Annotated in this window: 46 protein-coding genes (2 of these 46 only partly in view); 18 read left to right on the forward strand and 28 right to left on the reverse strand. The window is 71.4% G+C overall.

Going from position 1 to position 57,403, the window contains the following annotated elements; translation table 11 throughout:
- Positions 1–1,225, forward strand: the 3' portion of a protein-coding gene (locus tag G6O68_RS06945) for a SpoIIE family protein phosphatase (protein WP_165246242.1). Its footprint begins 440 nt before the window's first position; only the last 1,225 of its 1,665 coding nucleotides appear in the window; its start codon lies beyond the left edge, outside the window; the stop codon is at positions 1,223–1,225.
- Positions 1,226–1,247: 22 nt separating this feature from the next.
- Here the strand turns inward: G6O68_RS06945 and G6O68_RS06950 are convergent, their stop codons facing one another.
- Positions 1,248–2,135 carry an NlpC/P60 family protein gene (locus G6O68_RS06950; RefSeq protein ID WP_165246244.1) on the reverse strand — a complete coding sequence of 296 codons (888 nt, stop codon included), beginning with the start codon at positions 2,133–2,135 and terminating at the stop codon, positions 1,248–1,250.
- A gap of 374 nt (positions 2,136–2,509) precedes the next feature.
- On the opposite strand from G6O68_RS06950, the gene G6O68_RS06955 reads away from it, so the two are divergent.
- The 6 genes from G6O68_RS06955 (at position 2,510) to G6O68_RS06980 (ending at position 11,337) form a co-directional block, all read left to right on the forward strand.
- Positions 2,510–2,797: a hypothetical protein gene (locus G6O68_RS06955; protein ID WP_165246246.1), complete on the forward strand. Its 288-nt coding sequence runs from the start codon at positions 2,510–2,512 to the stop codon at positions 2,795–2,797.
- 49 nt (positions 2,798–2,846) lie between these two features.
- Entirely contained in the window at positions 2,847–4,271 is a 1,425-nt protein-coding gene (gene tilS, locus G6O68_RS06960) for a tRNA lysidine(34) synthetase TilS (protein ID WP_165246248.1), read from the forward strand.
- Between the two features lie 288 nt (positions 4,272–4,559).
- Positions 4,560–5,852 (forward strand): ArnT family glycosyltransferase, encoded by a 1,293-nt coding sequence (locus tag G6O68_RS06965; protein ID WP_165246250.1) that lies wholly within the window; start codon positions 4,560–4,562, stop codon positions 5,850–5,852.
- Positions 5,853–5,881: 29 nt separating this feature from the next.
- Complete coding sequence (locus tag G6O68_RS06970; RefSeq protein WP_165246252.1) at positions 5,882–9,106, forward strand: DUF3971 domain-containing protein; 3,225 nt, start codon at positions 5,882–5,884, stop codon at positions 9,104–9,106.
- A gap of 91 nt (positions 9,107–9,197) precedes the next feature.
- Complete coding sequence (locus G6O68_RS06975; RefSeq protein WP_165246254.1) at positions 9,198–10,286, forward strand: HAF repeat-containing protein; 1,089 nt, start codon at positions 9,198–9,200, stop codon at positions 10,284–10,286.
- A gap of 97 nt (positions 10,287–10,383) precedes the next feature.
- Entirely contained in the window at positions 10,384–11,337 is a 954-nt protein-coding gene (locus G6O68_RS06980; RefSeq protein WP_165246256.1) for a class I SAM-dependent methyltransferase, read from the forward strand.
- Between the two features lie 8 nt (positions 11,338–11,345).
- Here the strand turns inward: G6O68_RS06980 and G6O68_RS06985 are convergent, their stop codons facing one another.
- From G6O68_RS06985 to G6O68_RS07000, 4 genes are all read right to left on the reverse strand, one after another.
- Positions 11,346–11,690 carry a hypothetical protein gene (locus G6O68_RS06985; protein WP_165246258.1) on the reverse strand — a complete coding sequence of 115 codons (345 nt, stop codon included), beginning with the start codon at positions 11,688–11,690 and terminating at the stop codon, positions 11,346–11,348.
- A gap of 22 nt (positions 11,691–11,712) precedes the next feature.
- Positions 11,713–12,636, reverse strand: coding sequence for an SMP-30/gluconolactonase/LRE family protein (locus G6O68_RS06990; protein ID WP_165246260.1), 924 nt, complete (start codon positions 12,634–12,636; stop codon positions 11,713–11,715).
- Positions 12,637–12,666: 30 nt separating this feature from the next.
- Positions 12,667–14,124, reverse strand: a complete 1,458-nt coding sequence (locus G6O68_RS06995; RefSeq protein ID WP_165246262.1) for a DUF1501 domain-containing protein — start codon at positions 14,122–14,124, stop codon at positions 12,667–12,669.
- Positions 14,125–14,215: 91 nt separating this feature from the next.
- Positions 14,216–14,794: a hypothetical protein gene (locus G6O68_RS07000; protein ID WP_165246264.1), complete on the reverse strand. Its 579-nt coding sequence runs from the start codon at positions 14,792–14,794 to the stop codon at positions 14,216–14,218.
- A 249-nt stretch (positions 14,795–15,043) separates the two neighbouring features.
- On the opposite strand from G6O68_RS07000, the gene G6O68_RS07005 reads away from it, so the two are divergent.
- Complete coding sequence (locus G6O68_RS07005; protein ID WP_165246266.1) at positions 15,044–17,227, forward strand: arylsulfatase; 2,184 nt, start codon at positions 15,044–15,046, stop codon at positions 17,225–17,227.
- A gap of 54 nt (positions 17,228–17,281) precedes the next feature.
- Here the strand turns inward: G6O68_RS07005 and G6O68_RS07010 are convergent, their stop codons facing one another.
- Both G6O68_RS07010 and G6O68_RS07015 read right to left on the reverse strand, forming a co-directional pair.
- Positions 17,282–19,156, reverse strand: coding sequence for a serine hydrolase domain-containing protein (locus G6O68_RS07010; RefSeq protein ID WP_240911087.1), 1,875 nt, complete (start codon positions 19,154–19,156; stop codon positions 17,282–17,284).
- 66 nt (positions 19,157–19,222) lie between these two features.
- The gene (locus G6O68_RS07015; RefSeq protein WP_165246268.1) at positions 19,223–19,990 is read right to left on the reverse strand and encodes a VOC family protein; all 768 of its coding nucleotides are present in this window, start codon (positions 19,988–19,990) and stop codon (positions 19,223–19,225) included.
- Positions 19,991–20,104: 114 nt separating this feature from the next.
- Between G6O68_RS07015 and G6O68_RS07020 the strand changes: the two genes are divergently transcribed.
- From G6O68_RS07020 to G6O68_RS07030, 3 genes are all read left to right on the forward strand, one after another.
- On the forward strand, positions 20,105–21,091 hold the full coding sequence (locus G6O68_RS07020) for a hypothetical protein (protein ID WP_165246270.1): 987 nt from the start codon (positions 20,105–20,107) through the stop codon (positions 21,089–21,091).
- 201 nt (positions 21,092–21,292) lie between these two features.
- A complete protein-coding gene (locus G6O68_RS07025) occupies positions 21,293–21,823 on the forward strand; it encodes a PEP-CTERM sorting domain-containing protein (RefSeq protein ID WP_165246272.1) in 531 nt (176 codons plus the stop codon).
- Between the two features lie 66 nt (positions 21,824–21,889).
- Positions 21,890–22,330, forward strand: coding sequence for a hypothetical protein (locus tag G6O68_RS07030; RefSeq protein ID WP_165246274.1), 441 nt, complete (start codon positions 21,890–21,892; stop codon positions 22,328–22,330).
- 19 nt (positions 22,331–22,349) lie between these two features.
- On the opposite strand, the gene G6O68_RS07035 is transcribed toward G6O68_RS07030, so the two are convergent.
- Genes G6O68_RS07035 through G6O68_RS33195 form a run of 3 tightly spaced genes read right to left on the reverse strand, consistent with a single transcriptional unit; the run spans position 22,350 to position 23,800 of the window.
- Positions 22,350–22,595, reverse strand: coding sequence for a hypothetical protein (locus tag G6O68_RS07035; protein ID WP_165246276.1), 246 nt, complete (start codon positions 22,593–22,595; stop codon positions 22,350–22,352).
- A gap of 39 nt (positions 22,596–22,634) precedes the next feature.
- Positions 22,635–23,078, reverse strand: coding sequence for a S8 family serine peptidase (locus G6O68_RS33190; protein ID WP_165246278.1), 444 nt, complete (start codon positions 23,076–23,078; stop codon positions 22,635–22,637).
- Positions 23,075–23,800, reverse strand: a complete 726-nt coding sequence (locus G6O68_RS33195) for a S8 family serine peptidase (RefSeq protein WP_165246280.1) — start codon at positions 23,798–23,800, stop codon at positions 23,075–23,077. Before G6O68_RS33195 ends, G6O68_RS33190 begins: the two co-directional genes overlap by 4 nt.
- Before the next feature lie 198 nt (positions 23,801–23,998).
- On the opposite strand from G6O68_RS33195, the gene G6O68_RS07050 reads away from it, so the two are divergent.
- A complete protein-coding gene (locus tag G6O68_RS07050; protein WP_165246282.1) occupies positions 23,999–25,009 on the forward strand; it encodes a zinc-binding dehydrogenase in 1,011 nt (336 codons plus the stop codon).
- Positions 25,010–25,052: 43 nt separating this feature from the next.
- On the opposite strand, the gene G6O68_RS07055 is transcribed toward G6O68_RS07050, so the two are convergent.
- The 8 genes from G6O68_RS07055 to G6O68_RS07090 form a co-directional block, all read right to left on the reverse strand.
- Positions 25,053–25,661, reverse strand: coding sequence for a type II secretion system protein GspG (locus tag G6O68_RS07055; protein ID WP_206108038.1), 609 nt, complete (start codon positions 25,659–25,661; stop codon positions 25,053–25,055).
- 189 nt (positions 25,662–25,850) lie between these two features.
- Complete coding sequence (locus G6O68_RS07060) at positions 25,851–26,303, reverse strand: hypothetical protein (RefSeq protein WP_165246284.1); 453 nt, start codon at positions 26,301–26,303, stop codon at positions 25,851–25,853.
- A 52-nt stretch (positions 26,304–26,355) separates the two neighbouring features.
- A complete protein-coding gene (locus G6O68_RS07065) occupies positions 26,356–26,781 on the reverse strand; it encodes a hypothetical protein (RefSeq protein ID WP_165246286.1) in 426 nt (141 codons plus the stop codon).
- Positions 26,782–26,888: 107 nt separating this feature from the next.
- A complete protein-coding gene (locus tag G6O68_RS07070) occupies positions 26,889–27,329 on the reverse strand; it encodes a hypothetical protein (RefSeq protein ID WP_165246288.1) in 441 nt (146 codons plus the stop codon).
- Between the two features lie 307 nt (positions 27,330–27,636).
- The gene (locus G6O68_RS07075) at positions 27,637–28,581 is read right to left on the reverse strand and encodes a hypothetical protein (RefSeq protein WP_165246290.1); all 945 of its coding nucleotides are present in this window, start codon (positions 28,579–28,581) and stop codon (positions 27,637–27,639) included.
- A 24-nt stretch (positions 28,582–28,605) separates the two neighbouring features.
- The gene (locus tag G6O68_RS07080) at positions 28,606–29,508 is read right to left on the reverse strand and encodes an NAD(+)/NADH kinase (RefSeq protein WP_165246292.1); all 903 of its coding nucleotides are present in this window, start codon (positions 29,506–29,508) and stop codon (positions 28,606–28,608) included.
- A 51-nt stretch (positions 29,509–29,559) separates the two neighbouring features.
- The gene (gene dxs, locus G6O68_RS07085; RefSeq protein WP_165246294.1) at positions 29,560–31,578 is read right to left on the reverse strand and encodes a 1-deoxy-D-xylulose-5-phosphate synthase; all 2,019 of its coding nucleotides are present in this window, start codon (positions 31,576–31,578) and stop codon (positions 29,560–29,562) included.
- Positions 31,578–32,495 carry a polyprenyl synthetase family protein gene (locus G6O68_RS07090; protein WP_240911088.1) on the reverse strand — a complete coding sequence of 306 codons (918 nt, stop codon included), beginning with the start codon at positions 32,493–32,495 and terminating at the stop codon, positions 31,578–31,580. Before G6O68_RS07090 ends, dxs begins: the two co-directional genes overlap by 1 nt.
- Positions 32,496–32,812: 317 nt before the next feature.
- On the opposite strand from G6O68_RS07090, the gene miaE reads away from it, so the two are divergent.
- Together miaE and G6O68_RS07100 are read left to right on the forward strand one after the other, a co-directional pair.
- Positions 32,813–33,436, forward strand: a complete 624-nt coding sequence (miaE, locus tag G6O68_RS07095; protein WP_165246297.1) for a tRNA isopentenyl-2-thiomethyl-A-37 hydroxylase MiaE — start codon at positions 32,813–32,815, stop codon at positions 33,434–33,436.
- A gap of 31 nt (positions 33,437–33,467) precedes the next feature.
- The gene (locus G6O68_RS07100; RefSeq protein ID WP_165246298.1) at positions 33,468–33,986 is read left to right on the forward strand and encodes a hypothetical protein; all 519 of its coding nucleotides are present in this window, start codon (positions 33,468–33,470) and stop codon (positions 33,984–33,986) included.
- Positions 33,987–34,717: 731 nt separating this feature from the next.
- Here G6O68_RS07100 and xseB read toward each other — a convergent pair.
- The 10 genes from xseB to G6O68_RS07150 form a co-directional block, all read right to left on the reverse strand.
- Entirely contained in the window at positions 34,718–35,173 is a 456-nt protein-coding gene (gene xseB, locus G6O68_RS07105) for an exodeoxyribonuclease VII small subunit (protein ID WP_165246299.1), read from the reverse strand.
- A 107-nt stretch (positions 35,174–35,280) separates the two neighbouring features.
- The gene (locus tag G6O68_RS07110; protein WP_165246300.1) at positions 35,281–38,724 is read right to left on the reverse strand and encodes an Ig-like domain-containing protein; all 3,444 of its coding nucleotides are present in this window, start codon (positions 38,722–38,724) and stop codon (positions 35,281–35,283) included.
- Between the two features lie 99 nt (positions 38,725–38,823).
- Positions 38,824–42,786 (reverse strand): Ig-like domain-containing protein, encoded by a 3,963-nt coding sequence (locus G6O68_RS07115; RefSeq protein ID WP_165246301.1) that lies wholly within the window; start codon positions 42,784–42,786, stop codon positions 38,824–38,826.
- 442 nt (positions 42,787–43,228) lie between these two features.
- The gene (xseA, locus tag G6O68_RS07120) at positions 43,229–44,389 is read right to left on the reverse strand and encodes an exodeoxyribonuclease VII large subunit (RefSeq protein ID WP_165246302.1); all 1,161 of its coding nucleotides are present in this window, start codon (positions 44,387–44,389) and stop codon (positions 43,229–43,231) included.
- Positions 44,390–44,504: 115 nt separating this feature from the next.
- Positions 44,505–45,629: a Gfo/Idh/MocA family protein gene (locus G6O68_RS07125; protein WP_165246303.1), complete on the reverse strand. Its 1,125-nt coding sequence runs from the start codon at positions 45,627–45,629 to the stop codon at positions 44,505–44,507.
- Positions 45,630–45,786: 157 nt separating this feature from the next.
- Complete coding sequence (locus G6O68_RS07130) at positions 45,787–46,074, reverse strand: hypothetical protein (RefSeq protein ID WP_165246304.1); 288 nt, start codon at positions 46,072–46,074, stop codon at positions 45,787–45,789.
- Between the two features lie 62 nt (positions 46,075–46,136).
- Complete coding sequence (locus tag G6O68_RS07135) at positions 46,137–47,171, reverse strand: LpxL/LpxP family acyltransferase (RefSeq protein ID WP_165246305.1); 1,035 nt, start codon at positions 47,169–47,171, stop codon at positions 46,137–46,139.
- Positions 47,172–47,176: 5 nt separating this feature from the next.
- Positions 47,177–48,760, reverse strand: a complete 1,584-nt coding sequence (locus G6O68_RS07140) for an amino acid adenylation domain-containing protein (protein WP_165246306.1) — start codon at positions 48,758–48,760, stop codon at positions 47,177–47,179.
- A 55-nt stretch (positions 48,761–48,815) separates the two neighbouring features.
- Complete coding sequence (locus G6O68_RS07145; RefSeq protein WP_165246307.1) at positions 48,816–50,048, reverse strand: SGNH/GDSL hydrolase family protein; 1,233 nt, start codon at positions 50,046–50,048, stop codon at positions 48,816–48,818.
- A gap of 22 nt (positions 50,049–50,070) precedes the next feature.
- Positions 50,071–51,489, reverse strand: a complete 1,419-nt coding sequence (locus tag G6O68_RS07150) for a hypothetical protein (protein WP_165246308.1) — start codon at positions 51,487–51,489, stop codon at positions 50,071–50,073.
- A 682-nt stretch (positions 51,490–52,171) separates the two neighbouring features.
- Between G6O68_RS07150 and G6O68_RS07155 the strand changes: the two genes are divergently transcribed.
- From G6O68_RS07155 to G6O68_RS07170, 4 genes are all read left to right on the forward strand, one after another.
- Positions 52,172–52,720 (forward strand): hypothetical protein, encoded by a 549-nt coding sequence (locus G6O68_RS07155; protein WP_165246309.1) that lies wholly within the window; start codon positions 52,172–52,174, stop codon positions 52,718–52,720.
- 109 nt (positions 52,721–52,829) lie between these two features.
- Positions 52,830–54,641: an ArnT family glycosyltransferase gene (locus tag G6O68_RS07160; protein WP_165246310.1), complete on the forward strand. Its 1,812-nt coding sequence runs from the start codon at positions 52,830–52,832 to the stop codon at positions 54,639–54,641.
- Positions 54,642–55,191: 550 nt separating this feature from the next.
- Positions 55,192–55,812 carry a hypothetical protein gene (locus G6O68_RS07165; RefSeq protein WP_165246311.1) on the forward strand — a complete coding sequence of 207 codons (621 nt, stop codon included), beginning with the start codon at positions 55,192–55,194 and terminating at the stop codon, positions 55,810–55,812.
- A gap of 240 nt (positions 55,813–56,052) precedes the next feature.
- Positions 56,053–57,403, forward strand: the 5' end (the start) of a protein-coding gene (locus G6O68_RS07170) for a hypothetical protein (RefSeq protein WP_165246312.1). The gene runs 1,382 nt beyond the window's last position; the window shows 1,351 of its 2,733 coding nt (coding positions 1–1,351); it begins with the start codon at positions 56,053–56,055; the stop codon falls past the right edge of the window.

Consider the following 57,403-nt stretch of genomic DNA (forward strand, 5'->3'; position numbering starts at 1 on the left):
GATCGAGGTGGTCCGCGCGCTGGGGGGGGCGTCCGAGCTGGACGAGCGGCTGGCCCGCGCCGTGGACGGCCTGATGACGATCCTGCCGAGGGCCGAGCGGGGCTTCGTGGCGACCGCCGAGCCCGACGGCTCGCTGCCGCTGCGGGCCTGCCGCACCGCCAGGGGGCCCGCCGGGCCCCCGGTGCTGAGCCGGACGCTGGTGGAGGAGGTCCTCCGCAAGGGCCGCGCCGTGCTGATCAAGGACGTCTACGTCGACGAGCGGTTCAAGGACCACGAGAGCCTGTCGGCGGCCATCCGCACGGCGGTCTGCGCCCCCCTGCTGGGGCGCGACGGCCGGGCCGTCGGCATGGTGCAACTCGACGGTGCCTCGCCCCGGGAACGGTTCCGAGAGGAGGACCTGGAGCTGCTGGCCGCCCTGGCCGTGCCGATCGCCGCGGCCGTCGAGAACGATCGGCTCCAGCGCGAGCGGGCCTCCTGGGCCGCCGCCGCCGAGATCCAGCGCGCCCTGCTCCCCCGCTCCCGGCCCGCGGTCCCGGGCTACACCTTCTGGGAGTTCTACCGCACCGCGGAGGACGTGGGGGGCGACCTCTACGACTACATCGCCGTCGAGGACCCGGACGCCCCCGACGCGGCCCCCGCGCGCTGGTGCGTCACCCTGGGCGACGTGGCCGGGCACGGGATGTCGGCGGCGATCATCATGGCCGGCGTCTGCCCGGAGGTCCGCCTGCTCGCCCGCGCCGGCTTCCCCCCGGCCGAGGTCCTGGCGGACGTCAACCGGCACTACTACGACTCGGGGATCGTCAACCGTTTCGTCACGATGGTCCTGGCCGAGGTCGACCCGGCGGCGCATCGGGTCTCGATCGCCGTCGCCGGCCACCCGGCCCCGCTCGCCCGTCGAGCCGGCGGCCGCGTGGAGGTCCTGGAATGCCCCGGCGCCGGCCCGCCGATCGGCGTCGATCGCGAGGCCGACTACCGGGCCGCCGACTTCGACCTGGCCCCCGGCGAGATCGTCGTCGCCTACTCCGACGGCGTGGTCGACGCCCTCGACGCGGAGGGCGCGGCGTTCGGGCTCGACCGGCTCAAGGACCTCCTCGCCCGCACCGACGGCGGCCCCGACCATGTGGGGGAGGCGATCCTCGCCGCGCTGGGCGAGCACATGAAAGACCGGCCGCCGCTGGACGACCTCTCCCTCGTCTGCTTCGGCCGCGGCTCCGAGGCCGCCTGACCCGTCGGACGACGCCGTCGACTCAAGCCTCTCCCAGGCCCCCGAAGGCCCGATGCGCGTGGCTGGCGCATCGGGCGTACCAGGACTTCTCGCGGAACGGCCGGAGTCGCACGCCGCAGGGGATCGGCCGCCCCTCGTCGTCCGTCACGCCGCCGCCGTGGCTGTCGAGGATCAAGGGCGTCCCGGACGCCGACCGCCCGATCGGCCCGACCCACAGGACGACGTGGGTGATCGCGCCGCCGGGCTTCCCCCGGATGAACAGCAGGTCGCCGGTCCGCAGGGCGTCGACCTTCCCCGCGTAGCCCTCGGGCAGCTCGATGCGCCCCAGGCGGTGCGTCCGCCCCTCGCGGCCGAACTCGGCCTCCGTCTGCTCGGCCTGGCGCTCGACGGCGGTGCTCACCCGGACGCCGAACGCCTGGTTGTAGACGAAGCCGGTGAAGTTGCTGCAGTCGAACCCCTTGCCGTTGCCGCCCGCGCAGGTCTCCTTCCAGGGCCATCCGGCGGGGGGCTCCCAGTCGGGGATGTGGTGGTGCTGGTAGCCGTAGCCGACGAACCGGAGCGCCGCGGCGATCGTCCGCTCGCGACGCCACTCCGCCGACCTCCCCTCGGCGGCCTCGGCCGGCGGATAGGCGCGGGGGGGCGGCCCCCAGGCGCCGAACCGGCGGCGGACGTGCTCCGAGTACCACTCCCGATGCGGGACCGACGCCTGCATCCTCGGATCCCCGCGCTCGGTCGTCAGCAGGTCGCCGATCAGCTCGTCGACGGGGTGGCGGAATTCCACGGCGTAGCCGGAACCGGCGGGGCCCGGGTCGTCCGCGCCGAGGGCGAGGGCCCGGGTCGGGGCGATCGCGGCGGACAGGGCGGCGGCCAGCAGCGACCGCCGGGGGATCGAGACGTCTCGAGGGTTCATCGGGTCGGCGACTCCGGGTCGAGAAGGCGGGGAGGTCGGCTTTCTCCGAGTCTAGAGCGCCGTCCCCCGCCGCGCCGTGCTTCGTCGAGAAGACGCGGAGGTCGTCGCGTCCTCTTCTCGCCGGCCGGAAGGATCTCGCTCGTCCGGCCCCGCAGGCCGCTTTCTCCCGTCCGGGTAGAAACGGGGAGGTCGTCGGCCTGAGGCGGGGCGGGGCGTCCATCCTGGTTGGACCGTCCTTCCTCCCGACGCACGAGGATCGGCCCGCAAAGCCCGCAAGGTCGGGCCCCGGGAATCGACGCGGCGGGCTGGCGTGGAAAGGGTAAGGGTGTATACTTCCCAGTGGTCATCCGCCCACCTGATCCGGGGAGCCCGCCATGCGTTGGAAACTCGAACTGATCTACGACGACGGCCGTCGCGAGCATCCGCTGGCGGACCTGCCGGGGGAGTGGTTCGCGCAGAACTGGCTCTCGGTCGTCGGCATCATCGGCCGTCGCGGCGCGTTCCCCCGCATCCGGCTGATCTCCGAGGACTCGCAGGTCCTGGTCCCCGTCCTGTCCGAGACCGATCTCGGCCAGGTGGAGTGGTGGCGCGTGCTGGGCTCGCCCGTCGTGCGGCCCGACCTGCTCTCGGCGCTCCGTTACTGCCAGTCGCAGAAGGACTGAGCCCGCCTCGCCATCCCGCCCGCCTCGGCATCCTGGTATCCTCCTCGGGATGCGACACGATCCCTCCGCCCCGCCCGACTGGCTGGCCTGCGTCCGGCGACGCCTTTCCCGCTGGATCGGACCCGGCGTCGACCCGCCGACCTGGGTGGTCGCCGTCTCGGGCGGGAGCGACAGCGTGGGCCTTCTTTGCCTTCTCCGTCGATTGGGCGAAGAATTTCGCCTGGATCTCACCGTGGCCCACATGGACCACGGCGCGCGTGGGGAAGCCTCGCTCGAGGACGCCCGTTTCGTCGCCGACTTGGCCGCATCGCTCGGGCTGCCGTTCGATCTCGGGACCTGGGCGCCGACCCGCGAGGCCCACTTCGAAGCCGACGCCCGCGTCGCGCGGTACGCCTGGCTGGCGGAGGTCGCGCGCGATCGGGGGGCGTCGGCCGTCGCGGTCGGCCACACCCGCGACGACCAGGCCGAGACGATCCTGCATCGGATCATGCGAGGCACCGGCCTGCGAGGGCTCGCCGGCATCCCCGCGCGGCGCGCCCTCGCGCCGGGAGTGGCGCTCGTCCGGCCGTTGCTGGGCGTCTCGCGGCGGCAGATCCGCGAGGAGCTGGGGCGGATCGGCCAGGCGTACCGCGAGGATGCGACGAACCGGGACCTGACCCGCACCCGCGCGCGGATCCGCCACGACCTGATCCCCCGGCTCGCAGCCGACTACAACCCGAAGGTCGTCGACGCGATCGTGCAGCTGGGGGGGCTCGCGGCGGAGAGTCGGAAGGCGATCGACGCCCTGGCCCTTGCGCTCACGCCCACGATCCTCCGCGTCGCCGAATTCGACGTGATCGCGATCGACCGGCGGGAGCTTGCGAGTGCGCCCCCGCTCCTAGCCGCCGAGGTCCTCCGTCGCGCCTGGCGTGCGAACGACTGGCCCGAGCGGGACATGACCTCTCATCGCTGGCTCCGCCTGGTCGACGACCTGGCGCGGGGCGAGGGGGAGCCCGACGTCGGCGCGGGGGTCGTTCTGCGGTTCGACGGCGACCGCGCCTTCCTGGAACGCCCCGCCCCCCCGCTCGCCCCGCCCGTCATCCCCGTCGATCCGGTCGTCCTGGAGGCGCCGGGTTCGGTCGAGGTCGCCTGGGCCGAGGCCCGGTTCGAGGCCGAGGAGGTCGACGCCGAGGACGCGGCCGATTGGGACGAGGTCGTCGACGGCGACCGCTTGGCGTTCCCCCTGATCGTCCGCACGCCGAAGCCGGGCGACCGCTTCGCCCCCCTGGGGCTGGGGGGCCGTCGCCAGCGGCTGGTCGACTTCCTGCGACACCGCCGCGTGCCCGCCGACCTCCGCCGGGCCGCGCCGGTCGTCCTGGACCGCGAGGGGATCGCCTGGGTCGTCGGCCATCGGATCGCGGATCGCGTGCGGACGACCGAGGAGACCACGCGGCGGCTGGGGCTCCGTTGGCGGGTCGTCGACGGCGGGGCGTAGGCCGGCCTCGCGAGATTTCGAGCGAAGCCACGCGAGGGAAGAACGGACGGGGTGGTCCGGGCGGCCCGCCCGGACGTCGGAAATCCCCCGCCTTCGGCGTCCGGGCGGGCCGCCCGGACCACGAGGAGCTGGAACGCCGTGCCACCCCAGATCTCCGAGGACGAGGGTGCCAGCCTCGGTCCCGTCTGAAGTTGACGGTCCCGGCGGTTTGGCATACCATCCGCGCGACTTCGGCCGGTCCCGCCGGGGGATGGAGTCCGTCCACGTCCCGAGAGAGGATCACCGATCATGGCGCGAACGCCGGGGAGGATCGCGAGGTTCGGCCTGCCGCCGATCCCGGCCCTGGCGATCGCGGTCGAGGTCGGGCTGCTGCTGCGGGTCCTCGCGGCGGACGTGCTGGAATGGCGGGTGCGTCGGGGGGGCGGCGATCGGGTCTGCCTGCTGCCGGACGCGGAGTACTACTGGAAGCTCGCCGAGACGATCCGCGACGGCGAACTGTTCCAGATCGTCGAGTGGGGCGACATCCCCCACTTCGCCCTCCGCACGCCGGGCTATCCCCTGTTCCTGGCCGCGTGCCGCTGGCTCCTGGGAGACCGGCCGCTCGGCGCGCGGCTCGTCCAGGCCGGGCTCGGGGCGCTCTCCGTCTGGCTGGTCTTCCGGCTGGCGCGGGCCGCGACGGGCGAGGCCGATCGCCGCGCGGCGCCGGTCGCCTCGGCGTTGACGGCGATACATCCGTATTTCGTGATCATGTCGGTCCTCCTACTGTCCGAGGCGTTGTTCGTCCCGCTCCTGCTGGCTTTCCTTTGGGCGATGGCCGTCCTCTGGGACCGCGACGCGACCCGGGCGATGCTCGCGCCGGCGATGGGGGCGGGGGTCGCGGCGGGGGCCTCGGTGCTGGTGCGGCCGTCGTGCCTGCTCTACTTCCCGGCGGCGACGGCGGCCTGGCTGGCGTGCCGCGCCGTCTCGAAGCGGCCGATGCGGCCGGCGGCGGTCGCGGCGCTGGTCGTCGCGATCGGTTTCGCGGGCGTGATGGCGCCCTGGTGGGTCCGCAACGCGAGGATCTACGGCGCGTTCGTGCCGACGGCCCTCTGGATGGGGGCCAGCCTCTACGACGGCCTGAACCCGAACGCGACCGGGGCGAGCGACATGCGGTTCCTGAACGAGCCCGACGTCTGGCCGAACAGCGAGCAGGACCAGGACGAGTTGTTGAGGCGGCGGGCCTTCGCGTTCGCCCGCGAGAATCCGGGGCGGGCGCTGGAGCTGGCCGTGGTGAAGCTCGGCCGCTACTGGAGCCCCTGGCCCAACGCCGAGGGGGTGCGGTCGCCCTGGCTCACGATAGCCTCGGGCCTGGTGATGACGCCGCTGCTGGGGCTGACGGCGTTCGGCCTCTGGACGCTGCGCCGGGACCCCCGAGCCTGGATCCTGCTGGCGGGGCCGATCCTCTATTTCGCCGTGATCCATGCGGCGTTCGCCAGCTCGATGCGCTATCGGACCCCGGGCGAGGTCCCGGCGATGGGCCTGGCGGCGGTGGGGCTGCTGCGGGCGGCCGACGGGATTCCGGGGCGTCGGAAGCCGGCCTGATCGAAGTTCGAGGTCGAGGGGGGGATGGCATGAGGTTCGGACGTCGCCTGGCGAAGATCCTGATCTGGGGGACGGTCGTCGGCCTGGGGCTGGCGGCGGCGTCGGTCTGGTTCGCGTACGCCTTCGTCACCGACAGCGACACCGTGACCCGGCTGATCCGCGCCGAGCTGCGGCGGTTCTTCCCCCGCGCCGAGTTCGAGTTCGGCAACGTGGAGTTCCGACCCCTGCGCGGCAAGGCGACGCTCAAGCAGATCACGGCGATCCAGCAGGTGGACGGCCGCCCGTTCACGTCCGCGACCCTCCCCTGGCTGGAGGTCCGGTTCAACACCTGGAAGATGATCCAGGGCGAACAGTCTCCGAGCGAGGTGGTCGTCACCCGCCCCACGCTCCGGCTCCTGCGCAAGAAGGACGGCGGCTGGAACCTGCTGGACCTTCCGGCGCGACCCTGGCCCAAGGCGGCCATCGAGAACCCGCCCCCCATCGAGATCCTCAACGGCACCGTCGAGATGATGGTCGACCGCCAGGGCGAGCGGGGCGCGGCCGCCGGCGAGGGCCAGGTGGCCGCGGCGATCCTCCGCGACGTCGCGCTGCACATCGAGCCGATCGAGGGGGGCCGCCTGCAATTCAAGGGCTCGGCGCGGGGCGACCTGTTCAACCGCGTGGACCTGCACGGGACGGTCGACCCCGCCACGGGCGAGGTCGAGCTGGCCGGCAACCTGGTCGACCTGGCGATCTCGGACACGCTCCGCCGCCGCCTGCCGGCCGAGTCCGTCGCCGGCTACGACGCGTTGGCCCTCAGCGGCGGCGACGTCGACGTGGACCTCAAGAAGCTGACGTTCCGGCCCGCCCTGCCGCCCGAGTCCCGACTCTCGTACGAGGTCGAGGCCCAGCTCCTGCGCGGGGTCTGCGGGTGCCCCCAGCTCCCGTTCCCGATCAACGACCTGTCGGCCCGCATCGGGCTGAGCGACGGCGTCCTGACGATCCTCCACGCCGAGGGCTTCAACGGCGCGACCCGCGTGCGGGCCTCGGGCGCCATGACCATGACCGGGCCCCCCCACGAGGCCCCGATGGACCTCCGCCTGGAGGCCTTCGACCTGGACTTGGACCAGCGCCTCGAGGAACGCACGCCCCCGCAGTTCGCCGAGCTGTGGGACGTCTTCAAGCCCCGGGGGCGGGTGAACGTCCAGGCCCACGTCGAGCGCGCGGTCGCCGGGGGGCCGGTCGCGGTCGAGGCCTCGGCCGACCTGCAGGGAGTCTCGGCGCTCTACCGGCACTTCAAGTACCCGCTGAACAACCTCAAGGGGACCCTGGCGATGGAAGGGCGTCGGCTCACGGTCGACCTCGCCGGCCCGATCGGGGACAAGCCGGCGCGGCTGCACGGGACGGTCGACGACCCCGGCCCCGACGCGCGGGTGAACCTGACGGTCGAGGCCGAGTCGCTGCCGATCGACGCCGCGTTCCTCGCCGCCCTGCCGGCCGACGCCCGCCGCACGGTCAACCGCTTCAAGCCGGGCGGCTCGGTCGAGGCCGAGGCCCGGATCTTCCGCGAGCCGATGGTCGGCCCCCCGCAGCTGACCACCGAGGGCCTCCTGGCCTTCGAGAAGGGGCGCGTGACCATCGACTCGAAACTCGCATTGGACCCCCGCTCTTGCCACCTGACCTGGGAGGAACTCCCCTACACCGTGCGGAACCTCTCGGGCGAGTTGGAGCTGCACAACGACCTCTGGATCTTCAAGAACCTCAGGGGCCGCAACGGCCAGGCCGTGCTCACCGGGTCGGGCCGGGTCGAGAAGCTCCCCGGCCCGGACCTCCCCAACGGCGAGCCCCCGCTGAAGATCGGCATGACCCTGCACGCCGAGAACCTGCCGTTCAGCGAGGAGCTGCGGCAGGCCCTGCCGAAGGCCTGGGAAAAGTCCTGGAAGTTCATCAACCCCGACGGGGCCAGCGACGTCCGCGCCGTGATCGCCGTGGAGACCGGCAAGCCGGACCAGACCCGGGTGACGATCGTGCCCAGGCCCGGGTCGAGCGTCCGCCTGGTGGTCCCGCGCTCGCCCGGCCCGGACGTCGTGCCCGGCTCGACGATCGAGTTGAGGATGGAGGACGCGCTCGGGAACTTCGAGTTCGTCAACGGCAAGGTCGACATGAGCGACGTCAAGTTCACGTTCCACAACGCGCCGGTGGACTTCCCGAAGGGGAGCGTGGTCGTCGAGGACAGCGGCCGCTTCGACCTGGCCGTCGAGGGCCTCTCGGTCCGCGGCCTGCGGTTCGACGCCAGCCTTCGGAAGCTCATGCCCACGCTGATGGCCCAGTTCGCCATGCGGCTGGACGACGGCAAGCCGTTCACCGCCCACGGCGACATCCAGATCGGCTGGAGCGGCGAGCCTGACGTCCCGGCCTGGTGCAAGTGGGCGAACACCCAGGTCATCCTCGTCGACAACAAGCTCAAGACGAGCGTGCCGCTGGAGCACGTCAACGGCGCCTTCAAGAACGTCTGGGGCGAGTCCAACGGGCAGTACCTCCGGGTTAAGGGAGTCCTGGACATCCACAGCGCCAGCGTCCTCGGTCTGCAGGTCACGCAGGTCCAGGCTCCCCTGACGCTGGGGAACGGCGAGGCCCGGCTGGAGAGCCTCCGCGGCAAGTTCCTGGGGGGCGAGATCTACGGCGAGGGGGCGATCACGCTCGACCAGACCCCGCGCTATAGCGGCTCGCTGCAGATCTCGGCGGCCAACCTCCAGGACTACGCGATGAGCCTGCTCGGCCGGCAGTCGTTCAAGGGCCTGGTCAACGCCAAGGTGGCGTTCAACGGCCTGGGGACGGACCTGCGCAGCCTCCAGGGGACGGGCGAGGGCCACGTCGTCGACGGCGACCTCGGCGAGCTCCCCTTCGTGCTCAAGTTCGCCAAGGCCGTCAACCCCCTCTCCGTCCGGGCGTCGGGGCGGGACGGCAAGTCGATGTTCGACGCGGCCGACATCGAGTTCCGGATCGTCAACGGCACCACCCATTTCGACCTGATCCGGCTCACCGGCAGCCCCATCAGCCTGGAAGGGGACGGCACCCGCGACCCGTTCGACAACATCGACCTGCGGCTGCAGGTCCTCTACGGCCGCAACCGATTCGACGTCCCCGTCCTCAGCCCGATGATCCGCGAGGCCAGCGGCCAGCTGGTCAACGTCCGCATCCGGGGCACGCTCTCGCAACCGCGCGCCGACGTGAAGGTCGGCCCCCAGTTCCAGCCCGCCGGCGACCGCCGCTGACGACCGCCGGCGCCCCCCGCCGCGATTCCGGCGTGCGTCCTTCCCCCCGGCGGTGCGCGCGGGGTATCCTCGGATGCGGGAGGAACACCGCATGCGACCGAGCCGACGCCGATCCGCCTTCGCCCTGTCGTTCGCCGCCGCCTGGGCCCTCGCGGGGGCTCCCCGCGCCGAGGAGCCGCCGCCGGCGAAGCCGCACCCGCTCATCGCCCCGATGAAGGAGGGGCTGAACATCACCGGGATCAACTCCCGGGGCGACGTCGTCGGCTTCCACTGGGAGCCGGAGAACGGCAACCCGGACATCCTGTACGAGGCCCCGTTCCTCGCCCAGGGCGAGAAGATCACCCGCCTGCCGCTGCTGAAGACGTACACCGCCACCTTCCCCGTCGCCGTCAGCGACGACGGCGTGGTCGTCGGCCGGTCGAGCAAGCCCGCGCCCCCCAACACCTACGTCTACCTGCGGAACCAGGCGTTCGTCTGGACCGCCGACAAGGGGATGCTCGGGCTCGGCGCCCCCGAAGGCGACGGCGCCTCGTTCGCCACCGGGATCAGCCGCGACGGCCGCCGCATCAGCGGGATCAGCGTCGGCGACTACCGGCTCCGCGGCGTCCTCTGGGAGCGCGACGGCGACGCCTGGAAGGCCGTCCTCGTCCCCGAGGCCGACCAGCTCGGCTCGAACGTCCTGGCCATCAGCCCGGACGGCAAGCGCCTGGCCGCCATCCAGAAGGGGGAGACCTCGCTCTGGACCGAGACCGGCCCCGGCGCCTGGAAGCGCGAGTCCCTCCCCAACCAGCCCGGCGCCCTCATCCCCCGAGCGGTGAACGACGCGGGGACGGTCGCCGGCTTCCGCAACGAACCGGACGGCGCCCTCACCGCCCTGATCTGGTCGCCCGAAGCCGGCGTGCTCAAGCTCCCGATCCCCGCGGGCTTCGAGCACGGCCAGGCCACAGGCGTCAACAACGCCGGAGCCGTCGTCGGCCAGGTCGACGGCCCCCACGGCCGACTCCCCGGCCCCCGAGCCTTCGTCTACGAGGACGGCAAGCTCCGCCTCCTCGACGAGCACGGCCCCAACCTCGTCTGGGCCACCGTCATCAACGACGCCGGCCAGATCTCCGGCGTCCTCGAAGAACCCGAGATCCCGGCGGAGCAGCCCGCCGCCGACGAGCCCGCTAAGCAGCCCTGAGAGCGACCGGTCGAAGACCCCCCCGCGAGCGGCGGCGGAGCCGCCCTCGGCCTCCGTCCGGTCCTGAGCGAGTCCCCGCGACGAGTCCGCGAGAACGATGACCGAGGCCGCCTTGAATCCCGACCTGATCGCCCTGCTGCGCTCGCCCAAGACGAAGACTCCGCTGCACATCGACGGTTCAGAGCTGGCCTCGGCCGACGGCTCCGAGCGGTTCCCGGTCGTGAACGGCGTGCCCCGGCTGGCGGGCGAGACCTACGTCGGCAGCTTCGGCCGCCAGTGGAACCGCTACGACGTGGCGCGGGCCGAGGAGGACGAGGCGACCTTCGAGGCCAAGACGGGCGTCCCCCCCCGCGAGCTGGCGGGCAAGCGGGTCCTCGACGCCGGCTGCGGCGGCGGACGGTACGCGAAGCTCCTGGGCGAGCACGGCGCCGAGGTGCTCGGCGTCGACCTCAGCAGCGCCGTGGACAAGGCCGCGGCGCTTTCGGCCGGCCTGCCCAACGTCCAGATCGTCCAGGCCGACCTGCTGGACCTGCCGGTCGCCGAGGGGGCGTTCGACCTGGTCTTCTCGATCGGCGTGCTGCACCACTCGCCCGACCCGCGCCGAGCGTTCGCCGAGATCGCCCGCCGCGTGAAACCGGGAGGGCGGCTGGCGGTCTGGCTCTATCGCAAGAACACGCCGCCGCAGGAGTGGCTCAACTCGGGCGTCCGCGCCCTGACCACCCGCCTGCCGGCCCGCGTGCTGGAGCCCCTGTGCGTTGGCCTGGGGGCGGTCGGCAGCGTACCGGTCCTGAACCGGACCTTGAACAAGCTCGTCAACTTCTCCGCCCACCCGGACTGGACGCTCCGCGTCTGCGACAACTTCGACTGGTGGGCGCCGACGTATCAGTCGCACCATTCCCTCGCCGAACTCCGCTCCTGGTTCGCCGAGGAGGGCTTCGAGGACCTCGTCGACCTCCGCCCCATGAAGTCCGGCCGCCTCTACGAATGGACCTATGACCGCAACCTCATCATCGGCTCCGGCGTGAACGTCGCGGGGCGGAAGCGGGGATGATCGACGCCTCACGCCGGCACGACGTCGGCGAGTTGCCCGAGCCAGGCGAGGACGGGGATCGAGGTCAGGATGACGAGGATTTGCAGGAGCAGCATCGAGCCGCCGGAATAATTCATCAGGCCCAGACGCGTGGCGAGCCAGGCGGAGACGGCGAACGAGATGAAGACGGGCGCGAGGATGAGCAGCGCGAAATAGGCCAATGGGTTGCGGGGCACGGGGATCGGCCCAGCTTCTCCGCCTCGGGGGCCGGCGAGGGCTATCGGCAAGCCGATCGCAAGCGTCGTCAGGGCCGAGGTCGTCGCGACGACGGACCAGCGGGCGGCTCGCGCCAGCGTTGGCTTCAGCGTGGTCATACAGGTCCCCGGCGGTCCGCGGTCACCGCCGCGTGACGCGATACCCCGTCATGGTGGTGGGGATGCGGTAGAGGCTCTTGCCGGCGAGGATGTAGAGGATCTGTCCGTCGTCGCCGCCGAACTCGACGTTGGCGGCGGCTTCGGGGGTGGGGATCAGGGCGAGGCGCTTGCCCTCCGGGGAGAAGACGACGGCGCCCTTCGCCGTGGCGGCGACGATCCGGCCGTCGACGGCGATCGTCATGCCGTCGATCCCGGCGTCGGGGCCGAATTCCTGGAGGACGCGGGGGTTGGAGGCGTCCCCCTTCGCGTCGAGGTCGACGGCGAGGAGCGCGCGGCGCTGGCCGCCGTTATCGGCGATGTACAGGGTCTTGCCGTCGGGGCTGACGACCAGGCCGTTGGGCTTCGTCGCCGTCGTCTCCAGCCTGGTCACGCGGCCGTCGGGGTCGATGCGGAAGACGCCCTCGAAGTCCAGCTCGCGGGACTCGTCGCCGACGTAGCGTGGGTCCGAGAAGTAGACCCGCCCCTTCGCATCGATGGTCACGTCGTTGGGGCTGTTGAACCGCTTGCCCTCGAAGCGGTCGGCCAGGGTCCGGCATTCGCCGTCCAGGTCGGTGATCGAGATCCGCCGCCCGCCGCCGGTGTTGGCGCCCTCGGCGACGATCAGCCGTCCCTGGCCGTCGAAGATCATGCCGTTCGCCCGGCCGCTCGGCTCGCGGAAGACCTTCGTCTCGCCCGTGCTGGGGTTGAACCGCATGATCCTGTCGCCGATGTCGGAGAACAGGATCGAGCCGTCGGCGGCCGTCGCCCCCCCCTCCGTGAACGTCCCCAGGTCCCAGAGCTTCTCGACCCGCTCCAGCGGCTCGACCACCTCGTCCGGGTCGTCGCCGTGACGGACGCCCCCGAAGGCCGATAGCAACGCGAGCAGCAAGGCGGCGGACGCGGACATGGCGGGCTCCGGGAGAGGAGTCGGTTCGGGTCAGGTCAGGATGTCGCGGATGACGTGTCCGTGGACGTCGGTCAGCCGGCGCTGGGCGCCGTTGTTGTAGTACGTCAGGCGCTCGTGGTCGAGGCCCAGCAGGTGGAGGATGGTGGCGTGGAAGTCGTGCACGTCGACCACGTTCTCGACGGCCTGGTAGCCGAACGGGTCGGTCGCCCCGTAGCTGAACCCGCGCTTCACCCCCGCGCCGGCGAGCCAGGCGGTGAAGCCCTTGGGGTTGTGGTCGCGGCCCTGCGTCCCCTTCTGGAACGTGGGCATCCGTCCGAACTCGGTGGACCAGACGACCAGGGTGTCGTCCAGCATCCCGCGCTCCTTCAAATCGATGAGCAGCGCGGCGGCGGGCTTGTCGAGGATCGGCCCGTGGCGGTCGTAGTCCGACTTGATCCGCCGGTGGCCGTCCCAGTTGAGCGCGCCTTCGCCCATCGCGAAGGCCCCGTTGAACAGGGTGACGAACCGCACCCCGCGCTCCAAAAGCCGGCGCGCCAGCAGGCAGTTGCGGCCGAAGCCGGCGAGGATCGGGTCGGCGTCGTCCAGGCCGTAGAGCGAGCGCACGGCCGGGCTCTCGCGCGAGAGGTCGCCGACCTCCGGCGCGCTGAGCTGCATCCGCGCCGCCAGCTCATAAGCGGCGATCCGCGCCGACAGCTCGTCGTCGCCGGGGTTGCGCGCCAGGTGCTCGTCGTTGAGGACGCGAATCAGGTCGCGGGTGGCGCGGTCGTCGTCGGGGTTGATGCGGTCCGGCCGGGCCAGGTGGCGGATCGGCTTGTCGGCGTTGAACGAGGTCCCCTGGTAGACGGCCGGCAGGAAGCCGTTGGTCCAGTTGGCCGGCCCCTGCTGCGGGTCGCCGCGGGGGTCGGGGATGGCGACGTAGGCCGGCAGGTCCTGGTCGTCGGTCCCCAGCGCGTAGCTGACCCAGGCGCCCATGCTGGGGAAGCCTTCGAGCGTGAACCCGGTCGACATGAACATCTCGCCGGGGCCGTGCGTGTTCGTCTTCGAGGTCAGCGAGTGGAGGAAGCACATGTCGTCGACCCGTTCCGCCAGGTGCGGCAGCAGGTCGGACGCGTACTTGCCCGACTCGCCCCGGGGCTTGAACTCCCAGGGGCTCCTCGCCAGGGCGCCGTTCTCGCCCTGGAAGGTCAGCAGCTTGTCGGCGCCGGGCATGGGCTCGCCGTGGTGCTTGATCAGCTCGGGCTTGTAGTCCCAGGTGTCCAGGTGGCTGACGGCCCCGGTGCAGTAGATGTGCACGACGCGCTTGGCCTTGGCGGGGAAGTGGGGCGGCTTCGCGGCGAGCGGGCCGGCCTTGGCGTCGGCCGCCAGCAGCCCCTTCTCCGCCAGGATCGCGCCCAGCGCGATCCCCCCCACGCCCGTCGCCATGTGCGACAGGAACCCCCGACGGTCGAGCAAGTGTCGGCCCAGCGGTGCGTCGTGTGTGTGGCTCATGACCGTCATCTTGACGGACCGTCGGGCCGTCCGCCAGAGCATCGTCGACCCGCGCCCCGAATCCCCCGGGCCGCCGGGCCTCGGCCTTCGATCAAGGATAGACGATGACCCTGGGATGCCACGACTCGCCCGGCTTGCCCTCGACGTAGACCCAGCCGGCGTCGGTGCGGCGGTAGGTCTCTTCCAGGTAGCCGACCTTGGGGTGGCCATGCTCCAGCGAGCTGAGGGAAGGGCTGATCGTGATCCGGGCGATCGCGCCTGCGGGCGTCTCGCGGACCTCCTGGACGATCCCATTCCAGCCCTGGAGGCGGAGGTCGGGGAATTCCTTCAGCCATTCGAAGCGGGCGAGGCGTTCGGGCGGGACCGGGGCCTGGCGCGTCAGCTCCTCGGCCGCGCGATCGCGCGCCGGATCGGGATGATCGGGGTCCCCGCTGAGCCGCACGCCGAGGTCGGCGAAGTGCTGGCGGCGGTGCTCTTCGTTCAACCAGGCGGCGAACTGCTCGGGAGGGACCCCCCGGCCCTTGCCGGCCGGCCTGGGGGGCGGGGCCTGGCGTGGCTCGGGCTTCGGGCTGACGGACTTCGCCGGGTGGGGCAATGCCGCCGCGCCGCCGCCGACCGCCAGGGCCACAAGGCCGCACATCCAGAACCGCGAGGCGAGGGCGTTCGACATGGTTCGGTTCCCGGGGCGCGCGACGCACTGGATGTTCGGACAGGTGCACCCAGTCCTACGGGATTGGTTCCGTCGAGTCAAGCGAGGGGATGAGGCCTCGTCGGCCGGGCACCCTCCGGTCGGTATCGAAACCATGATGAATCCGATAGGCTCGATCGAGGATCGGCCGGCCTCGCCAGGGCGCGCCTCGGGGCCGATGCGGAGGGTTGATCAGGCGTGCGTGCGGGACGGTTCGCGGGAGGAGACGGGATGCCGAGCATTCGCGGGGCGCTGGTGGGCCTGTTGGGGCTGGTCGGGGTCGGGACGGCGGCCGTCGCCGAGGAGCCGGGAAAGAGGCCCAACATCGTGCTCATCATGAGCGACGACATGGGGTTCTCGGACCTGGGCTGCTACGGCGGCGAGCTGACGACGCCGAACCTCGACGCCCTGGCGGCGGGGGGCGTGCGGTTCACGCAGTTCTACAACACGGCGCGGTGCTGCCCCACGCGGGCCTCGCTGCTGACGGGGCTGTATCCCCACCAGGCGGGGGTCGGCCACATGATGAACGACCGGGGCCACGACGGCTATCGCGGCGTGCTGAATCGAAACTCGGCCACCATCGCCGAGATCCTCAAGCCGGCCGGCTACCGGACCTACATGACCGGCAAGTGGCATCTCTCGCGGTTCACCGGCCCCAACGGCGACCGCGCCACCTGGCCCCTGGGCCGGGGGTTCGAGAAGTATTACGGCACGATCATCGGCGCGGGGAGCTACTTCGACCCGGGCAACCTCTGCCGTCAGGAGACCCTCATCACCCCCGAAAACGATTCGGAATATAAGCCCGAGTCGTATTACTACACCGACGCGCTGTCGGACAATGCGGTCAAATATCTCCGCGAGCATGAGACGGAATCGCCCGAGAAGCCGTTCTTCCTGTACGTCGCCTACACGGCCGCCCACTGGCCGATGCACGCCCCGGAGGAGGACGTGGCGAAGTACAAGGGGAAGTACGACGCCGGCTACGCGCCCGTCCGCGAGGGTCGCCTGAAGCGCATGAAGGCGATGGGCCTGGTCCCTGAAGACGCCGAGATGACGCCCGCCTCGGACGACTGGGACGACGTCGAGGACAAGGCCCGCGAGGCCCGCTGCCAGGAAGTGTACGCGGCGATGGTCGAGAAGATGGACGCCGGCATCGGCCGGATCGTCGCGCAGTTGAAGGAGTCGGGCGAGCTGGAGAACACACTCGTCCTGTTCCTCCAGGACAACGGCGCCTGCGCCGAGGAGACCGGCCGGACCCAGCCCCAGCCGCCGGCCGGCGACCTGAAGCCGCTAGGCCCGGACGACCTGCAGCCCCGGGGCGGGCCGCCGATGCAGACCCGCGACGGCCGCCCCGTCCGCACCGGGCCGGGAGTCATGCCGGGGCCGGCCGACACCTTCGTCGCCTACGGCCGCGGCTGGGCGAACGTCAGCAACACCCCGTTCCGCGAGTACAAGCACTGGACCCACGAAGGGGGGATCTCCACTCCCTTGATCGCCCACTGGCCCTCGGGCGTGAAGGCCGAGCGCCGCGGGAAACTGGAGCCCCAGCCCGGCCACCTGATCGACGTGATGGCGACGTGCGTCGACCTTGCGGGTGCGACGTATCCCGCCGAGATCGACGGCCGCGCCATCAAGCCTCGCGAGGGGGTGAGCCTCCGCCCGGCGTTCCAGGGCGAGCCCCTGAACCGGACCTCGCCGATCTTCTGGGAGCACGAGGGCAACCGCGCCGTGCGCGAGGGGGACTGGAAGCTCGTGGCCAAGGCGAACCGGCCCTGGGAGCTTTACCACATCGCCGAGGACCGCTCCGAGCTGCACGACCTGGCCGCCGAGCACCCCGACCGCGCGCAGGCCATGGCCTCGGCCTGGGACGCCTACGCCGCGCGGGCGAACGTCCTGCCGCTGGGCGCCTGGCGGGGCGATCGGGCCCAGGACGCGCCGGCCCGCGAGCGGCGGTTCGAGCTGAAGGCCGACGCCGACCTCCGGGGCGGATCGGCCCCGTCGATCGAGGGCAAGTCGATCGCCGTCGTCGCGAAGGTCGTCGTCCCGGAGAAGAAGCGCGACGGCGTGATCGTCGCCCACGGCGGGACGGCCGCCGGCTACACGCTCTTCATCGAGGACGGCCGCCCGTGGTTCCTCGTCCGCACCGGGACCGGCCGCGCCAACGCGTCGCGGATCTCCGGGCCCGAGCTGGCGCCCGGCCCCCACAGCCTCACCGCGGCGATCGACGCGGCCGGCAAGCTGACCCTGGAAGTCGACGGCCGGGCCGCCGAGCCCGTCCCGGGCCGACTGATCGGCCGCCAGCCCGTCGACGGCCTCCAGGTCGGCCGCGACGCCGCCGGCACCGTCGGCCCCTACGCCTCGCCGAACGCCTTCGCGGGGACCATCGAGTCCGTGGTCGTCGAGATCGGCGAGTGACCACGCGACGCGGGTCCCGCCTCGAGTCCGGTGGAGCGATCCCCGGGCTCGGGGTCATCCGCGGACGCGGTCGCGGTTCTCTTCCGTCATCGGGGTCTTGAGGGTCTCGACCTCCCCCTCGTCGTCCTCCAGGCCCAGGATCACGTCCCACCGGGGTTCGTGGCCCATCTTCGACAGGACTTCCACAAGGTCCTCGGCCAACCGCTTGCGGGCCACGTCTCCGAACTCCCGCCGCGCGAAATCCAGGATGCGGCCGATCGGGATTCCGTCGATCGAGGCGAGCCGGCGCCAACGGCCTTGCACCTGGACGATCGGGCGGCCCGCCTCCCAGCGGACGCCCGTGTACGGGGCGACCCTGGCGTAGCCGCGCTTCGTGACCAGCTTTCGGGATTCGGGGGCGTACACCTGGACGAGCGCCTTGAGGATCTCTCTCGCCATGTCGTCGACGCTGATGGCCGTGTTGGAGAGCACGAAGACGCCGAACCGACGGTCCGCCGTGAATCCGAGATACGTCCGGAACCCGCCGGTCCCGCCGTTGTGCCAGACGACCTCCTGTGAGAGGGAGGGCTCATACGAGCGGAACCAGTTCATCCCCACGGACCTATCCTTGCTCTCCCGGAAAAGCTCCTGGTGCGACCGCCGGATGGCCGCGTCGATCGGAGTCGGGACGAGGCCCATGTTCGCCTTGAGGAACGTCATCATGTCGCGGCCCGTCGATCGGACGGCCCCCGCGCCGGCGAGATGGTTGGGGAGCCGCCAGGAGTCGGACCCGAGCGCCAGGCTCGCGGGGCCCAGCGTGAGGGCCGACCGGTATTTCGCGGCCGTGCGTCCTCGCGTCGGCTCGTCGTCGACCGTCGTCGTGTCGGCCATCCCGAGCGGCCCGCAGATCCCGCTTCTGACGAGCCTCTCGTAGTCCGATCCGGCCTGCTTCGCCAGCACGAATCCCAGGAGGCCGACGGCGAAATTCGAGTAGGCCAGCTCAACCCCCGGCTCGCGATCCAGCTCGACCGTCGCCAGCGCCTCGCGGAACTGCTCCTCGCTGTAATCCCGATAGGGATCGCCGCCGAACAGCAATTCGAACACGCCCGAGACGCTCATTAGGTTCCCGGGGAGTCGCGGGAGCCCCGACGTGTGGGTCGTGCAATGCCGCAGCGTGATCGCCCGCGCGGGCCCCGGCAGCGACCAGCCTTCCGGCAGCAGGTCCGCGACGCGGTCGTCGAGCTTCGAGGTCCCGTCCTCGATCCGACGAGCCAGGAGGATCCCCGTGAAGACCTTGGAGAGGGAGCCGACCTCGAACACCGTGTCGGCGTCGGGAGCCTCCGGGCTCCCCACCCGGCGGGCGCCGAACCCCTGGAGCATCGCCTCGCCGTCGGCGACGGCGCCCACGACGAGCCCGACGCGTCCCCCCTCCTCGAACGCCCGCCCCACGCGCTCGGTCACGATCTCGACGAGGCGGCCGTCCCCGTCCCTCGGCCGGGGAGTCGTCGTCGCCAGGCCGACGTGGATGCCCGAGAAGGAGGCGATGGCGATCCCCAGGCCGAGCAGCAGGGCAGGGCCCAGCCACCGGACCGCCGTCCGTCCCCGCGTCCTGGCGATCGGCTCGGCCGGTCGCCCGGCTACGGCGGCCCGTCCGCCGCGACGGAACGTCGAGAGGAACCCCCAGCCGCCGCCCAGCGCGGCGAGGAGGCCGAACGCCGCCGAGAACCAGGAGGTGCGGACGTCGACCGAGCGAAGGACGACGACGCCCGCGACGAACCAGAAGAAGCAATCGATGCGGGCGTTCCGGAGCGCGACGCGGCGATCCGCCTCGTCGGCCCCCGCAGCGTCGGCCCCGCGCCCGATGCTCAGCGGTGGGAGCAATCCGCTCGCTCCCCGCACCATGCAGTACAGCCCGAAGCCGGCCACGTAGAAGGGGAGCAGTTTCTCCATGAGGGGCCCTCTCTCGGCCTAGGGGACCAGGCGGGCCGACGCCCGACGACGGGACGCCGCAGGGGCTCAGTTCGCGTACCGGATCGCGTGGAAGAAGACGCCTTGGGGCGACTTGAGGGCGCAGATTCGGCCGACGCCGGGGACGTCGGTGGGCGGCAGGCAGACCGAGCCGCCGAGTTCGACGGCCTTCGCGGCGGCCGCGTCCGGGTCGTCGACGAGGAAGTAGACGGTCCAGAACGGGGGGACGTCGCCCATCTCGGGCTTGATCGTCAGCATCCCAGCGACCTCGGACCCGTCGAGCTTGAAGACGGTGTAGTCGGTCCCCGGCGTCGAGGCCGGCTCGGGCGTCCAGCCGAAGAGGTCGGCGTAGAACTTCCGCGAGCCTTCGGGGTCGCGGGTCAGGCATTCGAACCAGGTGGGCGCTCCGGGCAGATCCGGGTCGAGGTCCGTGCCGGGCATGCCCTTGGGCTGCCAGACGTCGAGCGCCGCGCCGTCGGGGCCGGTCAACTCGGCCATCCGCCCCTGGGGGCCGATGTCGAACGCCGGCTTCGCCCCGCCGCCGAGTTCCCGGGCCCGCGCGCCGATCGCGTCGGCGTCGTCGACCTTCACCATCAACCCGATGCCGGGCGGCGTCCCCGGCGGCGTGTTCGGGCCGTCCAGGTCGAACAGCCCGCCGACCGACCGGCCGCCGACCTGGATGAACCAGCCCATGCCGGGGATCGCGCCGTACGTCCAGCCCAGCAGCTCGCCGAAGAACGCGCGGGCGGCGTCCGGGTCGGGCGTCAGCATGTTGATCCAGCAGAACTCGCCCGGCTTGCGCGCGGCGTGGGCCATGGATTCGACCTCCCTCTTGATCGTTCGTTCAGGAACGGCCGGGTATCATGTCGGGGGTCGGATCATGGGTCAAGGGAGACCGATGGGCCGGGGCCGATCGTCGGAGAATCCGCCATGGAAACGACCTATCGCCGACCACCCGTGAACTTGTATCTGGGGATCGGCAGCGTGATCTTCTCCCTGTTCTTCGGCCTCGTCATGCTGATCTTCCTGCCCGAAGGGGCGAACCGCGCCGCCCGGTTAGCGTTGAGCATGTTCCTGGCGCTCATGTTCCTGGGAGCCTCGGCCTGGATCGTGCTGGACTACCGTCGGGCCTCGCTGACGTTTCGAGGGTCGCGGATGATCGTGCAGGGCGTCGCGCGGCGGGTGGAGATCGACCTGGCCGACGTGGTGGAGGCCCGATGGAGGTCCGAGCCGACCGGCGGGGGCCTCGTCCTCCGCGACGGCGCGAACCGACTCGCGCTGGGGTTCGGCGCGTACGAACTGGCTCGCGACGAACGCGAGGCCGTCGTGGCGAGGCTCCGCGAGGCGATCCGGCCCGAAGTCCAGGAGGGCTGGAACCTCTTCGCCTACAAGACGCGGTTCGGCGAGACGACCCCGCGCCCTGGAGACGTCCTGGCGACCCGGGCGGACTGGACGCGGATCTTCATCCCGGCGCTCCTCGCTTCGGCCCTGCTCGCGGCCGTCGGCTGGTGGTGGACGCGGCATCCCTCCCTCTTCGGCGTCGTCCCGATCGTCGCCGCGCTTTGGCTGCTCTTCCGCGCGGTGACGCCGGTCGATGGGGTTTTGGCCCGGGATCTCTCCCGTCGCTCGGACCCGGATTTCGCCCTCTACCTCGCCTTCCTCGCGGCCTGGCTGGCGATCGCGGTCGTCGGCATCGCGGCGTTCTCGCGATTCGGCCGGTGGCTTCCGCATTCGACGATCTGTGGGGCGGCCGGGCTCGTCGCGTGGTTCGCGGGGCTCTTCCTCGCCTCCCATCGGCAGGAGCGTCGCGAGGCCCGTCGCGTTCACGAGGCGGCCGAACTCGCGGCGGCGGTGCGAAGCCAGTCCGAAGGTCCATCGAGCCGGACGGCTCATACTCCGCCGGCCCCGGCCTCGTGACGCGACGCGCGCCGATTCCAACCGAGCGGGCCGTGGATCAACGTCCCGATCCCTGGGGATCACCGCGGCGTCGCAAGCGTGAAACCATGGGTTAGAATCCTAAGGAATTCGGCTAAAAGCGTCTCCATCGGGAGGCCGATCGGCCGCTCGCCAGTCCGGCGGGCGGGGTCGGGCCGCCGATCGACGAGGGAGACCCTGCGGATGCACAAGGTTCTCGGAAAGCTCGGCCTCTTCGCCCTGGTCGCGGGCCTCGTCCTTGCGGCCGCGCCGGCCCGGGCGGGGAGCGTGACGTTCAACATCGACGGCGGCGACACCCTCAGCCTGACGCCGTACGTCACCTATGATTCGGTCTTGATCTCCGGATTCGGCTCGTACGACGGCCTCTTCGACGTGACCGGCGGGAGGATCCAGCTCACCAACCCGTTCCTGGGCGAGTTGACCTTCAGCGCGACGGGGCCGCTGCCGTTCTCCATCGTCGGGACGATCGTCGACCTGACGTTGACCGGGCTCACGACGGGATACGGCGAGATCGCCTTCGCCAACCCGCCGTTCGCGAGCCGGTTCGGGTCGTTCACGTATGACATCGACTACAACTGGCGGCTGCGGCCCGACGGCGGGACGTTCACGCTGACGAGCGTCGCGGTCCCCGAGCCCTCGGCCCTGGCGATGGGCGCCACCGGCCTCGCCGGCCTGTTCGCCGTCCGCCGCCGGCTCGCCCGGCGCGTCGCCTGATCGGCCGGCCGAAGCCCGCGGCGGGATCGGTGTTCCTTTCCGCGGGGCTCCGGTTATGATGCCGGCATGGCGAATCCAAACTCCCCGACCACGCTCGAACGGCTCCTGGATGCGATCGTCGACCAGCTCTCGCCCGAAGGGGCGAGGGCGGTGGCGGACCTCTACGCCCCCGACGACGTCAAGGCCCGGATCGACGCCCTGGTCGAGAAGATCATGCAAGGCGGCCTCGAGCCCGCCGAGCAGGACGAATACGACGGCCTCATGCAGATCGTCCACACGATCTCCATGATCCAGGACCGGCTCGAAGCGAGGGGCTCCGGCCCCCGGCCGGCGGTCGAAGCGGAAGCCTCGCCCCCCCCTCCGGCGACCTACATCGAGAGCATCGACCTCGGCGTCCCGTCCCGCATCCCCCGGCCCGGCGGAGGCCCGGCCCTGCCGCGCCTCGACGGCCTGGAGGCCATGCTCGACGACCTCGACGACAACATGCGGCCCGGCTGCGACGGCTGAGCCGCGCAGGTCGTCCGCGTCATTCAGGCCGATCGACGGGCCTCTCGCCCCCGGTCGGCTCGTCGCCCGATTCCGGCTCGGCCAGGAGCGTCAGGAACGGCTCCATCTCCTTCTGGAACTCCGCCATGCGCCCGATCAGGGCGGACAGGCTGTCGGCGATCCGGGCCATCTCGGCGGCCTCGTCGCCGATCGGCTCGCCGGGCGCTGCGGTCGCCCCGGACGGTTCCGCATCCTCGGCCTCCGGTCGCGCGGGCTCATCGTTCATCGGCGCCTTTCGGACGGGCGTGGGGGAATCGGGGGCGGCTCACGGCCGGAACAGCCTCATCATATCCAATCGGCCGCCGCCGATGACCCCCTCCATCCCCGGGGCGGCGACGGACGCCTCGCGCAGCCGCGCGATCACCTGCGACGGCGTCAACTCGGGCTCCTGGGACAGGAGCGTCGCCGCGACGGCCGCGACGATCGGGGCCGCGAAGCTCGTGCCCGGCCCCTTCTGCCGCTCGTAGCCGTCCCACGACGGGGCGACCACGTCCACGCAGGGGGCCGCGATCCCCACGCGCCGCCCGGTGTTCATATGAGGCGCCAGGCCGCCGTCGCGCCCCGTCCCGCCGACGATGAGGACGTTGGAGTGCCGGGAGAGGAACTCGGAGACCTTGGCATGGCCGAACATCTCGGCGGTGTCGATGTTCCGCCCCTGGTTCCCCGCCGCGTAGACGAAGAGGACGCCTGCTTCTTCGGCCTCCCTCAACGTGGCGCCGAAGTGCCTCTCGGGGGGTCGAGATTCACGGCGGTGCAGACGACGACCCGCGCGCCATGACGGATGGCGTAACGGATCGCCGCCGGGAGCGTCGTCGTCAGTGGGGTGGACGTCTCGCCTTCGGCTTCCGGGGTCCCGAAGACGCGCAGGTTCATGACCTGGATGTTCCGCCCGACGCCCGCCGTCCCGATGCCGTTGTCCGGCACGGCGGCCATCAGGCTTGCGAGCACGGTGCCGTGGTCCGCCTGGTCGGGGAACTTCCGGCTGCGGCGATCGGTCGGGCTGTTATCCGCGTAGGCGAAATCCCAGCCGTGCAGGTCGTCGACGTACCCGTCGCCGTCGTCGTCCTTGCCGTTGGGCGTCTCGCGTTCGTTCCGCCAGATGTTCGCCGCGAGGTCGGGATGCGCGTCGTTCACCCCGGCGTCCAGCAAGGCCACGACGACGGGCGGGGCCGGTCGGATGCGGCGCCAGGCCTCGATCGCGCCGAGGCTGCCGGGCTCGCCCCGCTCGTCGCCCGGGGAGAAGAGATACCACTGCTCGCCGAGCATCGGGTCGTTCGGCACGCGGGGGTCTCCCGGCGGGCCGGCGACGGTCGCCGGCGTGAAGGAGAGGGCGAGCAGGAGGACCCGGGCGGCTGTCCGGAGGTCCGCCCTCGCAAGGGCCGACCCCGGCCGGCCCTTGCGCGCGTCCGTGATGGTGGAGCACATCGCCATCTCCAGGGGCCTCCTGCGCGGGCGCCTCGCGGCCCTCGGCCGGCGTTCGGCTCTCCTCGCAGGCCCGGGAACCAGGAGCTCCAGGATACCGGCGCGGCGTCGATCTGCTACGCTGATTCCGTGGCGCCTCGTGGGATTCGGAGACGCCCGCCGCGGTTCGGCCGGGATCTCGTCGGGGACAACAGGAAGGATGTCGTCATGAAAGCGATCGTGCTGCGCGACCTGGGGGGCCCGGAACTGCTGAGGCTGGAGGACCAGGCCGACCCGACGCCCGGGCCGGGCGAGACGGTGATCCGGCTCAAGGCCGCGGCGCTGAACCATCGCGACGTCTGGATCCGCAAGGGGCAGTACGCCGGGATCAAGCTGCCGACCGTCCTCGGCTCCGACGGCGCGGGGGTCGTCGAGGCGGTGGGCGACGGGGTCGACGGCGCGCTCGTCGGCCGCGAGGTCGTCGCCAATCCGAGCCTGGACTGGGGGCCCGACGAGCGGTTCTTCGGGCCGAACTTCCGCATCCTGGGGATGCCCGACGCCGGAACCTACGCGCAGTTCGTGAAGGTCCCGGCGGCCAACGTGCACGCCAAGCCGCCCGGCCTGGGCTGGGGCGAGGCCGCCGCGATCCCGCTCGCGGGCCTGACCGCCTACCGCGCGCTCGTCTCGCGGGCGAAGGTTCAGGCGGGCGAGACGGTGTTCATCCCGGGCATCGGCGGCGGCGTCGCCACGTTCGTGCTGTTGTTCGCGAAGAAGCTCGGGGCGAAGGTGCTCGTGACGTCGGGGAGCCGCGACAAGCTCGAACGCGCCCGGGAGCTGGGCGCCGACGGCGGGGCGAATTACAAGGACGCCGGCTGGGTCGACGAGATCCGCAAGCTGAGCGGCGGCCAGGGTCCCGACGTGGTGATCGACTCGGTCGGAGGCGAGACCTACGCCGCGTGCGTCGACCTGCTGCGTCCCGGCGGCCGGATGGCGAGCTTCGGCGCGACGACCGGCCCGGTGCCGAACCTGCTCAGCCGCCAGGTCTACTGGAAGCAGCTCAACCTGCTGGGCACCACGATGGGCTCGCCGGCCGACTTCGAGGCCATGCTCGCCCTCTTCGCCGACGGCTCCCTCCGCCCCGTCGTCGACCGGGCCTTCCCCCTCGCCGACGCCGCCGCCGCCCACCGCCACATGGACGAGGCCGGCCAGTTCGGCAAGATCGTGCTGGAGATCCCCTGAAGCCGATCGCCGCGCCCGGACCATCCGCCTCGGCGGGGCTCGGTCACTCGGCCTCCCCTCGCAGCAGGACCTCGCGGCGCACGTCGTCGCTCGTCCCGCTGCGGCCGTCGGGCCCCATCGACCAGACCAGGATCCGATCCGAATTCGCCTCGGCGCGGTACTGGTAGGGCCGTCCCCAGGGGTCCGTCAGCCGATCCGATCCGAGGTAGGGCCCGGACCATCCCGCGACGCCCGGGTCGGAGACCAGCCCCGCAAGCCCTTGCGCCGGGGGCGGCGCGTCGCCGCAGTCTCGCGCGTAATCCCCACAGGCGACCGCGATCTCCGTCGCACCGTTGAGGGCCCAGACCGCGGGCGGGACGTACCACCGGGACCGCGCGACGGCCTCATGCCAGGCGATCAGGACGCCGGAAGCCACGCCCCAGAGCACCAGGAATGCTCCGAGGCCCGCGCGAGGCCGGATCGCCGTCTCGTCGAGGGCGCCCGAGCATCGGACGAGCACCAGCATCGCGTAGGCCATGACAAGCCCCACGACGACGTCCGCGCGTTGGATGAACCGGAGTTCCGCCTCCGAATCGATCCGGCTGGCGGCGAGGACGAGCAGCAGGCCGAACGCGAGCAGCAAGGTCGCGACGACCCCGCCGAAGAATCGCATGGCGGAACCTCCGAATCGGTGCGATGCGGCCCTCGTTACATCCGACGCTGTGTGGTAAGGGTTCTCCGAACCCGTGTCGCCCGGCGCGGGGGAGGCGGTGTGCCGACCCTGCGGGCCGTCTTCCCCGACCGGGCGAAGGACGTCGTCGGCTCTGAGTCCCGCCCGGCGACGGGATCGAGACGACTGGGGTCATCGCCGAACCCCTGGACGGCCCAGGGCGCGGCGCCCGAGGTCGAGCAGGAACAACCCCGCGCGGATCGTCAGGCCGAGGAAGAGCCCCATCCCCGCGCAGGCCAGGATGATGACGGCTGGGGAGTTCCCCCGTTTCGCGAGGTCGAACGGCATGGGAAATGTCGCGGCCGGCAGGATCGCGAGGACCTGACTCAGTCCGGTCAGGCCGCGCGTCGACCTGTGGAAGGCCAGTCCGCAAGCGACCTGGGCCGTCGCCGTCGTCAGGGCCAGCCCCGTCACGCTCCAACCGGACAACGACGCTCCACCCGGGCGGAGCAGGGCGACCGATCGATACACGATCGCGAACGCCGCCGTGCCCACAGCCCAGCCGAGGACGAGCGCCGTCAGCGAGGGCGCGGGAGCCTCCGATTGATCCGAGTCGTCTCGCGGAAGGCTCTCGGTGCGTTCCAAGAGAAGCACTCCCAGGTTGCGAGGGTGGGGACGAGATCGAGGCCGCGTCGCTTCAACCCTGGAGCGGCTGCGTACGGGATCGAAGGGGCTCGTGGATGACGCGGAGGATGACGCCCAGGATCAGGCCCATCGGGACGGCGACCACGATCAGCCGCTCAAGGAAATCCGCGCGCGAGACCGGGGGATGACCGACGAAGATCGGCATGATTCCGATCAGGATCGCCCGATCCGTCGTCAGGAGCGACCGGACGAAGGGCAAGGCGACCAGCCCGCAGACCGTGGCCGAGACCGCCGAGCTGAAAGCACTCCAGGCGACGTGCACGGCCAGGGTGTCTCCCGACGCCGCAGCCTCTGGCTCGCCGCCCCATCTCTGGAGTCCACCGAGGCCGCCGGCGATGAGGCCTCCGACGAACCAGGCGGCGAGGATCCCGCCGAGGATCCTGGACTTCGATCGTTCCCGGGTCGGCGTCAGAGACATCGGCGAGGTTCCATGTCGGACGGTCGGGCGCGCAAAGAGGCGTTCGCTTGCGACCGACCCGGCTCAGGCCGACTCGTGCCCCGAGGACGCCGATGCGGCGGAGAGGGCTAGCGCGACCGATAGCGTCGGATCTCGGCTGGATCGCCCGCGCGAGGGCCGAGATTCAGGACTATCCGCAGGAGGACGCCGAAAAACAACCCCATCGCGACCGCGAAGAAGAGCAACTCTCCCGGGAAGGACGCTCGCGAGAAGTCGCGGCCGACGACGGCGATCTGGGTGGGGAGGAGGGCCATCGCCCGCTCGGGGGTCAGCGGCCGGATGAAGACCGCGACGATCGACGCGGAGATCACCGTCGCGAGCGTCGCGCTGAAGATACGCCACGAGACGTGGACGGCCAGGGTGTCGCCCGTGGGCACGCGGCGGGGGAAGGCCGTCCATTCGATGAGCCCGCAGAGGGTGCCCCAGATTAGCCCGCAGGCGATCAGGCCGAGGATCGCCCGCGGCACCATCCGGGGGTCGCTTTTCCAGTCCGAGGGCGGCGGGGGCATGGGCGGGCCTCGGCGATCCATGGGGCTGCTCGATTGTTCGGATCGAGGTCGGCGTCGTCCGGATCTCGCGTTCCGGGACCATGCTCTATTCAACCCGCCTTGCGCGTCAGGGGTGCCGACGCGTCACCAGAAGGCCGGGCGAGCTGCGTGCGAGGGACGGGAAAAGCGCGCCGAACGAAGCCAATTTCGAGGGCCGTCCTCCGTGTTCAAGTTTTTGCCTTGCAGGATCTTGCGTCGATTGGGTTCGTTTGCGGGTCGCGCGGACGAACCCAATCTGCGGCTCGACCGATCGGCCGCGCCTCGGACTTCAGGCGCGTCCGGACGGGCCGGCCGGCCGCCAGGTGGGGCGATGGGGCCTGGCGGCTTTTCGGAGTTCCCAGGCCTGGGCGAAGACCTGCGCGGCTCGCGAAGAGAGGCCCGGGGTCGCGACGACGGGGAGGTAGAGGACGTTCTCCTCACGGCGGGCGAGCACCCGATCGGCCAGGACCGCGCGGAGGAGCCAGACGGCGTCTTCCTCGTCGGCGGCCTCGACGCCGAGCCAGCCGGCTTCGCGGGGCGGGAGGGGCGTCAGGCCGGCGTCGCGCAGGCCCTGCTCCAGCTCGCTCCGGGAGGCCTCGTAAGCGGCGGGGTCCGCGGCGGCCTCGGCGGGGCTCGCGGGCTCCCAGGTTTCGGCGGCGGCGAGGCCCTGCTGGGCGTCGGTGAGGTGGCCTTCCCAGTAGTGGACCGCCTTGGCCAGGGCCACGACGACGTTCTTGATCTCCTTCTCCGCCCGGAAGGCGGGCCCGGCCGGCAGTTGCAAAACCTTGTCCCTGCGGCGGGCGGAGACGTTCTCGGCGGTGACGGCGAACTGGAGCCAGGCGGCCTCGGCGACCGACTGGCAGGGGAGGCCCACCCAGCCCGGGGCGTAGCCTTCGACGACCGGGAACCCGGAGGTTAGGCCGATGGCGCGATCGATCTCGGCGACCACCTCGGCGTACTTCGCCGGATCGGCCGTCGCCTCGGCCTCGGAGACCGGCTCCAGCAGCTTGCCCCGGTGGGGCGGGCCGCCGGCCAGGGCCAGGTCGCAGAACGAGGTCCAGATCTCGCCCCAGGCCACCTTGCCGTCCGGCCCGTAGGCGAGCCCGGCCGAGCCCATCGAGGTCGGCGAGACGGATTCGTAGCAGTGCTGGTAGCGGGGCGAGAGGAGGGCGTTGACCTTGTCGTCGAGCGCCCTCAGCTCCGCCGCCACGTCCCGATGGGGCCTCGCGTTCATGGGTCCGGTCCTCTCGGTCGTCGGTCAGGTCCTGGGGCCGCGGTCGCCGGCGGGGTAGGCGCCCCAGCCGAGCTTGTTGCGGAGGGTGCGGTAGAAGCTGTGGCCGGGGAGGCGGACGATGGGGAAGGGCGGGTCGCCGCGGCGGACGATCACGCGGTCGCCCCCCTGGAGGGGGACCTGGATCTGGCCGTCGACGACGAGGATGGTGGCGATGCCCTCGCCGTGCACTTCCAGCTCGTAGGTCTTCTGGCCGCCGTCGACCAGCGGGCGCTGGGTGAGCGTGTGGGCGCAGATCGGGGTGACGACGAACATGTGGGCGGAAGGGGGCAGGATCGGGCCGCCGGCCGAGAGGCTGTGTGCGGTCGAGCCGACGGGCGTAGCCAGGATCAGGCCGTCGCCCCGGTAGGTCATCACGCTCTCGCCGTCGATCGACAGGCCGATCTCGACGATCCGGAAGTAGGGCGCGGCGCGGAGGACTGCGTCGTTGAGGGCGCGGAAGACCCGCGTCGGCCCCCGGGCCGATTCGACGGTCACCGACATGGTCATGAGGTTCTCGACCGTGTACCGCCGCGCGACGAGGTCGGGGAGGTGCTCGACGAAGGTCTCGACGGTGAGGTCGGCGAGGAAGCCGAGGCGGCCGGCGTTGACGCCCAGGATCGGGGTCGGCCGGTCGTCCATGCGTCGGACGGTGTGCAGCACCGTGCCGTCGCCGCCGACGACGATCGCGACGTCGGCCGGGCAGCAGGAGAGGTCGGAGTCGGCCGAGAGGTCGACGCCCGCGAGCGCGAAGTCGGGGACGGCCCGGACGGCGGCGGCCACGCGATCGACGTAGTCGTGCACCTCGTGGCGCGTGCCGTTGCCGAGGATCATGAGCCGGAGGGGGGGCCGGCTCGCCGGGGGCCCGGGTTCTTCGAGGGGCGTCGCCATGAGCGGAAGAGTCCCCGGGCCCCCGGCGGGTCGCGCCGGGGTCGTCTCAGGTCACTGCTGGGAGGGGGAGGCGGCGACGACGGTCGATCCGTTGGGGTGCGCCGCGGGGCCGACGGCCGAGTCCGGGCGGGCCGCGGCGGCGGCTTCCGGCTCGGGGCCCAGGTCGGTGAACTCCAGGCCGACGGCGCGGGCCAGCTCCAGGGCGGAGGCGGTGATGCCGTCGACGTCCAGGCCGACCTCGGCGAGCTGCTCGTCGCGCTCGGCGTGGAGGACGAAGCGGTCGGGGAGCCCCAGCCGGCGGACGTGCTGCGTCGGCAGCCCGGCGTCGTTGGCGGCCTCCAGCACGGCGGAGCCGAAGCCGCCGGGGAGGCAGCCCTCCTCGACGGTGAGGACGAACGCGGCCTCCTCGATCGCCTTGCCGATCGTGGTGCGGTCCAGGGGCTTGGCGAACCGGGCGTTGATGACGCCGACGTGCAGGCCGTAGCGGCGGTGGAGCCGGGCGGCGGCCTGGAGGCAGGTCCCCAGGATCGCCCCGCAGGCGACGATCATGCCGTCGCTCTCCCACTCGATGACCTCGGCCTGCCCCAGCTCGATCGGCTGGACCTCGCGCTCCACCGATTCGAGGTTGGCGCGGGGGTAGCGGATGGAGACCGGCGCGTCGTGGCCGAGGGCGAACTCCAGCATCGGGCCGACGTCGCGGCGGTCGCCGGGGGCCATGACGACCATGTTGGGGAAGGCCCGCATGTAGGCCAGGTCGTAGCTGCCGTGGTGCGTCGGCCCGTCGGCACCGACGAGCCCGGCGCGGTCGAGGCAGAAGACGACCGGGAGGCTCTGGAGCGAGACCTCCTGGAAGATCTGGTCGTAGGCGCGCTGGAGGAACGTGCTGTAGATGTCGACCACCGGCCGGGCGCCGGCCTTGGCCATGCCGCCGGCCAGGGCGACGGCGTGGCTCTCGCAGATGCCGACGTCGAAGAACTGCTTGGGGAAGGTCTCGCGGACCTTCTGGAGCTTGTTCCCCTCGCACATCGCGGCGGTGAGGACGGCCACGCGGGAGTCGCGTCGGCAGGCGTCGAACAGGGCGGCGCTGAAGGCGTCGGTGTAGGTCTCGCTGCTCGAGACCTTGATCGGGACGTAGCCCCCCTCGGACTTGCGGAACGGGGCGGGGGCGTGGAACTTCACCGGGTCCTTGACGGCCGGTTCGAAGCCGTGGCCCTTGTTGGTCAGGACGTGGAGCAGGATCGGCCCGCTCATCTCCTTGACCTTCTCCAGGTAGGTCCGCAGGCCCTTCAGGTCGTGGCCGTCGATCGGCCCGAGGTAGGTGAAGCCCAGCTCCTCGAACAGCATGCCGTGCTGGAGCGAGGCCTTGATGGCGTCCTTGAACTGCTGGAGCCAGCGCTCGGCGGTCTCACCCACGAGCGGGATGGTCGGCACGAGCGACTTCAGCCGCTTGTTCCAGTCGTGGTAGGTCTTGGACATCCGCGCCCGGTCCAGCGCGTTGGCGACGCCGCCGACGGGGGGGCAGATCGACATCTTGTTGTCGTTGAGGATCACCAGGAGCTTGCTCTGGGAGCCGCTCGCGTGGTTGAGCGCCTCGAAGACGATGCCCGAGGGGAAGGCGCCGTCGCCGATGACGGCGACCGAGTGGGCGTCGGTGCGGCCCATCAGCTCGTCGCCCAGCTTGAGGCCCAGGGCGGTCGACGGGGCGCAGCCGGCGTGGCCGGTCATGAACAGGTCGTAGGGGCTCTCGGCCGGGTTGGGGTAGCCCATCAGGCCCCCCTTGGTCCGGATCGTGTGCAGCTCGGCGGCTCGGCCGGTGATCAGCTTGTGGGGGTAGATCTGGTGGCCGGTGTCCCAGATCAGGCGGTCGGTCGCGAAGTCGAAGGTGAGGTGGAGCGCCAGGCAGAGCTCCACCACGCCCAGGTTGCTGGCGAAGTGCGCCGCGCGCCGCCCCACGACGCCGATCAGCTCGTGGCGCATCTCGTCGGCGAGCTGGTCGAGTTCCCTGTCGTTCAGCGCCTTGAGGTCCGCCGGGGAGCCGATCCGGGACAGGATCGTATCGGGGCTGAGCATCAACACTCCCTTTCCAATAGAGCCAGCGCCAGCTCGCGGAGCCGTCCGCCGCGCGCTTCCAACGGGACCAGGGCGGCGACCGCCTCCTGCGCGAGCTGCCGGGCCTTGGCCCGGCTCCCCTCGACCCCCAGGAACCGGGGGTACGTCCACTTGCCGTGGCCCGAATCCTTGCCGACCCGCTTGCCCAGCTTGGCCTCGTCTCCCTCGACGTCGAGCAGGTCGTCGACGATCTGGAAGGCCAGGCCCACCGCCTTGCCGTACCTCGCCAGGGCGTCGCGCCAGGCGTCGGGCGCCCGGGCGATGACGGCGCCCATCTCCAGCGGGGCCCGCAAAAGCGCCCCCGTCTTGCGGCGGTGGATCGCCTCCAGCTCGGCCGCCGAGCCGTCCTCGCCGTCGCCGGCGCGGGTCTCGGCCTCCAGGTCGGCCATCTGGCCGCCGACCATCCCCGAGGGCCCGGACGCCTCGGCCAGGATCCGCACGCACTCGGCGGCCGAGGCCGCCGGCTCGATCCCCCGGACGATCAGCTCGAAGGCCAGGGTCAGCAGGCCGTCGCCGGCCAGGATCGCCGTGGCCTCGTCGAAGGCCTTGTGGCAGGTCGGCCGGCCCCGACGCAGGTCGTCGTCGTCCATGGCCGGCAGGTCGTCGTGGATCAGCGAGTAGGTGTGCACCAGCTCCAGCGCCAGCGCCGCCGGCATCGCCTCGGGCCACGACGCGCCGCAGGCCTCGGCCGCCATCAGGCAGAGGACCGGCCGCAGCCGCTTGCCGCCCCCCAGCAGGCTGTAGCGCATCGCCGATGCCAGGCGCTCGGGGCAGCCCCCGAGGTCGTCCGGGGCCGGGCCGGGCAGGGCGGCCGCCAGGGCCGCCTCCACGCGGCGGCGATGCTGGCCGAGATAGTCGTCGAGCGTCGACGCGGTCAAGGTATCTGAACAGCTCGTCATGGAGATGAATGTTACACGGAGTGCCGGGGCGGACAAGTCTCTGGACGTCGCGTCGCCTCGCAAAGCGACCTCCCGGAGGGTTCCATCCTCCCAACTCCCCGCGCCCGCTGCTATTGTCGACATTACCCCCGCCCTTGTCTACATGGCTGCCCACGGAACTTTGCGGAGCAAAGCGATTCCGAGGGCCCGCCGACCCCGGGGACGGGGTTTCGGCGGTAGGATGGGAAAGATGTGGTGAGATCGCGGCCCGGCGGCGCGTGCACCCAACCTTGCGGAATCGGGAGACGGTCCGAGTCATGAGTCTCGTCGAGTCGGTCGAGGACCTGCCATTGCTCTCCCGGACGCCCGACGCCTGGGCCGAACGGGCCCTGCGCGAGCCGCTCGCGCTCCTGAACGATCACGCCTTCCTGGAGAAGAAGGCGGCGGCCAACGCGCTCGACCTTTTGAACCGCTGGCCCGAGCCCACGCCGCCGGACGTCTGGACGACGACACTGGCCTCGGTGGCCCACGACGAGGCCGCGCACCTCAACTCGGTGGTGCGGCTGCTCACGCGCCGCGGCGGCCGGCTGGAGCGGAACCACCGCAACACCTACGCCACCGCGCTGAGGGGGCTCGTGCGGACCGGCCGGGGGAACGAGGAGCTGGTCGACCGGCTCTTGATCTCGGCCCTGATCGAGGCCCGCTCCTGCGAGCGGTTCCTGGCCCTGGCCCGGTGCACGGCCGCTTCCGATCCCGAGCTGTCCCGGTTCTACGACCGACTGGGGGCGTCGGAGCTGGGGCACTATCGCGTCTTCCTGGTCCTCGCCGGCCACGTCCTGCCGGACGATGCGGTGCAGGCCCGCTGGCGCGAGCTGCTGGAGGCCGAGGCGAGGATCCTGGCCGAGCAGCCGCCGGGGCCGAGGATGCACAGCGGGGCGTGACGAGCCTGTGAGGCGGGCGGACGCGGGGGCGGTGATGCGCGAAGCGGTCGAGATCCATGATTCCCGGCTCGTCGGCGTGTCGCGAGTCGGTCGGGACCTGGTGCTGCACCTGGCGCCGGCCTATGTACACCGTTCGGAAGGGAGGCCCGGCGTCGATCCGGGGACCGGGTGGCTCGTCGACCTGGACCTGATGGTCCTGGAGGTCGTCGTCGAATCGCTCCCCTCGAATTATCCCGTCAACCTGGCGGACGGGGATTTCCGGGCCGGCGAGCGGCGATGGGACAACCTGATCCCCCTGCCGCTCGACGTCGCCGGTGCCGTCTCGCTCGACGCGATCGCGGCCGAGAGCGAGCCCCTCGTCGTCCGGGGCTCCGGGGCGCGGATCGTGGTTCGGCAGGTAGCAGAGGCCGAGTCCGTCCTTGGCGACGACATCGTTTACAAGAGTAGGAAATGCTGGCCGCGAGCCGCAGAGAGCCGAGGTCCATGGCGAATGGAAAGCCTTGGCTCCCTTCTGCGCCTGCACGCTCGTCGGAACCCGAGCGACGGCTAACACACCGGCAAGATAGGTTGAGGCAGGGAACCACGCTGGAGATCCGAAATCATGTTGCCCGCAACCACTCCCTATCGAATGCACTCTGTATTTCGATGTCGTCAAATCCTTCCGGACACCAAGAAGTTCCTTCGACAGCCCCTTCCAAAGATTTCCAGACCGCCTTCAGTCGATCACGTACTTGCTCCTCGTTGACCGCGAATGATTTTATGCGACTACTCCAGGTGGCGTAACAGCTGGCCTTGACTCTCGACGAATGCTGGCCTTGCCACCATCCGCGTCTTTTGGTGCGTTCGATGACCGTCCTCGCGAGGCAGTCAGCCGCAGCCTCTCGGAGTCGTCCCGAAGCTTCGGCCTCTCGGATCTGCATGCCGTAGATCTGCATTGGGGCAAATCCAGGCGTCAGCTTGACGATGAATTCATGGTACGACATGTTCTTATTCTGAGCCAGCATGTCCGTGATTGAATTGTAACCGGACGTTTTGACCACGTCGCGAAGTCGGGCCTCCCAATCACCCTGCCAAGGGCTCGCCACGCATAAAGTACACATGCTTCGTCCCCTGTGCCTTTCGCGTACCGAACGCGAGAACCAATCGGACGACCGCCGGCTGAAAGTCCAACCAGTGATTGAACCCTTCGCATTATGACTCTATTGATTCGAGTCATGAAGACCTCGCTTCACGAGGAATATCCGGGGCCGAGGATGCACGGCGGGGCGTGACGCGACCGGATCAGAACGGCGGGTCGAAGCGGTCGTATTCCGGCTCGGGCTCGGGCGCGACCTCGGGCTTGATCGGCTCGGGATCGGCGGCGGGCTCGGGGGCCGGGGCGGCGGCCTTGGGGACGCGCTTGCGGCGGGCGGGCTTGGGGGCGGGGACCTCGTCGGGTTCGACGTCGAGGGCGACGGACGCGACGATCGTCGCGGCGGCGGACTTGGCGAGGTCGAAGGTGGCGGTCGGGTCGAAGCCGGTCGTGATCGGCTCGCCGGCCTCGTCGAAGCCGGTCAGGACGGAGACGGACCGCTCGGCGCGTTCGAGGAGGCCGTAGCAGCGATTGAGCAGGGCCACCCCCTTCTGGTACTTCTCCAGGGCGGCGTCGAGCGCCGGCTCCCCGCGCTGGAGGGATTCGACGATCGCCTCCAGGTCGGCCAGGGCGGATTCGAAGCGGACTTCGGGTTCGTCGGGCATGGGCGTCGCCGCGTGGGTGGAACGAAAAAAAGGCGGAGGGGGCGGACTCGGGTCCACCCCCCACACCTTAGCGATTTCGCAGCGACGGGCCAAGCCGAGGGCCGGGCTCAGCGGGCCGGGCGCACGGGGCGGACCGGGGCGGGCCGGACCGGCCGGACCGGGCGCACGGGGGTCGGCCGCACGGGGCGGGTCGGCGTGGGCCGGGGCCGGCCGGGGCCGACGGTCGTCTGGGGCGAGTAGACGCGGTTGTGGATCGAGTCCAGCCGCGCGATGAAGTCGCCGCCGTTGACGTTGTTGCCCGACGGGAAGGCGCCGTAGAACTCGCCGTCGAGGGCGTTCCCGGCCAGGTCCTGCACGCCCGAGGGCGCGGCGGCCGAGCTGGACCGGGCGAGGATCTGGTACACCCCGCCCCGGATCGGCGTCCCGCCGTTGACGAGGATGGTCGTGAACTGCACGCCCGACGTGGTCCCCGGCGCGACGGCGATCGGCCCCACGAGCCAGCGGTTCGGCGGCCGGTAGCCGCGGACCGTGGTCGAGACGAACGCGAAGGCGTAGTTGGACAGGTCCTGCACGCTCGCGAGGTTTAGGCCCGCCCCGGCGTTCGCCGCCCCGCCGTAGTCCAGATAGTTCAGCTGGACCGAGCCCGACGAGGGGATAAAGGCCGCGCCGGTCACCCGGGGCCCGACGGTGTCGATCGTCAGGACCTGCGAGAGGACGTTGGTGACGAGGATCGACGGGTTGAAGCGGTCGGTGGCGTAGACCGTGACGGTGTAGGAGTCGTCGGGGAGGGCGACCCCCGAGGTCACGTTCCACGCGCCGGCCTCGTCGGCCTGGGTGGCGCCGAGGAGGATCGGGGCGCCGGTCGTGTTGGAGACGGCGACGACCGCCACCGTGCCGCCGGGGGCGTCGGCCAGGCCGGAGTAGGTCGGCTGGACGACGTTGGTGATCCCGTCGGTCCGCGAGGCGCCCGAATCGCTCGCGGGGTTGAGCTGGCCGACGACGCTGGCGAGCGCCGCGGGGAGGATCGAGGCGGTCGAGACGGCCACCGCCTGCGCGCCGGGGCCGGCCTGGGGCGTGGCCGGGGGCGCCACGGCCACGGGCGGCTTGGTGATCAGGACCGTGATCGGATAGTTCCCGGGCTGGGCGTAGACGTGGTCGCCGAAGACGTTGTAGACCACACCGCCGGCGGTCCCGGTGGCGGTGATCTGCGTGGCCGGGGTCGGGGCGGAGCCGTCCCCCCAGTAGATGAGGGCGGTGTAGGCCGAGGGGGGCAGGTTGGTCCCCGAGTCGGTGAACGAGGCGACCTGCACGCCGCCGGCGGACGCGGCGAGCGGCGAGGTCGCGCGGCCCGACAGGGGGAAGCCCTGGGCGGCCAGGGGCGCCGCGTAGACGACGGCCGTGGAGTCGATCGTGGTGGTCTCGGCGACGCCGCTGTTGACCGTGATCGGCACGCCGCCGACGACGGTCGTCCCGCTGGTGCCGCCCCCCTGGCGGGTGACGGTGACGGTCACGGGGTAGGTCGCCGCCGTCGCGTAGGTGTGGGTGCCCACCACCTCGTAGTTGCCCGTGGCCCCCGCGGGGATGATCACGCCCCCCGAGGGCGCCGTGCCGTCGCCCCAGTCGATCGAGGCGTAGTAGCCGACCCCGGCGACCGGCGCGGCGTCGGTGAAGCGGGCGACCGTCTGCTGCACGAACGGCCGGGCCTCGACCGCATAGGCCGTGACCGGGATCCCGACCGGCGCGCTGGTCGAGAGGTTGAGCGTGACCTGCTCGATGCTGGAATACTCGATCGTCGGCTCGCCCGCGCCGAAGCTGAGGATCCCCGGGGTCGAGAAGTTCGCCGTCGGCAGGGTGGAGTTGACGACCAGCGTATCGGTCCCGGGGCCGCCGGCGATGACGTAGTTCTCGGCCGTGGTGGGGCCGCCGAAGCCGGTGAAGGTGAACGTGTCGTTCACGGTGCCGCCGCGGACCTCGACGTCGGTCACGCCGGCGGAGTAGTCGACGAACGTCCCGATCGGCCCGCCGGTGACGCGCGTGGGGGAGATGACGAAGGCGTCGGCGACGTTCCGCGCCGAGTCGTCGAGCTTGAGGGTGGTCGCGCCCCCGGTGGCCCTCGCGAAGACGTCGCCGAGCAGGCCGACGAGGCTGCCGGCGTCGCTCAGGTCGATCAGGTTCGCGGCCCCCGCGCCGACGTCGATGGTCGTGGCCACGCCGGCGGCCGAGGCCAGCAGGACGACCGTGTCGTCGCCCGCGCCGGTGTTGATCGCGACCGAGGCCAGGCCGACGGCCGGGACGCCGAGGTCGACCGAAAGGACGTCGGCGTCGCCGCCGGTGTTGATCGTCACCGCGCCCTTGTTGGCGAAGTCGATCTGCTCGAAGGCGTTCGTCGTGCTTCGGATCCGCGTCGTCTGCACGCCGCCGACGAGCGGGCCGGGCTCGACCTCGATCGACTGCGCGCCGGTCGGGGCGGAGAACGTGAAGCCGGCGACGGCCACCGTGTCGATGATCGGGCTGAGGTTCGCGAAGTCGACGACGTTGGTGATCGTGGCCGAGCCGACCGTGCGGTTCGGGAAGGCGATCCGCCCGGCCCCGGGCGACGACGCGACGTAGGCCTGCTGCGTGAAGCTGCCGTTCTGGAGGATCAGCGTGTTCGAGCCCGCCGCGGCCGGCGAGAAGTCGACGCCCGGGCCGTAGGGGATCCCGCCGGCGTAGTCGATCGTCAGGGTGTTGCCGGCCGAGGTGCCGCCGATCGCGAAGCCGTCGATCGTGTTCTGGGGGAAGCTGTGGACCGGCCCCCCGGCCACCGCCGCCTGGATCACGCCGCCCGTGACCGAGAGGGTCGTCGAGAGCACGGTCGGGGTCGTGTAGAGGGTGTTGAGCTCCAGGTCGAGCGTGGCGCCCGAAGCGACGAGGTCCGGGAACGACGAGGCGTAGATCGGCTTGACCGTGTTGACGCTGATCAGGCCCGCGCCCGCCGCCGAGCTGAGGAAGGTCTCGCGGCCGAGGGCGCCGGTGGCGAAGGTCCCGTCGACGCCGCCGACGGCGTAATAGACCGTGTCGCCGTCGGACCCGCCGCTGACGGCGTTGTTCAGCGAGACGGCCGCCGCGATCGACTGCGTGGTGAAGAAGAACGAGTCGTTCCCGGCGCCCGTGCTGATGTCCACCGACGCCTCCGTCGACGCGACGCTGACCACGTCGTTGAACGCGCCGGCGTCGCCGACGACGGCGATCGAGGCGAACGACGAGGCCGGGCCGGTGGCGGTGTGGCCGTCGCCCGAGAGGGTCCAGGCGCCGGTTCCGCCCCCCAGCGTGATCGCCTGGGTGGGGTCGCGGAAGGTGTAGACGTCGGCCCCGTCCACCGAGATCGACAGGTTCATGGCGCCGCCGACGGCCTGGAACAGGAGCGTGCCGCCGCTGATGTCGAGCGAGGCGGCGAGCAGGCGGCGGCCCTCCAGCGCCTCGACCCCGAGGCGACGCCGAGTCGGCCTCGCGCGCAACGGGCGAGGGAGGCCGAACCGATCCCGAAACGACGCGAGCAAATCCCGTTGCATGAAACTCTCCGGAGCGGTCGGGCGTCCCTGCGCGTGGAATGGCCGCGCCCGGGCGAAAGCGCCCGGGCGCGGCGATCAAGATATCAGATCATCAGGCGATCAGGAACCGAGGCGCGCCAGGCGGGCGGCGCCCCGGGCCGACGACAGCCTGACCGCCGAGCCCGCCGAGGGGAGCAGCGTGCCGTCGAGCCGGAGGAAACGGCCCGTCGCCGGGCGGCCCGGGGGGTCGACCGGGGTGGCCGTGCCGACCTGGGTCCGGGGGGGGAAGATCGTGTGGTGCCGCGCGTCGAGCCTGGCCTCGAAGTCGCCGCCGTTGACGTCGTTGCCGGACGGGAAGTAGCCGTAGTACTCGCCGTCCAGCGCGTTGCCGGCGACGTCGCGGATCCCCGACAGGTTCGCCGGGTCCACGGAACGGGCCGTGAAGAGGTAGCGGCCGCCCCGGATCCCGGCGCCGTCGTTGAACCGCACCGTCGCGACCTGCTCGCCGAGATTCGTCCCGGGAGAGACCGAGATCGACGTGGCGAGGAACCGCCGGACGGGGGAGTTCGCGGCGGCGAGCTTCGCGAAGCGGAAGTTGTTGGCGTCCCGCAGGGCCGCCTGGACGAGCCCCACGCCGACGTTCGCCGCGCCGCCGAAGTCCTCGAACGAGGCGATCACCTGGCCGCGGAAGTTGTCGAACACCAGGTCCGTGACCTTGGGGCCGACGGTGTCGATCACCAGCGACGCCGTCAGGGTGGTCAGGGCGCCGATGGTGTGGCCCGAGTCGTCGTACGCCTGGACCTGGATCCGGTAGCCGCCGTCGGCCAGGGCCAGGGCCGGGGTGACGCTCCAGGCGCCCGTGGCGTCGGCCGTGCTGGAGCCGATCAGGACCGGCGTCCCGCCGTTCAGCGAGGCGTACAGGTAGACGACCGCGCCCCCCTCGCTCGCGACGCCGCTGTACGTCGGCGTGGCGTCGTTGGTCACGTTGTCGGTGTTGGAGATCCCGGTGTCGGACGTCGAGTCGAGCGCCCCGGCGATCGTCAGCGGCCGGTCTTCGACCGTCAGCTCGTTGAACAGGTTGACGGTCGAGCCGAAGGTGTCGCGGACCGCCATCGTGAGCCGGTACGTGCCGTTCAGCGTGACCGGGCCCGCCACGGGGCCGGCCCCGGCCGTCAGCGGGGGAGCGCCGGGGGCCAGGGCGTCGGCGTAGGTGTGGGTGCCGACGACGAACATGGTGGTCCCGACGCCACCGGGCTGGATCACCCGGCCCAGGCTGGTCGGCGAGCCGTCGCCCCAGTCGATCGTCACCGTGTACTGGTCGGTGGTCGCCAGCGGGTTGGCGTCGACGAACGAGCCGATCACCCGGTCGACGAACTGGATCCCTTCCTGGGCGTTCGCGACCGAGGGCTGCGAGGGCGTCCGGGTCAGCGGGGCGTCGGCGACGGCCGCCGTCGAGGTCCCGATCCAGGCGGAGCCGGTCTCCAGGTCGGTCACCACGACGGTGACGACGTAGCTCCCCGGGATCGCGTAGGTGTGCGGGGCGGCGGTCACCACGAAGCTGCTGGTGGTCCCGTTGCGGATGATCGTCAGGCCGCCGACGCCCGCCGAGCCGTCTCCCCAGTAGATCGTGGCCGAGTAGTTCGAGGCCGGGGCGGCGTCGGTCGGGTCGATCCCCCCCACGTCGTTGAACGTCGCCACGACGAGCGGGCCGGTGGCGATCGGGATGTTCTCGAAGCCCCAGACGTTGTTGACGGCGACGGTGATCGGCGCGTCGTCCACGAACGCCTGGCTGGGAGTCGTGACCGGGGCGCCCGCCGACGCGACGAACGTGACCGGGACGCCGCCGATGTACGTCGTGGTCGTGGAGCCCAGCGAGGCCACGGTGATCGCGGTCGCCAGCCCCTGGCCCGGCTCGTAGTAGGTGTGCGAGCCGTAGATATAGTAGATCGAGGGGTTCGAGGCGTCCTGGACGATCACGCCGGCCGTGGTCGTGCCGTCGCCCCAGGCCACGGTCGCGACGAAGTCGGACGCGCGGGCGGTGGCCGAGGCCGTGAACGCGCCCACCAGGCCGTCGACCAACCGCTGGCCCTCGACCGCGTGGATCGGGACCCCGTAGACGGTCGGCACGATGGGATCCGCGCCGGTGACCACGACGCTCTCGTACCGCGTGTAGGAGATCGGCCCGCCGGGCAGGAGGGCGCTCGTGATGGTCGTCGTGCCTCCGGCGGCCGAGAAATCGGCCGCGGACAGCGGGAAGCCGTCGGCGATGATGGTCAGGGCGTCGACGCCCGGGCCGCCGTCGAGTGCCGTCGAGGACGCCCCCGCGCCGGCCAGGGTCAGAGAGGCCGTGTCGCTCCCGGCACCCTGCTGGAGGATGAAGGCCGCGCCGGGGGGGAGGTCGACGAGGCGCGCCTCGTCGTCGCCCGAGCCGGTGACCACTGAGAGACTGGCGAGGCCGGCGACGGGGGTCGCGCCGGAGTAGTCGACGAGGGTCGAGTAGTCGGACCCGCCGGCCGTCTGGTCGACGACGATGGTCGCCTTGTTGCCGAGGTGGGTGTCGACGAACTCGGGGGGCGCGCCCGCCGAGGCGATCAGGAGCGTCTGGACGTTGCCGGTCAGGGCCGAGTTCGCGCCCGTTAGGACCTCGACGCCGACGCCTGGGTCGCCGGTGTAGACGAAGGTGTAGGAGGCGGCGGCCAGCGTGTCGTAGATGCTGTCGGACGCGAGCTGGGAATAGAGGATCTCGGTCGCGCCGTCGTCCTCGTCGGTGAACTGGATCTGGCCGGTACCCGGCCCGGACGGCATGTGCCGCTGGGCGACGATCCCGACTTCGGGGTCGCCGACGAGGATCAGGTCGCTCGCGGCGGTCGCGGCACCGACCCGGCCCCCTTCGTAGACCAGCGGCGAGCCGACGGGCAGCGGGTTGCCGCCGGCGAAATCCACCGTAAGCGACGCGGTCAGGTCCTCACCGTTGCGGAGCGTGACGACGTCGACCTCGTCGGGCCCGTAGTTCAGGGAGCCGCCGGCGCTGAAGCCGGTGAGGTGGGCGAGGAAGAATTCGCCGACGGTCGCCATCTCCAGGTTCCAGACGCCGTCGGCGGTCCCGGCCGAATGGTCGAGGGTCACCTGGAAGGGGGCGGAGGCACCGTTGAGGACCGAGACGTCGCCGGTCACGCCCGAGGCCGACTCCAGGTTCGAGACGAGCAGGAGGTTCGTCCCCGTCCCCGCCCAGACGTCGACCCGCGTGGCGGCGGCCGCGACCGTGAAGATGCTGGTCTCGCCGCCGCCGCTGAGGCGCAGGCCGGTCAGCTCGTCCTGGACCGCGGACGTGCCGGTGACCGTGAAGACGCTCGACGCCGAGCTCGTCGAGTCGTCCAGCCAGGTCCAGGTGCCGTCGGCGGTCCCGGATACCTCATACGTGTTCGAGCCTCCGGCGAGCGTCGAGGCCCCCTTCAGCGTCAATTCGTCGACGCCCGAGTAGGACAGGCCGCCGAAACCGCCGCGGGCCACGTCGGCGGCGGTGACCGTGTATGTGACCGACACCGGGGCCGCCCCGGAGTCGTCGAGGACCACCTGGTTGCCCGTGGGTGCGCCGGACTCCGAGACGGCGACCGCGGACGAGAGCGCGGCGAGGCCGGTGGGATTCGACGCCGAGCCCAGCGTCACCTCGTTCCCGTTGTCGAACAGGGTGATCCCCGTCGGGACGTTGGTGCTGGCGACGGTTAGGGTGCTGGTCCCGGTGTTCACGTCGACCTGGAGGCCGGTGATCGCCTGGACCGTCACCGTCATGCTCCCGTCGCCGCCCACGGTCAGGCCGGCGGCGTTCGAGACGACGTTGATCGGCACGTCCGAGGCGAACGTGTAGACGTTCCCCGAGACCGAGACCGTCAGGATCTCCGAGGTCAGCACGTCGGTGTCGTACGTCAGGAAGGCGGCGGCGTCGATGTTGATGGCAGCCGCCAGGAGCGTCCGGTGCTCCAGGGTTTCGAGCCGACGCAGGGTTTCCCCGCGGAGCCGACGCTTGCGACGCCCGGCCGCCTCGCCCCGGTTCCAGGAGCCCCAAGTCACACGGGGTCGGTCCATCCGCGTCATCGTCGCCGGGATCATGGTGCATTCTCCAGCAGGGGAGGTCGAACGGTCGCCGCGGCGGAAGAGAGGGGCGGCGGGGGCATCGCGATTTCGATCCGGCCCGTGGCCGCCTGATCGTTCGATGACGTGATGGGATTTTTGAGTGCGAGCATCACGCCGGTCGATTCTGCCCAGAGTACCCATCTTTAAATTTCGGTGGCAAGCAGAAAAGTTGCGGAGTCGCCCTATTTCGCCCCGACTTCGCCGTTTCTTCGTCGAAACTGGGCCAGGCGATCCTCGCGAAACAGAGAACCCCCTCGCTCGAGCGGCCAAACATGGCCGCTCCCTTGCTGCCGTGTTGTATCACACTGTCAAGGGCGGAGGATTTGGTGGAAGCGCGAAATTGCGGGTTTTCGGGCGAATCGCCGCGGGATTTCGGGAAGGGGAGAGTCGGGTTTCAGGCCTCGACCCGTGAGGTGATCCGGCCGCCGGCCAGGACCGTCTGGATGAGGTTCCCGACGGGAGCCTGGGAGGGATCGCGGACGAGCGACTTGCCGTCGTCGGCGAGGGTCAGGCTGTAGCCCCGCGCCAGGACGGCCTCGGGGTTCAGGGCTTCGAGCGAGGTCTTGAGGCGGTCGAGCCGATGCCGGCGGCGTTCCAGGTCCTGCCCCAGCGCGGCGTTCAGCTCGCGGGCCAGGCGGTCGAGCCCGAGGCGGGCGTCGCGCAGGCGTCCCGAGCCGGCGTGGCGCAGGGCCTGGGCGAGACGGTCCAGGTGCATGGCCATCTCGGCGGCGTCGGGGACGACCAGCTCGCCGGCCTCGCTGGGCGTCAGGGCGCGGCGGTCGGCGGCCAGGTCGGCGAGGGTCACGTCGATCTCGTGGCCGACGGCCGCGACGACCGGCGCGGGGCAGCCGACGATCGCGCGCACGACCCGCTCGTCGTTGAACGGGCTCAGGTCCTCGGCGCTGCCGCCCCCGCGGGCGACGACGACGACTTCGACCCCCGGCGCCAGCCCGGCCAGCTCGATCGCGGCGGCGATCTCCTTGCCCACGCCGATCCCCTGGACGCGCGTGGGGACGATCAGCACGTCGGTCCCGCTCCATCGCCGGCCGGTGACCTGGAGCAGGTCGCGCACGGCCGCCCCGGTCGGGCTGGTGACGACGGCGATCTTCCGGGGGAAACGCGGCAGGCGACGCTTCCGGTCGGGGTCGAACAGGCCCTCGGCGGAGAGGCGGGCGAAGAGCTGCCGGAAGGCCAGTTCGCCCGCGCCCATCCCCTCGGGCTCGACGGCCTGCGCGATGATCTGGTATTCGCCGCGCGGGCTGTAGACGGTCAGGCGGCCGACGAGCCGGACGGCCAGGCCGTCGGCCAGTTCGAACGGCAGCCGCTGGGCGTCGCTCCGCCACATGACCACCCGGACGCTCGCCGCCTGGTCCCGCAGGCTGAAGTAGAGGTGGCCGGAGCGGGGGCGGGAGAGGTTCGAGACCTCGCCCCGGATCGCCACCTCGCCGAACCCGGACTCCAGGGCGTCCTTGATCCGCTCGGTCAGGCCGGCGACCGACTCGAAGACGACGCCGTACGGATTGTCGGAGGCCTGGAACCAGGGGAAGCTCGCCATGATCGTCCTGAGCTGAACGCCGGAAGGATGCGCGAAGGGGACGCCCCCGCGGCGGAGGCGTCCCCCTGCATCGTCCCAGGAATCGGCCGATCCGGCAACCGAGGTCGGGGCCGCGTCAGTCGCGGTTCTCGCTCGGGTCCTCGGCGTTGACCATCTCGACCGGTTCGGGAGGGGCGAGCCCCCTAACCTGGGTCGGCTCGACCCGGCGCTTGCGAGTGTACGGTTCGAGGGCCTGGGGGCGGCCGGTGATGAGGGCGCGACGGATCGCCTCGACGATCCGGACGTCACACCAGCCTTCCTCGCCGTCGGGCTCGGGGTCCAGGTCGTCGAGGATGCAGTCGGAGAAGTACTCGGCCTGGCTGCCGAACTGGTCGACCTCGGGGAAGGTCTGGTGCTCGGTCTCGTCGCCGATCGTCGCGTCGTATTCGAGGCCGTGGCCGTAGGAGAAGGCGGGCTGGAAGGACAGGTTCCCCTTCGTCCCCAGGATGGCGTAGTGCTCGAAGCTGTTCAGGGTGTACGAGACGACGAACGATGCGATCCGGTCGCCGGGGAAGCGCAGGGTGACGCTTACCGTGTCGTCCATGTCCTCCAGGCCCCACTCCGGGTTGCGCGCGCCGACGGCGTGGACCTCGATCGGCTCGGACCCGAAGAGCTGGCGGGCCGCGTTGATGGGATAGACGCCGATATCGTAGACCGGGCCGGCGTCGAAGCCGTGCTTGGCGCGGTGGTTGTCGGTCTTGATCGCCTGGGTGAAGGTGGCGGTGAACAGGCGGGCCTCGCCGATGTCGCCGGCCCGCACGTGCTCGATGGCCGCGACGGTGGCGGGCTCGAAGTGGAGGCGGTAGGCGAGCATCAGCTTGGCCCCGCCCTCCTCGGCCGCGGCGATCATCGCCTTGCAGTCCTCCTCGTTCACGGCCATCGGCTTCTCCAGCAGGACGTGGATGCCGGCCTTCAGCGCGGGGACGACGAACTTGGTATGCAGGTGATTGGGCGTCGCGATGTAGAGGGCGTCGACCTCGTCGGCGGCGAGCAGCTCGTCGAAGTCGTCGTAGTGGTAGGTCTTCCGCAGGCCGAATTCCTGCTTGAGCGCCTCGGCCTTCTCGGGGTCGCCGGTGACGAGGACCGTCAGCTCCGAGTTCTTGGTGTTGCGCACGCCGGGCATGAAGTGCGCCTGCGAGATCATGCCCCCCGCGACGACGCCGTATCGCACCTTGCCGCCCATGACGTTCTTGGCGTTCATCGCGCCGGCCTCTTTCGATTCGGAGACTCGCGTTCCCGTTGGTCGACTCTGTTCGACGAGGGATGCAAATCGCATTCCCGTCGGAAAACGGCCGTCGCGGTTCGGAGGCTCGGCATCGAGATCGGTGAGAGGCCCGCGTGGGTCAGGTTCGTCGGGTTCAGGTCTCGCCCATGCGCTCGACGAGCGATACGAGCAACTCCTCCCATTCCGCCTCGACCTTTCGCCGCAACGGCGGGTTCGTCAGGACGACGCGGATGACGCTCGCGCGGACCTCCGGCGAGGTCAGGTCGACCAGCGCGTCGGTCTTCGGGTCGAAGAGGAGCGTTCCCAGCGCCGCCTTGCTCGCGGCATCGACCTCGGCGGCCCACCACGCGACCCACTGAACCGGCTTCGTGTAGCCGTTGATATACCCGGAGAGGATCTGATCGTCGACTTGATCCGCCATGCAACGCCCCCGGCTGACATCGTCCCTCGCACCGTCACGCCCCCGGCTTTCATGTGACCGGATCAGCGCCGTGCGGAGGATCGGGCGAGCGTCGCCGCGTCGGCCGCTCGCAGGGCCTGGGGCCGGGGGGGCGAGGGATCGCCGGCGTCGCGGCGCGGGGGATCGGCGTCGCCGGCCTCGGGGGCTTCGGTGTAGCAGGGCCAGGTGAGGTAGGCGACGGCCTCGGAGGGGTCGACGGCGACCTGGGCCTCGACCTCGGCGAGATAGGCCGCGAGGGCGTGCTCCGGCCGCGACAGGCTCTCGGGCGCGAGGGCCCGGAACTCCAGGGCGAACCGGCCCGCGGGGAGGTGGCGGCAGAAGATGAAGAAGACCGGGGCGCGGGTGAGGCAGGCCAGCTCGGCCCAGACGGCGAGGAACTCGTGGTCGCGGCCCAGCAGCCGGCAGGTGCGGGTGTTGGAGCCTTCCCAGACGATGTCGCCGTTCAGGTAGACGGCCAGGCCGTCGCGCAGGGCCGACCGCGCCTGCATCATCCGCTCGACGGCCGCGGCGGTCGTCAGGTCGCGCTTGAGGAAGAATTCGGACTGGGCGTAGGGGGCGGCGGAGGCGTCGAACCGCCGGTTCAGCTCGCGCGAGACGTGCTTCGGCCGCTGCACCAGGGCGCGCACCGGCAGCCCCCGGCGGAACAGCCAGTGCATGCCGGCGATGTGCGCGCCGAGGTGGCTGCCGACGAGGATCGCCCCCCGGCCCCGGTCGAGCGCCTCGCGGACGGCCTCGAAGCCGATCACCTCGAAGCGGGCCAGGGCGTCGTCGTCGCCGACGCCGTCGAGCGGGTAGTCGCGGGCGGTGAACCGCGCCGCGGTCTCGGCCAGGGCGGTCCAGCCGGCCTCGGCGGCCCCTCGGGTCCCGAGGATCGCCGCCGCGCGGGCCATGGCGGCCTTGAGGCGGGCGCGGCGGCCGGGGCGGAGGTAGGTGGAGGCCCATCCCATCGTGCGGACGATCGCGTCGGCCCGCGCCGGGGCGAGCGAGCCCAGGCTCGGGAGCAGCAGCTCGTAGAAGTAGAATTTCCAGGTGAGGATGCGACGCGAGATGTGCTTCACGAGGTTCACCCCTCCTCGGCGGCCAGGACCTTCAGCTTCTGATAATCGACCTTGTCCGTCGAGGTCGCCGGCAGGCTGTCGAGGAACGTGATCCGGTCCGGGATCATGTAATTGGGCAGGTGGATCGAGCAATGCCGCTTCATCGCGATCAGCGACTTCTTGCCCTCGGGCTTGAGCGACACGAACGCCGCGATGGAGACCCCCGCGTCGTCGCTCTTGGCGATCACGGCCGCGCGGTCGACCCCCTCGTGGCGGTAGAAGGCGGACTCGATCTCGCCCAGCTCGATCCGGTAGCCGCGCTTCTTGACCATGCGGTCGCGGCGGCCGTGGAATTGGTAGCAGCCGGAGCCGTCGTCGACCACGAGGTCGCCGGTCCGATACCAGGAGGTCCCGCGCTCGTCGGCGAAGAAGGCGGCCTCGGTCAGGTCGGGCCGGCCGAAGTACCCGCGCATCACGCCCGGCCCGGCGATGACCAGCTCGCCGAGCGCGCCGACGGGGAGCGTCCGGCCTTCCTCGTCGACCACCCGGCCGACGAGCGGCGGGCAGGCGAAGCCGATGGGGAAGGGCCCGGCCTGCGCCTCGTCGATGACCGCGGGGATCGCGAGCGCCGTGCAGACGTTGGTCTCGGTCGGGCCGTAGAGGTTCCAGAGCCGGGCGTCGGGCCAGAGCTTCCGCAGCCTGCGGAGCGGCGCGATCGGGAAGACCTCGCCGGCGAAGAGCACCAGCTTCGGGGGCGCGTAGCCGGGGCGGTCGAGCCGGCCCAGCTCGGTCATCATCGCCAGGATCGAGGGCGCCGAGTACCAGACGCTGATCCGCCGGTCCTGGATGTAGTCGGCCAGCGGCGCGGGCTCCTTCGCGAGCGTCTCGCCGATCAGCACCAGGGTCCCGGCGTTGAGGCACGAGACGAACAGGTCGAAGATCGACAGATCGAAGTGGAAGGGGGCGTGCGAGGAATACCGGTCGTCGTCGCTCCAGGGGCCGAGCGCGTCGCGGCACCATTCCAGGAACGTGAACGCGTTGGCGTGCGAGAGCATGACCCCCTTGGGCTTCCCAGTCGACCCGGAGGTGAACAGGACGTACGCCAGGTCGTCGGCGTCGCGCGGGGGGGGCAGGGGGGAGGGGGCCTCGTCGGCCAGGACCTCGGACCAGGCGGCCTCCTCGGGGTCGAGTTCGCCCGGGGTCGAGGGGTCGTCGACGACGATCAGGCGGGGGGCGCCGTCGCGGCCGGCCCAGGCGGCGCGCAGGGCCGGGGCCAGCTTGGCGGCGACGACCACGGCCTTGGCGCCGCTGTCGGTGAAGATCCCCTCGGCTCGGCCGGCGGGCCCGGTCGGGTCCACGGGGACGTAGACCCCCCCGGCGCGGAGGACGCCGTGGATCGCGGCCACGGCCTCCAGGCTCTTGGGGAGCCAGAGGCCCACGCGGTCGCCCCGGTCGACCCCCCAGCGGGCCAGCCGGGTCGCCACGCGGTCGGCGGCGCGGTCCAGTTCGGAGAAGGTCAGCGAGCGGCCCTGCTCGTCCTCGACGGCGGGGTGGGCGGGCCGCCGCGCGGCGGCCTCGTCCAGGAGTCGGCTGAGATGGCGTCCTTCCATGGCGTCGGTCCGTTCAGCTCGGTTGCGCGAAATGGGGTCATGAGAGGTCCGGGGGTCACGGCAGGTCCTCGGGCAGGGCCGCCTCGGCGACGGCCGACCGGCCCGGGAACAGCAGCTCGTAGCGGCCCTGATCGGTGACCAGCTTGTGGGTCAGGGCCAGGAACAGCCGGTGGTGGCCCACCGCGTTCGGATGGTCGTCCCAGGCGGCGATCTCCAGCAACGCCGGGTCGATCTGGTCGAACGTGTCGGTGAGGTCGTAGATGGGCAGGGCCTGCCGCCCGGCGATGGCCCTCAGGCGGGCGACCGGCTCGGCGCGGGCCGACGGGTCGGCGTCCTTCCCGACCCGGGGGATGATCACCATCATCAGGGGGACCTTGGCGGTCCGGCAGTCGGCCGAGAGCTTGGCGAGGGTCTCGTCGTACAGGTCCCAGTAGTGCGGCTCGAGCTTCTTCTTGATCGCCTCCTTGGCGACGAGCTGCTTGCGGGAGTCGACCCGGCGGTCGGCCTCGGTCACCCCGGCGCGCTCGACGGCCCGGCGGGCGAAGTCGAACGGGATCTCGGCCTGGGTGCGGAAGACGTCGCACAGGTGGATCTCGGCCAGCCGCGAGTCGAGCATGGTCGAGGCGAACACGACCAGGTCGGGCTGGAACTCCTTCGCCTTGCGGCGGAACGACTCCAGCCGCTGGAGCGGGCTGTAGGCCGCCACGGCGAAGTTCAGGACCTCGAACCGGCGGTCGGACGCGAAGCCCTGATGGGCCGCGTGGGTGTTCAGCCAATCCTGGAGCTGATGGGCGTACGAGTCCTGGTACTTGACCCCCCAGCCCATGTCCATCGACGCCCCCAGGAGCGCGATCCGGAAGACGCCCGGCGGCTTCTCGAGGGCGACCTCGGGGCCGTGCATGCCGTGCGAGTTGGTGACGAACGGCTGGCCGAACAGGACGCTGTCGATCTTGGGGATCAGCTCGAACTGGAGGAAGTCGCGGTCGAGGTGGCGGACCACGCCGGCGTCGTTGAAGCGGACCCAGCCGTTGGGCTTGCCCATCAGCTTGAGGGTCAGCTCGCCGCGGCCGCCGGGGCCCTCGGCGCCGCCGACGAGCCCCTCGTAGTAGCCGGTGGCGTGGTGGTCGGCGTCGGCCCGGTTGGACGAGTTCGAGCTCGCCGAGGCCATCAGCCGCCGGGCGTGGGACCAGCCGGCGGGGATCGGGATGAGCGAGAGGGCCACGAGGGCCGCCGCCTGCGCCATGGCGACGCGGGCCGCGGCGATCGAGGGGGACTGGATGAGCGCCATGGCGGGAGGGGTCCTCTCCGTGTCAGGAAGCCCGGAGGCCGCGGCCGAGCAATTCGAACCAGGCCGGGACGCTGGGGCTGTTCCAGAGCGACCACAAGAGCGTGATGGTCGCGAACGTGGCGGCGGTCTTCAGGCTGCGGACCGCCAGCGCCTTGTAGTCGAAGGCCGGCGGCGGCTCGTCCGCCTTCGGCCGGGGCTTGGGCCGCGCCGGGCCCTTGCGGGCGTCGAGCTGGACGTTCACCATGACCAGCCCGCCGAGCACGGTCCAGAAGACGGCGTCCGGGCCGGTGAAGCCCCAGGTCCCCCGGAGCCAGAACGACTGGTAGCCGTGCAGCAGCCAGGTCACGAAGAACACCACGGCCGTCGCCGCCGCCAGCGCCGCCGGCTGCGGCCAGCGCTTCAGGCGGAAGACCACCGGGTTGAACACCAGGCGGACCATGAAGTCCTTCCAGTAGATGTTGATCCGTCGCCAGTAGTCGGTGAACCCGGTCGCCAGCAGGTAGCGATGGTGCGTGTCCGGCAGCTGGTAGCCGAACATGTGCAGCATCCCGCAGGCGACGTGGAACTGCCCGGAGACCTGCAGGTACACCAGGTAGTTGAACACCAGGAAGCTCAGCAGGCTCAGCGGCCCGTTCACGTCCGACGACTGGATCAGCAACTCCTGGTCGATGATCCGATAGAGGATCAGCTGCACAGCCCCCCGGAAGGTCATCTCCAGGCCCCGGCGCTGGACGTCGTGGACGTCGGCGGAGAAGTAGCCGCGCTGCCAGGTCCGGTAGTCGACCACCGGGAAGAGCATGAAACAGTAGTTCGGCAGCAGGAAGAAGTACCCCACCGCGTCGATCAGCTTCTCGGGCTTCTTCGCGTGCTTCAGCTCATACATGTAGATGAGCAGGCGAAACATGAACATCGAGCCCAGCACCGGCCAGACGGTCGAAGGCATCCGTTCGAACAACGCCGCCGGCCGGCCGCAGGCCAGGAACACGCCGACGGCCGCCAGCGTCCCGGCGCGGAGGTTCCACGAGATCGGCAGCCGGCTGACGCCGATCATGAGCGCCGAGAGGCCCATCACCGCCGCGCCGCAGTCCATCCCGAAGACCAGGAACAGCCCGGCGATCGAGGCCCCCAGGAAGATCGCCTTCTTCCAGCGGTAGGGGGCCAGATAGTGGACGGGGAACGCCACCCCCGCGACCTGCATCAGGACCTGGAAGGCCCGCCCCTCGGTCTGGTACTGCCGGCAGACGGCGAAGACCAGGCCGAAGTACAGCAGGTTGCGGAGGAACGGCACGAGGGCCCGCCGGCAGTTCGCCGGCTCGTCGGCGTACAGCCGCTCGATCCAGCCCGCCGGCCGCGGCGACCCCCCGCCCTCGGGCAGGGTGTATTGCCGGTGGGGCGAGGTCGATGCTCGCGACGTGATCGGGTTCCCGACGTTCGGCCCCATAGACGGTCCCTTCCTCGAACCTGCGGGCCCACGGACCTCCTCGCGGGTGCGGGGCGGCCGGGAGCCGTTCATCCTGAATTGCCGGGCCATCGGCCGCGCGGTCAGGCCGCGCGACGCCTACTCGCTCCGTCGAAAGGAGGACGGTTCGTCCCGATCGGGAGGCGCGTCAGGGAGGGGTGGGGCAGCCCGGAACGTGGTCCCGGAAAAGTTGCGGGGACCGGCTCATCCTTGAACCGGGACTCCCCGCAACGGTCACCATCCTTGGTACGCCTGGAAATCGAGTCGGATCCTCGTCCGAGATTCTCTAATCAAATCTCTTCATGATCCTGCGTGTTCGCTCGTCACGGGAGAATTCGTCGCCCCGGGGGCCGCGGCGGCCGATCGTCGGGATCGGCGGGCCGTCGGGTCGCTTCGGGGCCGGGCTCCGGATCGGTCGGGCGATTTAACCGCGAGCGGGCGAGGCTGTCAACCCGACTGCTCGCTCGCCCCGAGACCTAGGCGTCGACCGGCCCCGCGCCGGCCCGGCTATTTCGCCCCGTCGCGCGAGTCGGCATCGCCGTCGCGGTCGGGGCTCCGGATCGGTCGGGCGATTCAAGGCGGGGGGGGCGGGGCGCCGATGACGCACCGAGTCAGGCCCCGCCTGAGTTCCCGCCGCGTCGTCCCCTGCTCGCGAGCCTTCTCCATGACCATGCTACGCCGCACGTTGCGCCGCCTCTCCGCCGCCGGGAGCCTCCTGCTGGCGGCGGTCGCGTCGATCGCCGTCCCCGCCGCTCGAGCCCAGGCGCCCGCCGCGGCGCTGGACGTCGCGGCCCTGCGTCGGATGGGCGAGGCCGAACTGCAGTCGCTCTATCGCCAGGGGACGGTCGTCGGCCTGCCTCCGGGGCGGGTCCGGGGGACGGTCCTCCCCGCTCCCGGCGCCCGGCGGAACGCGGCGATGTCGGTCGGCGCCCGCCTGGTCTGGCAGGGGAAGGTCGTTGACGACTCGGGCGCGATGGCGGTCAACCGCTTTTTCGGGGTCCCCTCGATCAAAGGGAAGCTCTACCAGGCCGAGAGCTGGCTCGACGGCGGCCCGTCCTTGATCCTCGACTACGCCGAGACCTCGCGGGTCTACGCACGCAACCGCGACGAGATCCGCCTCATCGCGCCGGGGCTCTACCTCGGACTCATGTACGCACGATCGGACGCCCAGCCGAGCCTGAGCATGTACTTCGTCCTCGAAGCCACGCCCTGACCCGGGGCCCCGTCACGCCCCTCGCCTTCCCCGAATCGTCACTTTCCGCTAGCCTCCCGGCGTGATCGAGCCGCCGTCCGCGGCGGGGTCCGACCGGGGAGGCGAACGGATGTCGGGTGCGGTCGAAGAGGGGACGAACTCGGGGCCGTCTCGCCGGGGATGGGCCGTCGAGTCAGTCGTCGCGATCCTGGCGGCCTTGATCTTCCTCGCCTGCCTGGGCTCGGTCGAACTTTGGGGCAAGCGCGAGCAACGGCTGGCGGCCGAGGTGGTCGACACCCTCGAAAGCGGCCGCTGGCTGGTGGCCCGGATCCAGGGCCGGCCCCGGCTGGAGAAGCCCCCCCTGCCGCGCTGGACGACCGCCGCGGTGGCGACGGTCGTCGGCCGATGCGACGAGGTCGTCGTCCGACTCCCGGGTGCGTTCGCGGCGCTGGGGACGGTCGGCCTCACCTATCTGCTGGGGCTGCGACTCGGCGGCCGGCCGCTCGGGCTCGCCGCCGCGATGATCCTCGGCACGACGCCGCTGTTCATCGCCGAGGCGAGGCAGGCCGGCCAGGACGTGCCGCTCGCCTTCTTCACGACCCTCGCCCTCTACGCGGCGGTCCGTTTCCTGGAAGCGGGGGGATCGACCGGACCTCGACGGCCGCTCGCCTTCCGGCCGTGGGCGATCCTCTTCCACGTCGCCCTGGGGCTCGGCTTCCTCTGCAAGGGGCCGGTGATCCTGGCGATCGTCGCGGCGACGCTCCTGCCCTACGGCCTGATCGCCGGCCGGGCCCGCGCGATCGCCCGGCTGGCGGTCGATCCCTGGGGCGGTTCGGCCTTCGTGGCGATCGCTCTCTCGTGGCCGCTGCCGGTCTGGCTCGCCGACCCGAACGCGGCCGGGGTGTGGGTCGCGGAGATCGGCCAGAAGACCGGCGCGCTGCCGATCGTGCATCGCGAGCGGGCCTGGTTCCTCCTGGAGTGGCCGGTCCTGATCGCGCCCTGGGTGGTCGCCGGGATCTCGGGAGTGCTGCTGCCGTTCCGGCGCGATCGGGGCGGGGAGGACGCCTCGATCTGGCTGCCGTGGTGCTGGTCGATCGGCGTGGCCCTGATCCTGAGCCTGTGGGCGGTCGCGAAGCCCAACTATTACGTGCCCTGCCTGCCGGGGTTCGCGCTCCTGGCCGGATCGGCGTGGCTCCGCCTTGATCGCAGAGCGTTCGGCGGCGATCGACTGCGGTCCGCCCGGACGTTGTTGCTCCTCCAATGGGGGATCTGGTCGGCCGTGGGGGCGACGGCTCTGGCGCTCTCGGGCCGCGCGGTCGGCGCGGCGAATCCGGGCTGGTGCGCCTTGATGGCGACCGGGGTGGTGATCGCCGGAGTGCTCGGGGCGATCGGCGGTCGCCGAGGCTGGGGCGCGGCGGCGTTCGTGCCGTCGCTGGCGGCGACGGCCCTGGCCGTCGTGATCGGATACGGCTGGGTCGCGCCGGCGGGGAACGCGACGCGGGGCCATCGCGAGATCGCGCGGGCCATCGAGGAATCCGTCCCCGCCGAGGTCGAGGCGCTTTCCTTCTTCCACGAGCTGGACGAGGGGCTCTGGTTCTATCTCCGAGGTCGTCGCCTTGAGGCCGTGCCCGGGAGCCAGCCCCGCTACAACGACGCCTACGATCAGATCGCCGGCCGGAACTCAGACAGCTCGGCGATGGCTCCCGGCCTGACCGCCCGTTCCAAGGTGGTCCTCGCCGACTGGCTCGCCCGCGAGGCTCGGGCGGGCGAATACCTGCTCCTTCGCGAGAAGGTCTACCGGGTCCTCGGCGAGCAACTGGAAGGCGCGGCGACGCCCATCCTCCGCGAATCCGCCTCCACGCGGAACGGATTGGTCCTCCTCCGGCTCGATCCCCGCCCCTCGCGGGCCGCCGAGGCGTCTCCGGCCCGCCTCATCCGCTGAAATCCCGGCCCCGAGACGGCCCGGCCCCGCGCCCGATCGCCCGCCGACGCCTCTCCGCGTGCAATTCTTGCAGGCCAAGCCCGGGGACGGGAACGGTGCGCGAAGGGAATCCGGCGCGCGGGCCGCTGCCGCCTCGGTCGACTGCCGGGGTTCGGCTGTCCGTTAGGCCTCGAAGAGTGGGGTCGTCCGGGATGCGCCGGCGTTCGATCTTGCGGTGCTTGCCCATCTTCGCGGACCCCGACGACCGGCATTGTCGTTGACGTAAAGCCTTGGTGCAAAAGGTGAAGCGGGTTCAAGGGTCCCGGCCCCGATGACGATACAACTAGTGACTCGCCGAGGGGAACACGAAACCTCGGAGCGAGATGCAGACGGGAGCACCGAAACCTGGTGGCGTCGGAATCGCGGGGGGGCCGCAAGGCCCCGGGTCCCGGGAAGACCTCGACCGCGGGATCGATGCCAATGGACGACCGAAACGAAAACGGGGTCGAAGCGAAACGGCCGGCCGGAATCGCGGTCCTCGTATAACGTTACTCAAGGAGAGTTTTCTCCCATGTCGAAGCCCTTGACGTTCAGCCTCAGCCTGGTCATGGCTCTCGCGTTCTCCGGCCTCAGCAAGGCCGGCGCCTTCGACGCCGGCTGCACCACCTGCGGCCTGGCCTCGCCCCAGGGCGTGATCGCCAGCCCCCAGGGCTACCTCCCGACCGCCGGCTGCGACGACGGGTGCGCCCCGAAGAAGAAGTGCAACCTCTTCGGCCACCTTGGCGGCAAGCTCGACGGCCTGCACTGCAAGCTGAAGAGCGCCCTCCACCCGCCCGTCACCTACGAGTGGGTCCTGAAGAAGAAGCGGCTGTGGGGCCACAAGGGTGGCTGCGGCGAAGGTTGCGGCGAAGGCTGCGCCCCGGCCGCCGTCTACCCGACCAGCCAGGTCGCTCCTTCCGGCCAGGGCTACGCGGCTCCTTCCGGCCAGGGCTACGCCCCGGCCCCGACGGGCCAGGGCTACGCTCCGGCCCCGATCTACGGCGCCGGCCAGCACACCTACAACAGCAAGCCCACCGCGACCGTCGCTTCGGTCCCGGCCGAGCTGACCCCTTCGCTGACCGGCGAAGAGGCTCCTCCGGCCCCCGAGGTCCGCACCGGCGGCCTGCTCCTGCCGACCCCGGCCGGCGAGTGACGCGAGTCACCTCCCTCGGCTGAATCGCCCCGCGATTCAACGGCCCCGCCGACGCCCCGTGCGTCGGCGGGGCCGTCGCGTTTCGAAGCCTGGTCGACCGCCACGACCTTTCCCCCACGCCCGCCGCAAGCTGGCCCCGACCCTCGGACGGGGTTAGACTGGCGGCGCTCGACGCGAGGCCCGCCCTCTCGCGACGGATCGCCCCGCCCACCCTCTCCCACCCGCCCAGGAGACTCACCCATGCGACACCCCCTCGCGCTTCTCGGCCTCGCGCTGATCGCGGCGACCTGGACCGCCCGCGGATCCTTCGCGCAGGAGCCGAAGCCGCTCGCGGGCTTCGATTTCCGGTCGCCCGAAGCGTTGCGAGGTTGGGCGGGCCTCCACGACGTCCACAGCCTCGACGCCGTCTCCGAGGGGATGGCCGTCCGCATCGACGGCCGCGACCCCTACTTCGGGAGCCCCGCGTTCGACCTCCCCGAGGGCGTCCCTCTGACGGCCAGGGTCCGCATCAAGGTCGAGAAGCCGGGCGAGCTTCAGGTCTTCTACATCCGCCCCGGCGAGCAGACCAATGAGGAGCGCTCCGTGCGCAAGCCCGTCCGCGCCGGAGGCTGGCGCGACGTGATCCTCCACCTGCCGCCGCTCGGGCCGAGGACCGTCATCCGGATCGACCCGCCGGGAAGCTCGGGCGTCTGCCTGATCGAGTCGATCCGCTTCGCGCCCAGGCTCCTCATCGAGGCCGCCTGGCCGGAGCCGGGGATTCCGAGGCCGGCGGCCGACGCCCCCCGCGTCGAGGCCGGGACGTTCGTGCTCAAGCAGGACCCCGCCCGGTTCGGCGGCTTCACCCTGAGCGTCGACGGCCGGGAGGTCGCGACGGGACACGACAGGCCGACGATCGCCTACCGCACCGTCGTCGACGGCCGACCGGCCGTGAAGTGGGTGGCCGCGCCGACCGATGCGAAGGTCGAGACGACCGTCGATCCGGCGGACGGGACCTTGCGCGTGGGGACGACGTTCCGCGACGAGCAGGGGGGCGCGTGGCGGTTGGAGCAGGCGTTCCGGCCGCACTCGCCCGGCGTGATCGCGTTCGAGGCCGAATGCGCGGTCGACGCCCCCCGGGCGATCTTCCACGCCCCGCTGCTGGTGACGCTCCCGGGCCACGGACAGGGCGCCTTCGGCGCGTCGAAGGGGCAGGGGCTCCTGGCGGGGGTCGAATACCTCGACGACGAGCCGAGCAGCTCGACGGCGGACCTGGGCGAGGCCGACGCCCTCCGCAAGGTCCCCTCGGCCCCGAAGCTCACGTTCCCGCTGATGGCCGTCCAGGCCCGGGGCCGCTACCTCGGCCTGATCTGGGAGCCTGGTCCGGGGGTCGCGCCGCTGTTCGATTCGCCCGACCGGACGCTCGGCGGCAGCGGCCACCTGATGGGCCTCATCGCCCCCGGGGCCGAGGCCGGCGACCGCGTCGAGGGGTCGCTGTTCCCCGACGAGCCGACGGCCCTCGCGCCCGGCGTCCCGCTCAAGGCGTCGGGCCTGCTGATCGCCGGCGAGGGGACGACGATCATCCCGGCCGTGCAGCGCTACGTCGCCTTGAAGG

This window comes from Paludisphaera soli (assembly GCF_011064595.1).
GTDB classification, from domain to species: Bacteria; Planctomycetota; Planctomycetia; order Isosphaerales; family Isosphaeraceae; genus Paludisphaera; species Paludisphaera soli.

Bases quoted from the DNA above. Each gene is read 5' to 3' on its own strand.
- G6O68_RS06965 (WP_165246250.1), top strand. From the start codon at position 4,560: ATGGCGCGAACGCCGGGGAGGATCGCGAGGTTCGGCCTGCCGCCGATC.
- G6O68_RS07005 (WP_165246266.1), top strand. From the start codon at position 15,044: ATGCCGAGCATTCGCGGGGCGCTGGTGGGCCTGTTGGGGCTGGTCGGG.
- dxs (WP_165246294.1), bottom strand. From the start codon at position 31,578: ATGCTCAGCCCCGATACGATCCTGTCCCGGATCGGCTCCCCGGCGGAC.
- G6O68_RS07140 (WP_165246306.1), bottom strand. From the start codon at position 48,760: ATGGAAGGACGCCATCTCAGCCGACTCCTGGACGAGGCCGCCGCGCGG.
- G6O68_RS07125 (WP_165246303.1), bottom strand. From the start codon at position 45,629: ATGAACGCCAAGAACGTCATGGGCGGCAAGGTGCGATACGGCGTCGTC.
- G6O68_RS06955 (WP_165246246.1), top strand. From the start codon at position 2,510: ATGCGTTGGAAACTCGAACTGATCTACGACGACGGCCGTCGCGAGCAT.
- G6O68_RS07065 (WP_165246286.1), bottom strand. From the start codon at position 26,781: ATGTCTCTGACGCCGACCCGGGAACGATCGAAGTCCAGGATCCTCGGC.
- G6O68_RS07015 (WP_165246268.1), bottom strand. From the start codon at position 19,990: ATGGCCCACGCCGCGCGCAAGCCGGGCGAGTTCTGCTGGATCAACATG.
- miaE (WP_165246297.1), top strand. From the start codon at position 32,813: ATGAGTCTCGTCGAGTCGGTCGAGGACCTGCCATTGCTCTCCCGGACG.
- G6O68_RS07075 (WP_165246290.1), bottom strand. From the start codon at position 28,581: ATGAACGCGAGGCCCCATCGGGACGTGGCGGCGGAGCTGAGGGCGCTC.
- G6O68_RS07030 (WP_165246274.1), top strand. From the start codon at position 21,890: ATGGCGAATCCAAACTCCCCGACCACGCTCGAACGGCTCCTGGATGCG.
- G6O68_RS07145 (WP_165246307.1), bottom strand. From the start codon at position 50,048: ATGGCGCTCATCCAGTCCCCCTCGATCGCCGCGGCCCGCGTCGCCATG.
- G6O68_RS07010 (WP_240911087.1), bottom strand. From the start codon at position 19,156: ATGGAGAAACTGCTCCCCTTCTACGTGGCCGGCTTCGGGCTGTACTGC.
- G6O68_RS07130 (WP_165246304.1), bottom strand. From the start codon at position 46,074: ATGGCGGATCAAGTCGACGATCAGATCCTCTCCGGGTATATCAACGGC.
- G6O68_RS06970 (WP_165246252.1), top strand. From the start codon at position 5,882: ATGAGGTTCGGACGTCGCCTGGCGAAGATCCTGATCTGGGGGACGGTC.
- G6O68_RS33195 (WP_165246280.1), bottom strand. From the start codon at position 23,800: ATGGCGATGTGCTCCACCATCACGGACGCGCGCAAGGGCCGGCCGGGG.
- G6O68_RS06990 (WP_165246260.1), bottom strand. From the start codon at position 12,636: ATGTCCGCGTCCGCCGCCTTGCTGCTCGCGTTGCTATCGGCCTTCGGG.
- G6O68_RS06995 (WP_165246262.1), bottom strand. From the start codon at position 14,124: ATGAGCCACACACACGACGCACCGCTGGGCCGACACTTGCTCGACCGT.
- G6O68_RS07000 (WP_165246264.1), bottom strand. From the start codon at position 14,794: ATGTCGAACGCCCTCGCCTCGCGGTTCTGGATGTGCGGCCTTGTGGCC.
- G6O68_RS07150 (WP_165246308.1), bottom strand. From the start codon at position 51,489: ATGGGGCCGAACGTCGGGAACCCGATCACGTCGCGAGCATCGACCTCG.
- G6O68_RS07155 (WP_165246309.1), top strand. From the start codon at position 52,172: ATGACCATGCTACGCCGCACGTTGCGCCGCCTCTCCGCCGCCGGGAGC.
- G6O68_RS07115 (WP_165246301.1), bottom strand. From the start codon at position 42,786: ATGGACCGACCCCGTGTGACTTGGGGCTCCTGGAACCGGGGCGAGGCG.
- G6O68_RS07080 (WP_165246292.1), bottom strand. From the start codon at position 29,508: ATGGCGACGCCCCTCGAAGAACCCGGGCCCCCGGCGAGCCGGCCCCCC.
- G6O68_RS07050 (WP_165246282.1), top strand. From the start codon at position 23,999: ATGAAAGCGATCGTGCTGCGCGACCTGGGGGGCCCGGAACTGCTGAGG.
- G6O68_RS07025 (WP_165246272.1), top strand. From the start codon at position 21,293: ATGCACAAGGTTCTCGGAAAGCTCGGCCTCTTCGCCCTGGTCGCGGGC.
- G6O68_RS06975 (WP_165246254.1), top strand. From the start codon at position 9,198: ATGCGACCGAGCCGACGCCGATCCGCCTTCGCCCTGTCGTTCGCCGCC.
- G6O68_RS06950 (WP_165246244.1), bottom strand. From the start codon at position 2,135: ATGAACCCTCGAGACGTCTCGATCCCCCGGCGGTCGCTGCTGGCCGCC.
- xseB (WP_165246299.1), bottom strand. From the start codon at position 35,173: ATGCCCGACGAACCCGAAGTCCGCTTCGAATCCGCCCTGGCCGACCTG.
- G6O68_RS07160 (WP_165246310.1), top strand. From the start codon at position 52,830: ATGTCGGGTGCGGTCGAAGAGGGGACGAACTCGGGGCCGTCTCGCCGG.
- tilS (WP_165246248.1), top strand. From the start codon at position 2,847: ATGCGACACGATCCCTCCGCCCCGCCCGACTGGCTGGCCTGCGTCCGG.
- G6O68_RS07165 (WP_165246311.1), top strand. From the start codon at position 55,192: ATGTCGAAGCCCTTGACGTTCAGCCTCAGCCTGGTCATGGCTCTCGCG.
- G6O68_RS07055 (WP_206108038.1), bottom strand. From the start codon at position 25,661: ATGCGATTCTTCGGCGGGGTCGTCGCGACCTTGCTGCTCGCGTTCGGC.
- G6O68_RS06985 (WP_165246258.1), bottom strand. From the start codon at position 11,690: ATGACCACGCTGAAGCCAACGCTGGCGCGAGCCGCCCGCTGGTCCGTC.
- G6O68_RS06980 (WP_165246256.1), top strand. From the start codon at position 10,384: ATGACCGAGGCCGCCTTGAATCCCGACCTGATCGCCCTGCTGCGCTCG.
- G6O68_RS07020 (WP_165246270.1), top strand. From the start codon at position 20,105: ATGGAAACGACCTATCGCCGACCACCCGTGAACTTGTATCTGGGGATC.
- G6O68_RS07035 (WP_165246276.1), bottom strand. From the start codon at position 22,595: ATGAACGATGAGCCCGCGCGACCGGAGGCCGAGGATGCGGAACCGTCC.
- G6O68_RS07070 (WP_165246288.1), bottom strand. From the start codon at position 27,329: ATGCCCCCGCCGCCCTCGGACTGGAAAAGCGACCCCCGGATGGTGCCG.
- xseA (WP_165246302.1), bottom strand. From the start codon at position 44,389: ATGGCGAGCTTCCCCTGGTTCCAGGCCTCCGACAATCCGTACGGCGTC.
- G6O68_RS07110 (WP_165246300.1), bottom strand. From the start codon at position 38,724: ATGCAACGGGATTTGCTCGCGTCGTTTCGGGATCGGTTCGGCCTCCCT.